This is a genomic window from Flagellimonas sp., from assembly GCF_965233845.1.
Classification (GTDB): Bacteria; Bacteroidota; Bacteroidia; order Flavobacteriales; family Flavobacteriaceae; genus Flagellimonas.
On sequence record NZ_OZ247584.1, the window covers coordinates 2,310,303 to 2,367,330 of the forward strand.

Consider the following 57,028-nt stretch of genomic DNA (forward strand, 5'->3'; position numbering starts at 1 on the left):
ATCGCCATTGGTAAAACGGACAGTGCCGAGCTTTCCCAGCTCATCAACATCTATGAGAAGCGTTTGGGGCATTATATCAAGTTTCAATTTAAGATACTTCCGGACCTAAAGAACACTAAAAACCTTTCCGAGTCACAGCAAAAAGAAAAGGAAGGGGAATTGCTTTTATCCCAAATCCATTCTTCAGACCATCTTGTGCTATTGGATGAAAATGGTAGGCACTATAGCTCCATGGAATTTTCCAAATTCCTTCAAAAGAAAATGAACAGCGGTCTTAAGAATTTGGTACTTGTTATTGGCGGACCTTATGGCTTTAGTGCTCCAGTATACTCAAGAAGCCAAGAAAAACTGAGCTTATCCCAAATGACTTTTTCGCATCAAATGGTACGCTTGTTTCTAGTGGAACAGCTCTATAGAGGTTTTACTATTTTGCGTAATGAGCCTTATCATCACCAATGAGTTCTTTTTCTGTAGGAGCCAGCTTAAATCTTTCCAATAACTCCTCAACCTTTTGAATGATCAATTGATGGGGTTTGGGCTCGTCCGTAGTCTTTTCCAAGGACTTCATCATGCGTTTCGAAACCTTCTTTAGCTCATTGAGTTCTTCACTGATAAAGCCATAAATCTCTTTTTGTCTGGCCGGGTCCTTCTCCACCTCCAAAACATATTGAAGGTCCGAGATGTTCTTCATGTGGGAATTGAACACTTGGGACTGGTGCCAGGCAATCTCCGATAGTTTCTTTTTTTGATCCATTATTCGGCTAATAATGGGGTTGACAATAAAGAAAATCTCAAAAATCAAAATTGCTATGGAGAAAATGGCCAACTCAAGTTCTATCACTTTCATGGTCTTAAGATCCTTTTCGGCCTTGTTTTGGAACATGGTGACAATACCATCCATAATGGTAGCAAATCTGTCCACATGGTAATGGGCATCGTTGAAGGAAATCTCCTTGAAATTCTTAAAATTCTTGAGTTTGTGATAGAGCCATTCTATATGGGTTTCCAAGCGGGAAAACTCTTTTTGGATCAACTCATTGTCCAGGGGCTCTATTTGCAAGACCGTACTGCCCTCTTGCAAGGACCGGTTCATGTGGTACAGTTTGGTCAGGGCCAATTTCATTTCTGCGTAATCACAATTATGGTACCTGCAGGAATACAACTCGTTCAGCAATTTTTGGCTTAGCATGCGCTGTTTTCCAGATAAATTGACGTATAAAGCCGTGGATCGCTGCTTGTTCAAGGAATATTGTGTCATGGACTGAATAACAATCGTAAGAAATACAATGGAGATAACCAATAAGTAGTAGGCCCTAAAGCCTTTTTTGAATATTTCTAACTTTCCTATTCTCATTTAGGTAAAATAACCGTAAGTATTTACCCACAATTTAGATGGAAAAACAAGGACAGAAAGAAAAATGTTGTGAAACAGGTATTAAAGCATGTGAAATCCCCTATTCAGGAAAAGTAAAACCGTCTGATTAATAAAGAACCCTAAACTTGATGGTGTTTTCCACATTCTTTAGAGCCTTTACCACTTCTTTGTTGTACTCCTTATCCAAATCGGTAATCACATACCCCACCTTGTCGTCTGTAGAGAGGTATTGTCCAGTAATGTTCATCTCATATTCGGCCAGGACTTTACTGATCTTCGCCATAATACCAGGAACATTTTTGTGAATATGAAGGAACCTGTGGGCATTGGTCTGTTTGGGCAATCTGATATTTGGGAAATTCACCGCATCAACGGTATTCCCAGAGTTGATATAATCCATGATCTTGTTGGGCACAAAATCCGCAATATCCCGTTGGGCCTCCTCGGTGCTTCCGCCAATATGAGGCGTAAGGATTACGTTGGGCAATCCCTGCAAGGCTGTTTCAAACTTGCCGTTGCTTCTTGGCTCCGACGGATACACATCTACAGCGGCACCGCCCAATTTCCCTGTTTTAAGGGCAGCTGCAAGAGCTTCAATATCCACCACAAAACCTCTGGAAAGGTTAATCAGGATAGCCCCATCTCTCATTTGGTTGAGTTCCCGTTCTCCAATAAAGTTTTTGTTGGCCTTATTGTCGTCCACATGAAGGGTAACCACATCAGAAACCCCAAGCAAATCTTCAAGCGTACTGCATTTAACGGCATTCCCTAGGGCCAATCTATCCGCAACATCATAGTAATATACCCGCATGCCCATGGCTTCTGCCAGTACAGACAATTGCTTACCAATATTCCCGTAACCAACAATCCCCAAGCTTTTACCACGGACCTCCCTTGAGTTGATGGCAGTTTTGTTCCATTCCCCATTATGGATTTCGGTACTGCGGGTAAAAATGTTCCGTTTGAGCATTACAATCTGACCTATGGCCAATTCCACCACAGACCGGGTATTGCTGTAAGGTGCGTTAAAAACCACTACCCCTTTCGTCTTGGCGTGCTCCAAGTCAATTTGGGTGGTTCCAATGCAGAATGCACCCACCACCAATAGCTTATTGGCGGCATCCAAAACCTTTTGGGTAACCTGTGTTTTGGAACGAATTCCCAGCACATGGACTCCTTTGATCCGTTCAATCAGTTCCTCTTCAGTTAAGCTGTGCTTTACCAGTTCCACGGAAAAACCGTCTTCCGAAAGGTTCACAAAAGCATCGGGATGCACATTTTCCAACAACAAAATCTTGATTCTGTTTTTGGGGTAGGATAAATTTCTAGGTAGATCGTTCACGTACAGGAATTCATCTAGGTTAGGAGCAACATGATCGGCATTACTGGCAGCTTTCTCACGATGCACGTTTTCAGTATAGGCAAAGAACTTGTCGGCAATTCCAGCTTCGCGCATGACATAGTCGCTATATCCGTCACCAATGACCTGCACCTCCCCTTCCAAGTCCAAACGCTTTAGACATTCTATCTTGCCATTATGCGAGGCCAGTACATTGTCCTCATCAAATCCAACAATATGTCCTTCTGCATCAAAGGTAAAGGTATTGGCATATACGCGTTCCGAAGGAATGTTGTATTCCTCAACAATGGGGTCAATAAATTCCTTGAACCCACAGGAAATCACATAAATATCATCTGAGTATTTTTCAAAGAATTCTTTATTGGATGCAATGGATTTTGATATTTTCTGGCGAAGCTCACCTACCAAACCATCCAAATCATTTTTGTGGGCATTAAGAAGTCGAATCCTTCGCTCCAACGATTCCGTGAAGGAAATATCCCCATCGATACCCAAATTGGTGATATCTTGAATTTCTTGGATAATTTCATCCTTGTTGGACTTGCCTTGAAGCGTCATTTCCGCCAAAACATCCAAAGCTTCTACCCTGGTCAGGGTGCTGTCAAAATCAAAAACATACTTGCGTCCCACTTCTACCATGAATTTCTTCAAAAAATTAAGGCATAAAATTAATCATTAATTCCATCCGTGAAATTCCAAGCTCCCAAAAACGCTCCACAATTGCGGATATATCAAAAAACACCCGCAAAATGTTTCAAAATGACTAAATAATCCAACATTTAGGCTAGAACCAACGTCGGGTTGCCTTGCAATAATTCCGATATTCCTTACCAAAAAGTTGGGCAAGGGCCTGTTCCTCTTTTGCAATCTGAAAATGATTCATATAGTACACAAAACCAGCAGCTAAAAGGGTGTTGAAGGCGTTTCCAAGTTTAAGTCCATAACCTAAGAGCAGGAGAAGCATTCCCAAGTACATGGGATTTCTGGAATACTTAAAAATTCCCTTGGTAACCAATCGAGTTGTTTTGGTCAAATTAATGGGATTGGTAGTGGTCTTGGCAAAAACAAACTGGGCAATGGAAATGAAAATAATCAGAAGAGCCAATCCAAATAGGACAATGGACAACTCCCTTCTGCCGAAAAAATCAAAATGGCCAACGGGCAGGAACCGATTCAGCAGGTACATCAAAAAACCAAAAATCATCATGACCAAAGGTGGAAGAATTTTCATGGGTTAATGGGTTAATGGTTAATGGGTTAATGGTTAATGGTTAATGGTTAATGGTTAATGGTTAATGGTTAATGGTTAATGGTTAATGGTTAATGGTTAATGGTTAATGGTTAATGGTTAATGCAAAGTTCGAAATTACTACTTTTAACCCATTATGGATTTTATCATGAATTCGTCAGTTTGAGTGATTTTTTAGTTAGAAACTGGAAAATAGTATCGAAAACAAGAATTCTAGGGTAAAACCATTATCCTTGATACTTTTTCCAAAATAATCAAAGAAAAAAACTCGCCTTGAAATTAGTTTTTGCCACCCATAACGCCCATAAGCTAAGGGAAGTCCAGCAGTTGTTGCCGTCTGAAATTGAATTGCTTTCCTTGGATGATATTGGCTGTAGCGAGGAAATTCCCGAAACTGGTAAAACCTTGGAGGCCAATGCCAAATTGAAGGCGGACTTTGTCACCAAAAAATATGGCCTCTCATGTTTTTCAGATGATACAGGGCTTCTTATTGACGCCTTGGACGGAGCGCCAGGGGTATATTCCGCCCGCTATGCCGGACCGCAGAAAAATGCCAAGGATAATATGGCCAAAGTGTTGAGCGAACTTGCAGGCAATGACCAAAGAACCGCGCATTTTAAAACCGTGGTTCATCTAAATTTTAACGGCGAGAGTTTTGTTTTTGATGGGATTGTGAATGGGAGCATCGTACAGGCAGCACAGGGAACACATGGTTTTGGTTACGATCCCATATTTAGACCTTACGGTTATGATACCACTTTTGGAGAACTATCGGACGCTACCAAAAATTCTATAAGCCACCGGGGGAAAGCCATTCGAAAATTGGCCTCCTTTTTCAAAAACAGGGTTTTATAGTTTCCACCTCATTTAATTGATGTACCTTTGCGCCTTTATTAACGCCGCCGGTATGGGCATGGTGTTGCGAGGGGCTTAAAATGGGTATTCGAAAATCGCTCTATGCAACATAACATATTTGCGATTTAAGGTTTACACCACTATGACAAAATTTGAAGCCTTGGGGTTGGACAAACCCCTATTGGATGCTATTTCCGATCTTGGATTTGAGACTCCCTCCGAAGTACAGGAAAAATCAATCCCAGTTCTATTACAGGAAGAAACCGACTTGGTCGCCTTGGCCCAGACAGGAACGGGTAAAACCGCTGCCTTTGGTTTTCCCATGATTCAAAAAATACAGGCGGATAGCAGAACCACCCAAGGTCTTATCCTTTCCCCAACCCGCGAGCTTTGTTTGCAAATTACCAACGAGCTCAAATTGTACTCCAAATACGTTAAAGGCCTAAATACAGTGGCCATTTACGGGGGCGCAAGTATCACTGAACAGGCCAGACAGATTAAAAGGGGTGCGCAAATTGTAGTTGCTACTCCAGGGCGTATGAAAGATATGATCGGTCGTGGAATGGTCAATATCTCCAAAATCGATTATTGCGTTCTTGATGAGGCCGATGAGATGCTCAACATGGGTTTTTATGAGGATATCAAGGATATTCTTTCCAACACCCCCGAAGAAAAATTCACTTGGCTTTTTTCGGCTACCATGCCCAAAGAAGTGGCTTCCATTGCTAAAAAATTCATGCACAAACCGCATGAAATCACGGTAGGAGCCAAAAATGCGGGGGCAACCACTGTTCAGCATGAATATTATACGGTAGGTGGACGTGATCGCTATGCCGCATTAAAACGTTTGGCCGATGCCAATCCTGGAATTTTCTCCGTGGTATTCTGTAGAACAAAACGAGATACCCAACGCGTGGCCGAAAAATTGATCGAGGATGGATACAATGCAGGGGCGCTACACGGAGACCTGAGTCAGAACCAAAGGGATTTGGTGATGAATGCGTTCCGGAAGAAGCAGGTGCAAATGTTGGTAGCCACGGATGTAGCGGCCAGGGGAATTGATGTGGATGATGTGACCCATGTGATCAATTACCAGCTTCCTGATGAAATTGAAACTTACACCCACCGAAGTGGACGTACCGGTAGAGCAGGGAAATCAGGAATCTCCATGGTCATTGTTACCCGTTCGGAACTCAGGAAAATCAAGGCCATTGAAAAGAAAATCAAGCAGGATTTTATTTCAAAAAAGATTCCAACAGGAATAGAAATCTGCGAAATCCAGCTTTATCATCTAGCCAATAGAATCAAGGAAACCGAAATCAATCCTGAAATTGACAATTACCTCCCAGCCATCAATGATGTGTTGGATGGTTTGGATCGAGAGGAATTGGTCAAAAAAATGGTTTCTGTGGAATTCACCCGTTTCTACAACTATTATAGCAAAACCCGAGATTTAAATTCAGATGAGGGCCGAAGGGATAGCGGTGAAAAAGGAGAATCCAAAGGCAACAAGCCTAGCGATGGTTCTGTCCGCTACTTTATCAACGTGGGTGAGCGCGACGGGTATGACTGGATGTCTCTCAAGGACTTCTTGCGGGATACCTTGAATCTGGAGAAAGATGACATTTTCAATGTTGACACTAAAGACAGCTTTTCCTTCTTCAATACAGAGGCCCAACTTTCGGATTTTGTGTTGCAGACTTTCACCGATTTTAAGGTAAAAGGGCGCTTTATCAATGTAGAAATTTCCAAAAATCCTCCAAGCTCTGGCAAGGGCGGAAGAAAACGTGACAGAAAACGAGGCCACCGCAAGGGAGGTGACAACAAGTCCTTTAGGGGCGGTCGTAGAGGCGGTTCCGGGAAAAGAGGCGGTAAAAGAAGACCTGGTTTTTATTAGTTAATTCTATATTAAATCGTGGTGAACTCCTATTTATTTTTCTTTGTTTAGTACTTTTATGGCTACACAAATTGCATGAAAAGAGTCCTACTTACATTTTTCTTTCTGGTTACTTTTATAGGTTTTTCCCAGGATACTGAAGATTCTGCTGTGGAAGGCGAGTTGAATGCTACCGTGGTCAATGCCCAAAGTGGCTTTCCCATGGTAAGCGTGCACGTAATCAATCTGAACAAGGTGGTAGGTACCATTACGGATCAGGAAGGAAGGTTTACCATTCCTGCAGCGGTAAATGATACCCTCTATTTTACTTTTTTGGGGTTTAAATCAGAAAAAGTTAGGGTAACCGGTGATATGTTCAAATTTGAAGGTACTGAGGTTGCGCTTACGGAATTGGCCTATGCTTTGGAAGAGGTCATTGTAAGGCCCTATCAACTTACTGGTTATCTAGAGATTGATGTTAAGAATCTGCCCATAAACAATGCATACCAGTACAGCATTTCTGGATTGCAGAAGAGTTATGAGGGTGGAAACAAGAGTCCAAGTGCGGTTACCAAGGTCTTGGGTGCCATTCTAAATCCAGCAGACTTACTTCGAAATCTATTTGGGAAAAAGCCCAAACAGATGCGTAAACTGCAGCAGATGAAACAGGATGATGACATCCGCGATCTTCTGGCTTCCAAGTTTGACCGCGAAACCCTGACAGAACTCCTACAATTGGAAAAAGTGGACATTGAGGACATCCTCAACAATTGCAATTACTCAAGATCGTTCATCAATACTGCCAACGATCTTCAAATCCTTGATGCCATTTCTAGCTGCTATGAGGAGTATAGAGTGCTTAACAGGAGGTAACTTACATCGGGAAATTCCTTACTATTTCATGTTTACGCGAATTAAATAAATTTTATATTTCCGCATGCATTTTATAGCTTTAGCTAAAATCCCAAAAGATGAAAAAACTACTTGCTATCATGACTGTTTTGTCCTTTCTGTCCGCATGTAAAAAGACCAAAAAGCCAGAGAAAAAAGATACTCAAGTAGCTGTAGAGCTAGCCCAAAAAAGGGATGTTCCCTTTGTTTGGGAGGGAGCCAATGTATATTTCCTTCTAACAGACCGATTCAATATCGGTAATCCCCAAAAAGGAGTACAATTTGATCAGACCAAGGAAACAGCAGTTCTTAGGGGATTTGAAGGAGGTGACATCCAGGGCATTACCCAAAAAATTGAAGAAGGATATTTTACAGACCTGGGCATAAACGCTATTTGGTTCACGCCGATAGTGGAACAAATTCATGGCTCAACCAACGAAGGAACGGGCAATACCTATGGGTACCATGGGTATTGGGCCAAGGACTGGACCGCCATAGATCCCAACTTTGGTACCCGAAAAGACTTGGAAAAACTGGTAAAAACCGCACATGCCAGGGGCATTCGTGTGTTGTTGGATGTAGTTTTGAACCATACCGGTCCTGTAACGGACATAGACCCCGTTTGGCCAGAGGAATGGGTGAGGACAGGGCCTAAATGCGAATTCACCACCTACGAAAATACCACGGCCTGCACCTTGGTGGAAAACCTACCGGATATCTTAACTGAGTCCAATGAAGCGGTAAAACTCCCTGATGCCCTTTTGGCCAAATGGAAGGACGAAGGGCGCTTAAGTCAGGAATTGGATGAACTTCAACTCTTTTTTGAACGTACAGGATACCCGAGGGCTCCCCGATTTTATATTATTAAATGGTTGACAGATTACATCAACGATTTTGGGGTGGATGGCTTTCGTGTGGACACGGTAAAACACGTCAATGAAAATGCTTGGTCCGATTTATATAAAGAGGCCTCCTATGCCTTTGAAACCTGGAAGAAAAAACATCCCGATCAAGTGTTGGATGACAATCCCTTTTATATGGTTGGTGAGGTCTACAACTATGGAATTTCTGGAGGTCGTGAATTTGATTTTGGAGATAAAAAAGTGGACTTTTTTGACTATGGATTTAAAAGTCTCATCAATTTTGATTTAAAGACGGATGCGCACAAAGATTATGAAACCACTTTTAAAAAATACAGTAGACTGCTCAACACCAAACTAAAGGGTAAAAGTGTGCTTAACTACCTTACCTCCCATGATGATGGCAGTCCGTTTGATAAAGAGCGAAAGAAATCCATTTATTCGGCCAACGTACTCTTATTGACCCCTGGAGCCTCCCAGGTTTACTACGGGGACGAAACTTCCCGCAATTTAATTGTGGAAGGAACTGAAGGGGATGCCACCCTCCGCTCCTTTATGAATTGGCAAGAACTGGACAGCATGCCGGAAATTCAAAAAATTCACAAACATTGGCAAAAGTTGGGTCAGTTTAGAAGAAACCACCCTTCCATCGGTGCCGGAAAACACAAAAGATTGGCAAAGAAACCCTACGTGTTCTCCAGAACATACATGGACGGGGATTACAAAGACAAGGTTGTCGTTGGTTTGGATTTGCCCAAGGGAAAAAAGTCCCTTTGGGTCAAAGGTTTTTTTGGAGACGGCACTAAATTATACGATACCTACTCCGAAACCGAAGTGACCGTAGCTAAGGGAAAAGTGCTCTTGGACAATGAATTTGACATTGCCCTACTGGAACTGGCCGAGTAATCAGTTTCTGGAATGCAAGGCAACCCTGTTGCCCTCAGAGTCCATAAATACTCCCATATAACCCACTTCAGGGCTAATTTGGGTTTTGCCTCGTTGTATTTTACCTCCAGCAGCTTCTACCCTATCCAATTCATGTTGCACATCAGCACTGGAAAAGTAAATCAACACCCCATCGGTGCTGCTTGGTTTATAGCTTTCGTGCTGAATAAGGGAACCACTGGCACCTGGCTTTCCTTCATCCCATGGAAACCAACCCATAAGGGTTCCACCAAAATCCTGCACTTGAATCTCAATTTGGAAAACTTGGTCGTAAAAAGCCTTGGCCCGATCCATGTTGGTCACCGGGATCTCAAACCAACCAACTATATTTTGTTCCATAACTTTATTTCTCTAAAAGGCCTTTTAAGCTGGACAAGCCATCCTCAAAATCGCCGCCCACCGCCTTGTCCATATTCATGAACAACATCATAATACTAAAAGGGAATTTGTTTTTTCCTGAAAATCCCCAGGTCACCTTGGTTCCGCCGTTGGATGCATCCTCCGTTACCAAATATGCATCTGAAGTGGATTTCCATGGTTTCAAAAATCGAAGCTCGGACTCAATGCGTTCCCCGTCCACAATTTTTTTGATTTCCTGCTCTCCCTCTCCAACGTCCTTGTTTCCGTTCCAATAGCTGGTAGCACCAACTTGTCCGTCCGTCCCAGTAAATTTTTTTTCCATATTGGGATCCTTCTTACCCCATGGCGACCATTCGTCGTGATTTTTCAAATACCTTAGATTGTCAAAGACAACGGCTCTGGGTTGGTCAATTTCAATAGATCTTGAAACGTTGTAGCTCTTCGGCGCAATTAAGGCCAAAACAATGATGAGAAGGACAATTCCCCCTAGAATGTAGAGTAGTGTGGTCATGTTGTTTTTAATTTGGTTACCCTACAAAATACAAAAAACTTTATTTGCCCTGATACCTCCCGATGATTCCTTCCACATTCTTAATGGATTTTTTGGCCCAATCCATTCGTTTGTCCAAAATTTCAATGTCTGAAAGTTGCCAATCATGGGCAGAATTTCTGAGCTGTTGTGTTAGTTCCTGGATAATGATGGCTGCAGAAACCGAAATGTTCAAACTTTCGGAAAAGCCAACCATGGGAATTTTCAGGAAACCATCTGCTTGTTGCATGACTTCCTCACTCAAACCTTCTTTTTCGGTTCCGAAAAAAAGGGCGGTTTTATGGTTCAATTCAAAATCATGTAAAAAACTTGAACCGTCATGTGGAGTTGTAGCGATGATTTGATATCCCTGATCCTTGAGTTCCGAAATACAATCCGAAGTTGTTTGGTATCGATAAACGTCTACCCACTGTTCCGCACCCATAGCAATGTTCTTGTCCAATCGTTGCCCAAATCGGTCTTCCACCACATGAACTTCTTGGATTCCAAAAGCATCGCAACTTCTAATTACCGCACTGGTATTGTGCAGTTGGAATACATCTTCGATGGCTACGGTCAAATATTTGGTCCGGTGCTTCAACACCTCTAAAAACCGCTGCTTTCTACCCTCGGTGAGATAGGTTTCCAAATAGGTCAACAAATCGTTGTCAAACATGCAGGACAAGATAGCGAAAAATGAATTTCATATTTTTAGGGCGATATGGGCAAAAAACAAAAAATTGTAGTGCTGACCGGTGCTGGGATGAGCGCCGAAAGTGGACTGAAGACCTTTAGGGATTCCAATGGTTTGTGGGAGGGCCATGACGTTATGGAAGTTGCTTCTCCCCAAGGTTTTTATAGTAACCCCGAATTGGTTCTCGAATTTTATAACCAGCGGCGAAGACAACTTTTGGAAGTTTCCCCCAATGCAGGCCATACAGCATTGGTGGCATTGGAAACGGAGTTTGATGTGAGTATTGTAACCCAAAATGTGGACAATCTACACGAACAAGCGGGAAGTTCCCATGTGGTGCATTTGCATGGGGAGCTTTTTAAAGTGCGGAGCACGGCGGATGAAAATTACGTGCTGGAATGGAAAAAGGACCTGGTATTGGGGGATTTGGACGATAATGGAAATCAATTGCGTCCCCATATTGTTTGGTTTGGCGAAATGGTCCCCATGCTGCAAACAGCTGTGGAAATTACCGTTCAAGCAGATATCTTAATTGTCATTGGAACGTCCATGCAAGTATATCCCGCTGCCAGCCTAATCAACTATGTAGCCCAGGACACTCCTATTTATTTTATAGATCCAAAACCCAGTGTGAATCCCAGGGAATTTGACAATTTGACGGTGATGTCCACCACAGCTGCTGAAGGCGTTCCAGCCTTGGTTGCCAAGTTAATCCACTAAAAACCTGCTCATTGACCACAAAGGAATTACATATTGCACTGAACTCGGGAAGGCTCTCCAAGGCCCAGATTTCGGCCTTGGTTGAAAAATTGGAATTGCATCCAGAACTAACCGGAAGACTCTTGCAGGAAGTTTTTGACCAAGATAAAACCGATTCTTTCAACGCCAGTTGGGTGTTTGATCATCTAATGCGAAAAAAACTGGTGTACCTTTTGCCATACTTGGATGAATTCACTGGCGGATTGTCCAAGCTTACCAATGAATCGGGTATTCGCCCCATGGCGCATGTCTGTGAGCTCTTGTGCGAAGCATATTTCAAAAAAAAGGATGAAACCTTTGTCAAAAACATGACTTCGGAACATTTGGAGAAAATAATGATCGTCTGTTTTGACTGGTTCATTGGGGATCACAAAGTTGCCGCCAAGGTATTTGCCATGAGTAGTCTTTTCTATCTGGGAACCAAATTTGATTGGGTTCACCCCGAACTTAAGATGATATTGGAAGATACCATTGCGCAAGGTACCGCCGGTTACAAAAACAGAGCGAAAAAAACCTTGGATAAGCTCACTGTTTTAGGCCACTAAACTCTAAGAGTTTAAGTATCTTTGCTCCTTTCTAAAACCAGACCATGTCATTGAATCCACTCAACGCCATTTCACCCATAGATGGCAGATACCACAATAAAACCAAAGCCTTTGGTGCCTATTTTTCAGAAGAAGCCCTGATCAAGTATCGGGTTCGGGTTGAAATTGAATATTTTATTGCCCTTTGTGAAATTCCCTTGCCCCAATTAGCGGACTTTGACACCTCCAAGTTTTCCGATTTGCAAAAAATCTATCAAGATTTTTCTGCCGAAGATGCATTGTCCATCAAGGAAATTGAAAAAACCACCAACCATGATGTAAAGGCGGTTGAGTATTTCATCAAACAGAAGTTTGACGCCATGGGTTTGGAAAAATACAAGGAGTTCATCCATTTTGGATTGACTTCCCAGGACATCAACAATACTGCCATTCCCCTTTCCATAAAGGAGGCCATGAATGAGGTCTATGTGCCGCTGTATTTTGAAGTGTTTGAAAAGTTAAAGACTTTGGCAGCGGAATGGGCAGAGATTCCCATGTTGGCCAGAACCCATGGGCAGCCAGCTTCCCCAACCCGATTGGGCAAGGAAATCGATGTTTTTGTGGAGCGATTGAAGGAACAGTTCAATTTATTGAATGATATTCCAAGTGCCGCCAAATTTGGGGGTGCCACAGGGAATTATAATGCACACAAAGTAGCCTATCCCAATACAGATTGGAAGGCTTTTGGACAACAGTTTGTACAAGAAAAATTAGGACTTCACCACTCCTTTCCCACCACACAGATTGAGCACTACGACCATATGGCAGCCCTGTTCGATTGCCTAAAGCGAATCAACACTATCTATATTGATTTGAACAGGGATGTTTGGACCTATATCTCCATGGATTATTTCAAACAAAAAATCAAAAAGGGAGAAGTGGGCTCATCGGCCATGCCCCATAAGGTAAACCCCATAGATTTTGAAAATTCCGAGGGAAATTTGGGCATCGCCAATGCTATTTTTGAACATTTATCCGCCAAACTACCAGTTTCCCGACTCCAACGAGATCTAACAGACAGTACGGTGCTACGCAATGTGGGTGTGCCCTTCGCCCATACCCAAGTGGCTTTTCAATCCACCTTAAAAGGTTTAAATAAGCTGGTTTTGAATGCGGACAAGTTTGAACAAGACTTGGAGGATAATTGGGCCGTGGTTGCGGAGGCCATTCAGACCATTTTAAGGCGCGAAGGCTATCCCAACCCTTATGAAGCCCTAAAAGGACTTACCCGAACCAATGAGAAAATCACCCAAAAATCCATTGCGGATTTTATAGATACGTTGGAGGTTTCTGCCGATATCAAGAGTGAGCTAAAACAAATAACCCCAGCAAATTATACCGGGGTATAATACCTTGGTCATTTTGCGGTATTACTCTACAATTAGAATCTTGCTGGTGGTTCCAACATCGGTTTCAATCGTCACCATATAATATCCAGTAGTCAAATCACTAACATCCATAGTAAAGGAAATTATACCCGACTTAAATCCCATTTCTTTTTTCACCAAGGATTGAAACTGAGGATATACTTTAATACCCAATATCTTGGAGGGAGCATATTCCAAAGGCGCATTGGGTTTGGAGAGTGCAAAGTGCACTTGGTCCACAGCCTGATTGGGAAACATGATAATTCCACCTTCTGCTTCGGGTAGGTTCTCTTGGTTCAATAAGCTGTTTTGGACCGGGTTTCCGCCTCCACCGCCTCCGCCGCCACCTTCTGAGGCATGTTTTACATATAACAATTTTGCCGGCCCGGTACCACACTCATTTTTACCCATCAGCTGTACATATCCTGCATTTTTACCATAACCGGTAAAAACCAGGGCGCTATCATAATGGGTTGTGCTTTTTTTGATTTGCCAATTGTCCGAGAAAAGATCAAACTGATCAACCTTATCAAAAGGAAATGGCAACCGCCATTCGTAAGAAGTTGCCCCAACGGCAGGACCACCAAAATACTGGACCAACCCACCAGTGACAACACTAGTTGGCCCATACAAATCAGCAGGCTCCCCTGGGGCACCTACCGTGACAAGCTTTTCCAACACCACGGGGTTTCCTCCACAACTTGGTGAAAATAAGGTTGCGAAAATAGTTACTTGTTGGTGGTAGGTATTGGGAGGAGTAACAAACAAGGTAGAAGGACTGTTGGGATCCATAGGTGTAAGGGCGTCCAAGTTACTGGAACTCCATTCTATCTGGGTATTCCCCACTACATTTACGGAATAAACCTCCTCCTTGCATATAGTATTGCCACCTTCCAACTCCAAATTATTGCACAAAAATGAACAATCAAAAAGAGTGGCCGTGTTATTGAGCTCATTGGCTAACCAATCCCCACTTTGGGTGTTAAATGTTATATGCATTTCGTTGACGTTCTCCAAATTATGGGTTGTTGTATAATTATCAAAGGGAACGGCCAATTCGGGGCTTAAGGGGTTGCCCACGGTATAAGTTTGCAAAAAGTCTTCCTCAACCAAAGTAGTGTTTCCGCTGCCAACGTCCAAGGCACTAGTTGTGGGAATAAAACTGACATCTTCTGTTACCTGTAGGTTATAATGATATTTAAATAGAAAATTGCTTTCAGATTCTTCCCCCTCTTTTAAGGTGTTCAAAAATGGTAATGCCCCTCCTGGGTAGTCATCCAGCCGTATTCCATTCCCGTCCCATTCTTTGCTGCGTGAGGTTAAATTATGTGTTATGGGCAGAACCCAAAGTAACTTTTTCTCATAATCCACCCAACCATTGTATATTTTTTCAGTACCTGCTTCTGGAAATGCCCAAACGTCAAAACCTACATGAAAACTTGTTTGCCCAAATAGCTTTCCCAAGAATATCGTGGGTATATCTCCCAACAAGACTCCTGTAAGCCATCCTAAATCGAAAATATGCAATGCCAAATCGGTAAAGGGACTAAATGAAGCTGATCCGTGCAAACTAAACAGGTTTTGACTAGGTTCTATACCGTAGGTCTGGGCACAATGACTACCATTGCTAATAGCAATGTTCCTTGTTTGTTGGGGGTAGCCCATCACTTTTAGCTCGTTTTGCCAGGCATCAAATGCGTCGGTGTCAATCTCATAATCATTTGTAACATAATTGATCAATAATTGCTTGGCAGCAGGGCTATCCATCATTTGCCTAACTTCTTTGGCAGGAACACTGCCACCGGCCACTAAAACCACAATTCCCCCAATGGGCGTTGACAACGCCTCATTAAGTGCATGGCGCCCCATATAAAAAAAACCTGGAGGCACATGGGCTCCTTGGTGCGGGGCATCATGACTTATATATAAACTGGTGTCGTGGTCTTCGTTGTTGTTTTCCATATCCCGAAGCGCATAGCGGGCAATAACGCCACCCATACTCTGTCCCAAAACAACATTGGGAGCAGCATCCGTTTCTTTGTTCTGGTTGACCCAACGAATCACCTCTTCCAACACATAGGCATTGCGTTGCAGGTAGTCCGTGCCATTATCCCAGTTGACGTAAATGATATCAAAGCCATCTTCATTATCTTCCGTAATTAGATTTTTTAATGCTTCACTATCATAATCTTCATCAATCTCCCCAAGGAACTTTTCTAAGTAGGTATCTCCATAGATCGGATGATTACCTGTAAGACCAGAATCAAAACCTTCAACAACAATAAGGGGTCTATTGATTGCATTACATTCATTTGCAGGTGCAATTTGCACAGAAGCAGATCCTTTACTTCCTTTGTAACTTTTTGTTGCCTGAATGTCTATATTCCAAGGTGGATCCAAACAATCCGGGTTATGTGCTGTTAAGGTTTCCAGCTTCGCCTTCCCGGTAATTTTAACTGGGGTACGACAGTACCTAAAGGTACCATCAGAAAGTTTTAACCTGAAGGTCCACACATAATCCCCGTCCTCATTAAAATTATGCTCCAAGGACTTTCCCAGTTCCATGGGGATATACCCGCTGCCATCCCCAAAATCCACCGCAAAGCCTTCTGCCAAAGCAGCTTGGTTGGTTCGCCATTCGCTTTCGGCTATCAAAAGGGAAATTTTGGAGTTGTTTATTCTGGTAAAGGGTAAGGTCATGGCAAAGACCTCCTTGGTCTCATAGGGATTCTGCCATTCTGTGTTGACATAGACATCTTCATAATATTTGTCATCCACAACCTGGATCAATCCCTGATCCAAAGCATCTTCCCGAAACTTGGAATAGTGGTAGTACAGCCCGTTGACCACTACTGCAGTGGTCCAAGAGCCCTTGCCAAGTTTGTTTACCTCGCTTTTGGCAGTGCTTTTCCAACTGTCCTCCAACGTCTGGGGATCCACCAATGCAGGCACCACTAAATTGGTACGCATAGAGACCACACTGTTATACAGTTCCCGATATACCGAAGGAACAATATAATTGTTGTCCCGTAGCACCCCGTCGTAATTGGTGACCTCCAAAAAATCATAGCCATAGTCCAACAACATATCGTGTGGGATTTTGCTTTTGTCCAATAGCCCAAAAACCTCGTTGGTTTTATTGGCCACTTCAAAGTCGATATGCAATTGGGCACTTGCACAAATCCCAACTACAAAACATAAAATAAAAAGCGTGTTTTTCATTTTTAAATAGGTTAAATGGTTAATAAATTATTTGGGTTGATTTTGTTTGAAATGATAACCAGACTGGAAGTATCTCCCTGTGGAAGAGTCAAACCTAATCGATGAAAACCCTATATCAATAGGAATAATTCAACTCCAGGATATTGTTATCAGGCACAAATATTATGTGATCCTCTTCAATGGTTTCTCCACCGTTCTTTCTTTTACTTATACTTATCAGATTATAATCGTGCTCAGCAACCAAGACATTGTCAATGCGAGTATGGGACGAGGTGGCATAGGCCTTATTACCATCATATCCCAGTTGGTATTCAGAATTTATAAACCGATTTTGGCCTATTTTCCTACCCATTGGATAAAGTGAACTCACAACAAAGAAATCCTCCTCAATACTTGGGTTAAAACCTGTTAAGTTCACCGTGATAAATGCCTTTTTTGGATTATAGAATTCCAAGGAGATTATGGTGTCCCTTGAATGAATGGCACCTATTCCATAAGAGTTGTAATCTGTACCTATAAATACATCAGGATCCAATCCACTGTAATCATAAACAAACTGGAAGTACCCTGGAACATTGCCCAGTTCATCGTCATTTACATAAAACTGCATTTTAAAATTGCCGTTTTTGTCCGTACTGGTTTTTTTAATTTTTCTTATGGACGCTCCAATACCATGGCCCAGGTAATAATTTACCCCAACCTTTACATTTTTCAGTGGAGCTCCTTTTGCTGTCAAGAATTGACCTTGAATTACAGTACAATCGCTAATGCAGGTAAGGTCCGTATCATCTTTATCACAGCTTTGGACAAGAATTGCCAATAGCAATAGGCAAAGCGTGTTTTTCATTTTTAAATAGGTTAAATGGTTAATAAATGATTTGGGGTTATCCTGTTTGATTTGTTTTCAAATCAATTAAAATCTTCTAAGACCAATGCCAATTCCACAGTTTCTATTGTCTTTGAATTTGTGGCAGGAACAAATTTCTCAGCCTTCAAGGTTGAAGAACCCTCTTGAATTCTGAACACAATTAGATTTTGTTCATTCTTGTCTAGCCAAATGTTTCTTTTGGAAGTCAATTGGGATTTTGGGTGTGGAGGAATATCATAAGGCCCATGAATTGTTGAGATACAAATAGGGTATTGAAAACTCTCCGTGGTTTTAATCACCAAATTAACCGGATACAACTTCAGCACCTCAAAATTAACCTGTTCCGATGCTCCAATATTGGTGGTATCAATACGTTTTTTCCAAGACCTAATAAAAGTAATATCCTCCCTTGAGGCCAAACTCAAAGTATACCATGTCCCTTTTCCCGTAGTCTCAAAGGTCAGATCATAATCACCGTTAAAATCTGTATCAACAGAGTCAATAAAACCTTTAAAACTATCTACAATACCTGGAAAAGTTCCAATAGCATTCCATTCTTCTACCCGAATTTTAAGGCTGGATATTGGTATTTGATTAACCTCGTCAAAGACCCGCCCGTGTACCCTGGTTGCTATCCCGGCAGGTAATGGTTCCTTTTCGCAGGACAATAAAATCAATGCAGTTAAGAATATTTCAAGTAATACGGTGAATCTATTTTTCATTTGTAAATAGGTTAAATGGTTAATAAATAATTTGGGGTTATATGCTTCTCCGGTAAGATTTCCGGATAATTTGTAAATGCAAAAATCAGATTACAAATAGGTCAATAAAACGATTATAAGAAAGTGTGTATAATTTTTAATAGGCAATAGAGATGCTGCCCCTCCATTTTCAGGAACATCCAAAATAATATCCTCACTATTGCGCACACCATTTTTTCTTTTATCTACTTGCAGCACGTTTTCCGTGCCTGCTGCAACCGGAACATCATTAAACTCACTAAGAACATTGAAAGCCTTCACCCTTTCACCTCTGGACAGTGGTTGATAATCCAAAATTGGCACATCCCATTTTTCGATCACCCCGTTTCCGCCACGAAATAGTACCTGGACACTAAAAAAATCATCTTCTTGAATGGGTATAAAGTTTTCCAAACGAATTTTTGCCAGTCCTTTTTTTGGAAGGTAATAGTCCAACTCGATAGTGGTGTCTCTCTTTTGTAAAGCACCTAAGTATCTTACGAAAAAGTCATTTCGCAATTCAATACTGTTGCTCAGTAAATACTTGTCATGGTCCACCGAACGGAAATCGGTTATAAGATGAAAGTAACCATCTGCATCTTCTCCCAACTCCTCATCTTCTATATAAAACTTAAGATGGAAGAAGCCATTTTTATCTGTTTTTGTTTTTTTTATCCTTCGGCTATCACGCCAAAACATGCCCGAATCAGTATGCTCAAATTCTACAGGTACATTGCTTACAGGTGCTCCATGAATGGTGGTGATATGGCCCTGAATAACGGTACAATCATCTAGACATGTGTCACCTGTATCATCCTCTGTTTTATAACAGGAATTTAAGGTCAGTAACAGGGATAACAAAAGTTTAAATACATTTTTCATTTTTAAATAGGTTAAATGGTTCATAAATGATTTGGGGTTATCCTGTTTGATTTGTTTTCAAATCAATTAAAATCTTCTAAGGCCAATGCCAATTCCACAGTTTCTATTGTCTTTGAATTTGCCACTATAACAAATCTTTCTGTCCTTAGCGTTTTCTCTCCATAAATAACAAAACCAATTCGATTCTCTTTGTTTTTATCTAACCAAACTATTCTTTCCGAGGATATCTCAAATGCAGGATGTTCTTCAATCCTGTCGTCTGGGAAATCGGAGTAAATCAAAATGGGATGCGCAAAGCTTTCGCTTGTTTTTACTATTAACTTAATTGGAAATAATTTTAAAGCTTCAAAATCTATCTGTTCAGAACCGCCCAGATTAACTTCTTCGATATATGTTGTTTTATCTCGAAACCATACATCCTCCCTGGACTTAATTTCTAATTCATAGTTGTTGCCCTTACCTGTGGTTTCGAAAATTATGTCATAATCACCTGTTGGGCCGGTATCCGTGGAATCAACATAACCTTTAAAACTGTATGCTGGGCCCGAAAAGGTGGAAGTAATTGTCCATTCTAAAATCCGAATTTTGGCGTTTGAAATAGCTGTCTGATTAACATCATCGTAAATTTTACCATACACTCTTGTTTGGATTCCTGAAGGCAATGGTGGAGATTCACACGCAATGATTTGCATTATTATCAACAATACAAAGACTGTGTTTTTCATTTGTAAATAGGTTAAATGGTTAATAAATGATTTGGGGTTGAATGCTGAGTTTTGTGTTAGGCTATCCTATATTACTTCATAGGATAGGGCTTATCTAAATGGAAGATCAAACCTGCCTTCCGTGAAATGCAGTTGGTTGCCCCCATTGTCAAGTATGGTAAATTCAAAAGTCCCAGAAACGATAAGTTCTTTAAAATCAAAGCGTGTAATGGTTAAACTACCTGAACCTGGGTCTGAAGTGGTAGCATCAAGAGTAAGACCACCATCAATTAGGTAGGTGCCGTGAAAGCTTCCATTTTGCTCAGATTTAAGGACATAGGTTCCTTCTTCAATAAATCCAATCTCCCAACCTCGAATTATTACCGTGCGCAGTCCTTGGCTATCCCTACGTGATCCACTGATGCCAAGATATCCATTAAAATATGAGGCACCTCTATCCCTACTTGAGAAAAAAGGTTTCCCATTGATCAGGCAGGCAAAAGTGTTCTCCCCAGTTTGGGTAATGGGTGGCAGGGTATCCACCGGATCTTTTAACTGTTCACTTTTGCTACAGGCCTTTTGAGTTAAAATCAGCAGGATAAAAAAAACTCGGCGGAGACATCCTTTCTTTACAAAGGTTAGTAGGCATAAAACTGTATTTTTCATTTGTAAATAGGTTAAATGGTTAATTAATATTTGGGTTAAACACTATTTTGGTTTTAAACCATTCGTTCCCATCATTCATCAAATGGCTCATCATAGGTAATACTCACTATTCCGTCGGTAATGACCACTTCTTGGGTTCCATCGTTTAGTATACCGTTAAATTCCGCATAAAAACAATGGCTGTTGTTTATGAGAATCTTGTTATGGAACTCTCCTTCAACAAAATCACCATCAAAGGAAACCCTGTTCAAGCTATGATGGTATGAAAACCGTTCTATAACATTTTCTCCTCCCTTTTTATAGGGCAAAAACATGGAAACCCCAATTTCCCCATAAGGTTCCTTTTGATCCCATCTAAAACCCAGATACAGTTCATATCCATTTCGTCTTAGGCTTATTCCTCTTCCCGTATTATGAAAATCGTATGCAACCCCATTGACTTTCATAGAAATGTTGGGATTCCTACATAGGAGGTTCATTTCAGTTTTGTTGCAGCTAATGGCCAAGTTCATCATTGCTAATATCAAAGCCGCCCTAACTACATCTTGTAAAGGCGGACACCTATTTCTTTTAAATGAGGCATGTGACATTTTCAAAGATTGATTATGTACCCCAAAGTAAACTGCCCTTGCTCAATAGCCCCTTCCGCCTTGGCTTCAAAAAACAAACCTATCCTGGACATAATTCCTAAACCCAATTCCATGCTTAATTGGGAATCATCATAAGCATTGCTGTCTTCCGTGTCTTCAAATTTGGCATAGACCACATCAAAGCCTACCAGCCCGTAGAAATCAATCACAGGATTTTTGACAAAGGAATAGAGTCCATCAAAATTGAATACGTACAAGGTTGTTTCCAGAGGTTCCGGAGCGGTTGAAAAAAAGTAGGTAGCACCACTAGTGATGCCCCACTTGGGGGTAATCTTGTACAGTCCCCGTACATTGACGCCCAAAGCCATTTTTCCCGAAAGGTCATCATCTATACTGGATTCGGTTCCCACAGCCACCCCTGCACCAAGACCTAATTCTTGGGAAATGATCGTTGAAATTGTAAAGAGTGTTGTCAAAAGTGCCAACCTGAACTTGATCTTTGTCATATCTATAAATAAATTATTGGTTACGGTACAATAATCTGCTATAGGAAAGGAGTAATTTCCATTCCACACGAGGTTGACAAAAAACTAAGGTTGATAATATCCACTATCCTGAAAGGAACAGTTTCAAAGTGAAGTTGAAGGGCAATTGGCGGAATCTAAATTCAAGAACCCGCTAATACCACCTCATTAAATGTAGCATTTTTAGTGTTAAATGCCAAGAAATCAGCACACAGTATATAATTTCATGTTCTGCTATAAGAAATTACAGTACGTAAAAACATATGATTTCTAAAAAATAACCCCAGCAAATTATACTGGGGTTTAATAACACGTTGTAGTTCAAAGAGACCTACACCATAAGTTAAGCACAGCTTCACTGCGCCTGTCTGCCGACAAAGGCAGGCTCTATGTAACAACTAGCCTTGTTTATGGATTTCCACCTGATGCGGATATGGAATTTCAATACCAGCTTCATCCAAGGCCAATTTGCAATTCTCATAGGTTGAAAAATATACGTCCCAATAGTGCTCCGGTTTGCAATACGGGCGTACAGCAAAGTTTACGGAACTATCTGCCAGTTCCATAACGTTCACCGAAGGGGCGGGATCTTGAAGCACCTGTGGATTGGAGGTAAGTACTTTTAACAGCACTTCTTTGGTCTTTTTGATATCCTCTCCATAGCCTACCCCCACAACGGTGTCCACCCGAATTTTTCCCTCAGCAGTATAATTGACAATATTACCGTTGGCCATAGCTCCATTGGGTACAATGGCCAGTTTATTTTCAGGTGTGATCAGCTTGGTGGTAAATATTTCAATCTCCTTGACCACGCCCAGTTCCCCTTGGGCCTCAATGAGATCCCCTATGCGGTAGGGCTTAAAAACCATTAACAAGACCCCACCGGCAAAATTGGAAAGTGATCCCTGTAGGGCCAGACCAACAGCCAAACCGGCAGCGGCTATTACAGCGGCAAAGGTGGTTACATCAACCCCCAATCGTGAAATGACCACAATGATCAGGAATATCTTGAGCGACCAAGAAATCAAATTCAGCAAGAACCTTTGAAGGGATTCCTCGTATTTGCTTTTGGCCATGACTTTTCTTGTAGCCGAAATTATTTTTTTGATAACCCACGAACCAACAATATAAATGAGGATTGCGGTGATCAACTTGGGACCAAACTCTTTGGCCAGTTCTAGGCCATAGTTCATCCATTCTTGTGCTTTTTCCATAAGATTCAATTGATTTTGTTAGTGTTCCATGTGTGAGACACTAAGATAGGAAGAAGGTCACACTTGGGGAAGGACGGGTATCCTTAAACAAAAATCCCGATAGCAAAGCTATCGGGATTTCATTTTCTGATTGATGATTATGCTATCCTTTTAAGAACTCCCCTATCTCGCCAAGGGCAGCTCCGTCGTAATTTGATTTTTGAATGGCTTGCATCAGTTGTACAATATGGGCGGGGTTCATATCCTTGCCCAAAACACGCACCAAAGCAAACCCCTTGTCCTTGCTGTCACCATAAATAATCACCTCATCAATGGCATCCTCATCCCCAATGTATTTGATGACTCCCTTACCATACTGCGAATTGATTTTCATCAACTCCACAAACTTTTCTCCTTTCAAAATCTCCTTGACCTTTACTTTTTCCGCCTTGTACTCCGCTACATTATCAGCTGTTTTTTTAAAGGCCAGCAGATTGAACTTACGCAGGGATTCTATGGCCTCACTTTGGGTTTCGGTCAGATCCACCCCATCCATTTTCAAAATGCTTGCGGGTACATCTATGGCAATAAAATTGGGATTCTCCGAATTGTCCACATAATACTCCTGCAAACTTTGTTGGGACGAACAGGAGGCCAGTAATACTGTCCCTGCAATCAACATACTTTTAATAATATTTTTCATTTGTTCTTTTTTTTGACAGAATTAAAATGCCTGAACTTGGTCCTAATGCTGATCAAGTTTACGAAGCCCTTTGTGCAATTTCATTTTTTTGCTCAAGGAGCCCACCTTGGCCAAATCTATGTCCCCGGTCATGGTCAATAGGACCGTTTCAAAATTACGTCCATGTTTACGGCCATGCTTGTCGTCAATACCGGTCACAAACATCAGCAATTCAGCTACATGGTGGTCATCTTTTCCATTTCTGATATAGAAATTAACATGGGTATCCCCATCCCTCACTTTCATAAGCTCTTCCAATTTGGAGGATCTTACGTATTGCTTCATCGTTGCCGACATATCTGCCGAGGCACCTTCGTCTTCAGACATAAAGATTTTGATGTTATTGATACTCTTGGCAATTTCAATGAACTCTTGGGTATCCTCGTCCTCATCATGCGCCATTATTTTGGCAGCAATGCTCAGCATTCCCTTGTTAATGGTAACCGTTCCTATACGTTCCGAATCTTCAAATTTATCAAAGATGGACTGGGAAATGCCCAGATACGGCAATGCTAGTGCCACTAATAATATACTTAGTTTTTTCATGACTGTTGTTTTTATGATTGATGTTTTACAGTTGACAGCTTACAGCAATCAGCAAACAGTTTAAAAACTGCCAATTGATGCGGATTGCTGTACACTGTTTACTCTATGCTATTCTTTTTTCCCTGCTTTGTTCAGCTCTTTGGGCAGATTCATCTTGTTTGTCAAAGAATTGATTTTATTTAAATCGATATCACCTGTCAAGGAAAGTAGCACCGTTTCAAACTTTCTGCCATCGGCCTCAATCTCCTTCAATCCGGTAACGAACATCAGCAGTTCACTTACATGGTCATCATCCTTCCCTTGTTTGATATAGAACTTTACATTGGCATCCTTGTCCTTCACCCGCATCAGTTCTTCCATGGTTGAGGACTTTAGATACTTCTGCACCGAAGATTTCATATCGGCTCCAATCTCCTCATTATCCGTGGTAAACACCTTCAAACTTTTAAGACTGCTGGCGATGTCCATAAAATCCTGAGCCTCGGGATCATCAACCTCTACATCTATCTTGGCCAGCAAATTGAACATGCTTTTATTGACCACCACAGAGGTCACCTCGTCCAAATCCTCAAATCGGTCAAACAGGGATTGTGAAAAACTGGCCAACGGCATTACGGCCATCATTAAAATTAAAATATTGCGCTTCATCGTTTTTGTTTTAATCGTTGTTGTAAATTTTTTGTTTTGCGACTTCAAACTCCTGTAAGTAGGCTACTTTTTCCGTGCCTTTTCCAAAATTCTCCGCTAGGAGCTCAAAAGCCTTTTTTGTTTCATTATAGGCGTATTCTGCCTGTTTTCTTTCTTGGTATTCATTACCAAAATAGATACCAAAGGTTAAAACAACCACTGCCGCAACGGATAGCCACTTGTAGTAATTTCTTCTAGGTTTTAGTGGAACCTGCTTGGTGTACCGCTCTTCCTTGGCGATGGAAAAATAGTTGAACATGGACTTATATTGCTCCAAATGCGAAGCAACTTCCTTTTGGGAAAAATAAGCCTGCAAGGTCTGCTCCTCGGCCACCGTGGTGGTAGCTTCAAAGTACTTTTCCAATAATTTTTCTATGTTATCCAATTCCATAGTTATGTTTTTTAATCAATTCTTGTCGTACTGCTTTTCTTGCTCTTGAGAGGGTCACACGGACTGCTGTGGGTTTCATGTCCAAGAGTTCGCATATCTCCTCAAATTCGTATTGCTCCACATCCCGCAGCTGTAATACCATTTTTTGCTGTTCCGGCAATTCTTCCATGATGCGTTCCATCCAACGAACGCTGTCCTCTGCTTCCAATTGTTTTTGCAGGGAAGTCTTTTCGTCTTGATAGTTACTATGCACCAACTTTAAATTGCTGGCTTGTTTGGATTTTAATCGGTCCAAACAAAAATTCTTGGTCATCGTCATCGCAAAGGCCTCTACATTTTTGTACTCTCCCATCGACTCGTTCTTTGACCAGAGTTTTAGCAAAATTTCCTGTGTGGCGTCCTCCGCTTCCTCCTTGGAAACCAATAAGCGCTTTGCCAATCGGTACAGCTTGTCCTTAAAGGGCATGACCACGTTTAAAAATTCAGCTTGTTTCATTAGGTTTTGATAGTTGTTGTAAGCTTTCCTATTCGCTTACATTATCACGACGACACATATCGAAATTTGTTACAAAAAATTTGTAATCTGCTCACAAGTGGCTATTTTGGGGTAAAATTTGCTGTAAGAAATTAGGAAATAATTCTACAAATTCAATATGCCTCAATGATGTTGTGGAATGATAATTGATGAATTTTACCAAAATTAGCTATGAAAAAACTCCTGTATTTGTTTGTTGGGCTCGGCTTGTTGCTTGTCAGTTGTAAAAGTGATGACAACGGAATAGACAATCCAAATGACCCAAACAACCCCACCAGCGAAAATCTAGACGCCCAAGCTTTTATGTGGAATGCCATGAACCTTTGGTATTTTTGGCAAGCAGATGTGGATGATCTTGCGGATGATCGCTTCGCCAATGACCAGGAATTCACGGAATTTCTACAACAATACCCAAATCCTTCGGATTTTTACTTTAACACTTTACTTTTCTCCGAAGATAGATTCAGTTTCTTGAATGAGGATTATAAGGAATTGGTCAACAATCTTTCAGGTGTTTCCAAAAGTAATGGATTGGAATTCGGTCTTGTCCGCTTTTCAGAAGGCAATGGCCTTTTCGGTTATGTGCAGTACATTGTTCCCAATTCCAACGCATCAACCACAGAAATCAAAAGAGGTGACATTTTTACCCGAGTAGACGGTACAGCACTTACCCTGGACAATTATGTGGATTTGTTGTTCGGTGACAATGATACCTACACCTTGGGCATGGCAGATATCAATGGAACCCAAATCACGGACAACGGCACCGAAATAGAATTGACCAAGATTGCCAATCAAGTGGAGGATCCCATTTTAGTGGCGGAAACTCTGGACATTAACGGAACTAAAATTGCCTATTTGATGTACAACCGGTTTTTGAGCAACTTTAATGAGGAACTCAATGCCGCTTTTGGGCAGTTTGTGGCCGATGGAGCCACAGAATTGGTTTTGGACATGCGATACAACCCTGGAGGTTCTGTAAACACCTCCCGCCTTTTGGCCAGTATGATTTACGGCACCAACACCAACGATTTGTACATAAGACAACGCTGGAACAGTAAAATCCAAGGACAATTGAGCAACGAGCAGTTGGAGGACTATTTTGCCAGTAGTACGGGATCTACGGCTATCAATACATTGAACCTCAGTACAGTCTACGTGCTTGCCACGAACAGTTCGGCTTCGGCAAGTGAATTGGTTATGAACGGTTTGGCTCCATATGTGGATGTTGTACATATTGGAGAAACAACAAGAGGTAAAAACGAATTTTCAATTACCTTGGTGGATGACGTGGACAATGCCTATATCTACAGTAGCGATCGTGAGAACCAAATCAATCCTGACAATAACTGGGGAATTCAACCTTTGGTCGGTAGAAATGAAAATGCAGATGGTTTTTTCGATTATACGGATGGATTGGCACCAGATATCATGTTGGAAGAAGATTTGGAAAATTTGGGCGTGCTTGGCGATCCAACTGAGCCCTTACTTGCGAGGGCTATTGAGGAGATAACGGGAATGACCGGAAAAAAATCATACTCCGTGCAAATGCCCGCCAAAGCCTTCACCGGATCTAGGATAGAGACCCCTTTAAGGGACAATATGTTTCTGGACAAGCCATTGCACCTTAACAGATAAAACAAAAGCGGCTTAAAAGCCGCTTTTTTATTTTCCATATTTCCCTTTTTTACACAGGTTGTAAATCAAGATGCATAAATTTAGTTGTCAAGTGCTTCGGTACTTGGATAGCCTCAGGATGAAACACCCCAGCCAATAATTCAATCCCATTGACCAATGTGTTGGCAGAGGATTGGGTGAACATGTCAAAATCAGCGATAAAGACTTTGTTTTCTTGCACCGCTTTTAAATCGTTCCAACCTTTTTTTGAGGTCAAAATGTGCATCTCCTCCAAGGTTCGTTTTACCGTAAATCCGCAGGGCGCCACCACCAAAATTTCTGGGTCATATTTCAAAATCTTATCCCAAGGTGTAACAACGCTATCCCCAGATGGATTGGAAAGCATATCAATACCACCCGCATATCCAATCTGATGGGGAATCCAATGCCCACAGTTAAAAATGGGATCCAACCACTCCATCAACATAATACGTTTGGGCAATGCTTTTGATGCTCTTAGGGCATCTACCACAACATCAATCCGCTTGTTTAAGCTATTCAAATAAGCATACGCAATCTCTTCTTTCCCCAAAGCCTTGGCAATGGTTATCGCAGAGGTAAAGACATCTTCTAAAGACTCCGGGCTAATGGATATCAGCTCCGGTTGCTTGTCCAATTTAGCCACGGCTGCCGCTGTACAGGCCGTATCTATCTGGCATATATCGCACATGTCTTGCGTAAAAATGATGTCAGGTGCAATTTTTTCCAATACAGGCTCGTCCACATAGTACAAATCTTTTCCCTGATGTTTGCTCGCGGAGAAAAGTGTATCAATCTCCTTGCTGGACAAATTCTTGCCTTCCAAAATGCACCGAACCACCGGTTGCTTTTCCTTCAAAGCCTGTTCCGGACATTCAAAGGTTACTCCATACAAATGTTCATCCAAACCCATGTCGTATAGCATTTGGGTAACTGCGGGTAAAAATGAACAAACTTTGAGCATGCCTACAAGATATGGATTATAGATTCAAATGAAATCCTGCACTGATGTTCCTACCTCTTGTGGTAAATCCAATGACTTCCACAAAGTCCTCATTTAAAAGATTGGAGCCATTCAGAAACACCTTTAACCGTTCCGGGATCAATTGATGTTCCACATATAGACCTATCAAGGAAAATGCCTCCAAGGAAACGTTGGAAAACGTATTGAAGTCGGTGTCAAATCGCTCCCCTGTATATGCATAGGTGAAGGACACATTGGTTGTTTCACAGATTTGGTAGCCCGCGGCCAAGTTCACCTTGTGTTTGGGTATTCGGATAGCTACATCGCCTTTACGCTCGGTGAAGGTGTAATTGGCATCCAGCGAAAACTGATTTGAAGGATGCCAAGAAAGTTCTACCTCCACCCCACTGGCATCAATCTCATCAGCAACATTGATGCTGGTGAAATTTTGGTCAAATCCTATAGTATTTTTTTCATTTCGATTAAAGTAAAGCGTACTTAAGCGCAGCTTATCATTCACAAAATACTCCACTCCCCCTTCCAGAGTTCTGTTCTCTTCGGGCTCCAAGTCCGGATTGGCTCCAAAATCCCCAAACAGTTGAATCAGATTGGGGGTGATATACGATGTGGCATATGACCCCAGCAATTTCACATACCCATTCTGGGTCTGAAAAGCATAGCTTGGGTTAAGATTGTACACAAAGTGGTTGCCATACTCCGAATGGGTGTTCAAACGGGCTCCAGTATTCAGGTTAAAACCAAAATCCGAAACATAAACCACATTGGCATACGGATCCAAAATGGAAAAATCGGCTTCGGAGGAAAAAACCGCCTTGTCCTTGATGTAATTGACTCCCAAAATGGTATGCCACTTTTCATCAATGATATATTTGTTATAGGCATCCAGGACCCAGTTGTTAGCCTCTGAAGTACTTTCGCCAAAAGTGCTGACATTAAAGGAATCGTAGGTGGAATAGGCCGAATTCACATGAATTGAGCCACTGCCATAGTTAATTACGGATGCCAGTCCAACTCTTTCCTGTTCTACCCTTGACCTATTGGGCGCTTCCATGCGATCTGCATCAAAATCAGTGGTGAACTTGGTTTGGTTTCCATAAACCGATAACTCAAAATTTTCGGAGAAGACATACCCCAATTTTACATTGGTGGCAAAATGGGAGGTATTATCCTCTTCATTTTCCGGAGTAACCGCCGCGGAAAGGCCACTGGAATAGCGGTTGGAAAAATCCACACCATAACGGAACTTCTTCAGTTGCCCGTTAACAGATGCGCCATTGGTTATACTGCCTAGATTTCCATTCGTATCATCCGCTGTCTGGTTGGTGCCGATACTAGATCTAAAACTTCCAGAAATAGGCCGCTCAGCTCCCTTTTTGGTAGTAATGTTGATGACGGCTGTTGCCGCATTGGTACCATACAGGGTACTCGCCGCCCCTTTAATGATCTCAATGGATTCAATATTGGCGGTAGACAAGAGTCGTAGGTCATATTCCTGGGAAAAGGAAGAAGGGTCAGATACGCGTACCCCATCTATAATTACCAATGCTTGTCGCCCACGACCTCCACGGGCAAACACTCCAAAAACGGAGCCATCCCTACCACGGCTGCCCGTAATCTCAATCCCACTTTTGGTATTGATCAATTCTGCCACCGTTCTTCCTTGGTTCCGTTCCAATTCCTCGGTGGAAATCTTAATCACTGTTTTACCCGAGTTTTCCCGTTTTAGGGCAAAACGCGAATCGCTCACCACAACCTCATTCAGTTGGGTAAGCTGCAGGGAATCTTGCTGAATGTCCTGTGCAGCAAGTCCTTGGCCCGCCAAAATAGCGGTACAAATCCATAAATTTCTTTTTTTCATTTCGTTTAAGTAAATAAACGGGAGAATAGTATGCTGTCCCATACGTAAACCTTTATCCCGAAAGTTTAACACTGTTTGTTTGAATTTGGCAGGTCTCCTGACTTATCTAATGCTGCTTTGCCTTCCCATCCCTAAGAACAGTGGCTTTGAAGAAAACAACATCCCCTTAATGAGGTGCCAAATCAAGTTTGACATAAACTTACAGTTGCGGGAACAGTTCCGGATTTACACCGGATTCCCTTTTAATCCTACGGGTAACCTACTCGCAGGAACCAAAATTCAGGGCGAAAGTAATCATTCTGTTTAATCTTTTTTTGAAAAAGTTAAATAATCTTACTTTTGACGGCATGGTATCCTATCGTTTATACAAAGCGTCTTTTGCGCTACTCCTACTGTTTTTGGTTAACGGATGTGTTGAAAAAAAGAAAGCACCCAACGTTGAACAATCTACACAGCCATCTGGCATAAAGCACGCCACGGGTTTTACCATCCAATCAGAAGGTGATATCACGGTCATTGAGGTTTCCTCTGCATGGCCAGGCTCAAAAACTTCCTTTACCTATGCTTTGGTTCCTAAAGAAAAACTGGCTTCCATGACCCTTCTCGCAGATGCTTATGACGCTATTGTGGCCACCCCTGTGGAGCGAATGGTGGTTACCTCCACTACGCACATTCCGTCGCTGGAGGCCTTGGGGCAGCTTGGAGTGGTGGTAGGTTTTCCCAATACCAATTTGATATCCTCGCCAAATACCCGAAAGCGAATTGACCAGGGTCAAATAAGGGAATTGGGTAACAATGAAAACATCAATACCGAAATCACTTTGGAACTAAACCCCGAAGTGATAGTGGGTTTTGGAATCAATGATACCAACAAAGCTTACGAAACCATTCAAAAGTCAGGAATTCCATTGGTATACAATGGTGACTGGACAGAGGCGACCCCATTGGGCAAAGCAGAATGGATTAAATTTTTTGCCCCGTTCTTTAATAAAGAGACGGAGGCCGAGCGCATTTTTAATTCCATTGAAGCGGATTACGAGAAAGCAAAGCTCCTGGCCTTGCAGGCCAAGGAGAAGCCAACGGTTCTCACGGGGGGATTGTATAAAGATGTTTGGTATGTGGCAGGAGGAAACAGCTGGATGTCCCAATTTCTTCAGGATGCCAATGCGGACTATCTATGGGCAGAAACGTCAGAAAGCGGTAGCATAGGTTTGAGCTTGGAGGTTGTTCTAGCCAAAGGCTCACAAGCCGATTTTTGGTTCAATCCTTCCTTGCATGCGTCTTATCAAGAGTTGTTACAGGCCAATTCCCATTACCAACAGTTTGAAGCTTTTTCCCGTAAAAGTGTATTTTCCAATGCTGTCAAAAAAGGGGACACAGGGGGTTTACTTTTTTATGAACTGGCCCCTCAGCGACCCGATTTGGTACTCAAAGATCTCATTTCCATCCTGCATCCTGGATTACTCCAGGATTACGAACCTCACTTTTTTATGCCCCTGCAATAAATGAGTTCGAACCGGTCATATTCCATAGCATTTACTCTGATAACCCTGGCACTCCTATTGGCCTTCCTGCTTAACATAAGCTCAGGGTCTGTTTTAATTCCATTTGAAGCTGTGCTCCACCTCATTTTTGGAGGAAGTGTCGAAGTGGAATCATGGAATTACATCTTATGGAATTATCGAATACCAAAGGCCTTTACCTCCGTTTTGGTAGGCGGTGGGCTTGCTTTAAGTGGCTTGCTCATGCAGACCTTGTTCCGGAATCCCTTGGCAGGTCCATTTGTATTGGGAATCAGTTCTGGAGCCAGTTTGGGAGCTGCATTACTGTTGATGGGAACTTCGCTCATAGCCGGATTCGCGGCCATGCCCTTTCTAAACGACATTTCAGTAGTCATTGCGGCTAGTCTGGGCAGTTTTTTGGTTCTTCTTGTGGTATTGCTGGTTGCCAATCGAATCAAGGACACCATGGCCCTCTTGATCATCGGTTTGATGTTTGGAAGTATTACCGCAGCCATTGTGAGTGTTTTGGCTTATTTTACCAGCGCAGAGAATTTACAGCGTTTTGTTTTTTGGTCCTTTGGCAGTGTAGGCAATTTATCCTCCCAACAGGTAACATTACTAAGTATAATTGTGGGCTTGGGAACCCTATTGGCCGTTTTTTCCATCAAACGGTTGAATGCTTTTTTATTAGGCGAGAACTATGCCCAAAGTTTGGGGGTTTCGTTAAATAAATCAAGGTTGACCATTATCATCGCCACGGGTATTTTGGCCGGAGGCGTTACTGCCTTTGCTGGCCCTATAGCCTTTGTGGGGCTAGCAGTACCGCATTTGACCCGTCAAATATTTGATACGATGGAGCATCGTGTTCTAATTCCTGCGGTGTTCCTATACGGTGCCATTCTTATGCTGTTATGTGATGTCTTGGCCCAACTTCCCAACTCTGCCAATATTCTGCCCATCAATGCCATTACATCTCTTGTTGGGGCTCCAGTGGTCATATGGTTGTTGGTAAGAAAACGTAAAATGTTGTTTTGATGCAAAAACCCGAGCACCTAAATATCAACGTGAAGGACTTGGCCGTAGGCTATAAGGATCAGACGGTTTGTCAAAACATTGATTTGCAACTGTCAGAAGGTGAGCTTTGTGCCATCGTTGGCGTTAATGGTATTGGCAAATCCACCCTGATCAGAACGCTGGGAAATTTACAGCCCAAACTGGAGGGAGCAATTCAAATTTCCGGAAAAAACTTGGAAAATTTTGACACCGACCAGCTTGCCAAGACTTTGAGTGTGGTTCTTACCGAACCACCTGCATCCAAAAATTTGAGGGTACAGGAGTTAATCGCTTTGGGAAGACAACCGTACACCAATTGGATTGGAACTTTGACCTTGGAAGATAAAAGACACGTCCAAACCAACCTTAAAGCCTTTCTGCTGGAGGAATTGAAATTCCGAAAATGTCATGAACTCAGTGATGGACAATTGCAAAGGGTACTTATTGCAAGGGCCGCTGCCCAAAATACTCCTGTGGTGCTGTTGGATGAGCCCACTACCCATTTGGATCTATACCACAAGGTGCAAATCCTTAAAATGCTGCAACAATTGGCCCATAAAAGCAAAAAGACCATCATATTTACAACGCATGAAATAGATTTGGCCATTCAATTATGCGATAAAATCTCGATTTTGGACGGCAAGAGCAACCCTTTTGGCGTCCCATCGGAATTGATCCAGCAGAAACATTTTGAGCAACTTTTTCCTTCGGATATGGTACAGTTTGATTCGAGTAGCGGTTCATTTAAGGTGAAAAAGTAATGCTATCTCCCATTTTCCCACATGAGGGAATCCTTTATCTTTATCCTTAGATTTACAATTTATGAACGAAGCATTGATTTATATCATCGTAGGGCTGCTGATGGCTGGGCTTGGACTGTTTTTGGGCATCTACATTCAAAAACTAAAAACCAAATCCAATGAAGATGTATGGGGGGAGCGGGAACAGCAGTTGAATTCATCCATTCGAACCTTGAATGATAAATTATTGGCCACCGATGAGGAAAAAAAGCAATTGCAAAATGAAAAAGAGCAGCAGAGCAACCAAATAGTTCGTTACCAAGCCGATTTGGAAAACCTACAACGCATCAATACGGAACAAAAAGAGGAGGTTGAAAAGCTTCAGGAAAAATTTACCAAGGAATTTGAAAACTTAGCCAATAAAATCCTGGATGAAAAGAGTACCAAATTCACGGAGCAGAACCAAAAGAACATCAAACAGATTTTAAGTCCGCTTCAGGAAAAAATACAACTCTTTGAAAAAAAGGTTGAGGCCACCCAAAAGGAGAACATCAGCATACATTCCGCATTAAAAGAACAATTGCTCAACCTCCAAAACCAGAATTTAAAAATTACCCAAGAAGCAGAAAATCTTACGAAGGCCTTAAAAGGTGATAGCAAAATGCAGGGAAACTGGGGCGAATTGGTGCTGGAACGGGTTTTGGAAAAATCAGGATTGGAGAAAGATCGGGAATACAGTGTACAACAAAGTTTTACCCGCGAAGACGGTTCCCGGGTGTTGCCAGATGTTATCATCAACTTACCGGATGGTAAAAAAATGATTGTGGATTCCAAGGTTTCCCTAACAGATTATGAACGCTACACCAATGCCGACGAAGAAACCAAAGAGAAACATTTGAAAGACCATATCAACTCCTTGCGGAAACACGTGGAGCAGCTTTCCTCCAAAAAATACGAGGATCTCTATGAAATGGAAAGTCCGGACTTTGTGTTGCTGTTTGTTCCCATTGAGCCTGCATTTGCTGTGGCCATTAACGAGGATAGTTCGCTATATGTAAAGGCATTTGAACAAAATATTGTTATCGTTACCCCTTCAACCTTGTTGGCTACCCTAAGAACCATAGATACCATGTGGAGCAACGAGAAGCAGCAAAAAAATGCCATTGAAATTGCAAGGCAAGCTGGTGCCCTTTATGACAAATTTGAAGGTTTTGTTACCGATTTGACCAAGGTGGGCAAGAAAATGGATGAGGCCAAAAACGAGTATCGCGGAGCTATGAACAAATTGGTAGAAGGCAGGGGCAATATTGTGACCAGCATAGAAAGATTGAAAAAAATGGGTGCCAAAGCCAAAAAATCCATTCCTGAGCCCATTTTAAAAAGGGCCCAAGAAGACGATTACGAAGAACCTCAATTGGAGCTCTAATCCTTATCCACCTTTTAGAAATTGCCATGAAAAAATTCAAGACCGCAAAGGAATCCAAAGTTTCCATCACCGAGCTCATGTTGCCATCCCACTCCAATTTTGGTGGAAAAGTACATGGAGGCCATATTTTAAATCTAATGGACCAAATTGCATTTGCCTGCGCCTCCAAACATTCGCAAGCCTATTGTGTCACCGCTTCTGTGAATCGGGTTAATTTTTTGAATCCGATAGAGGTTGGGGAATTGGTTACGCTAAAAGCAGCTATCAATTATACAGGACGTACCTCTATGGTGGTAGGTGTTCGGGTAGAGTCTGAAAATGTGCAAACTGGCCAAACCAAGCACTGCAATTCCTCCTATTTTACCATGGTGGCCAAAAATGGGGAAGGCAAGAACATTCCCGTTCCTGGATTGATTGTTGAAGACAACCAAGGATTACGGCGTTTTGCACGAAGTATGGAACGAAAGACTTCGGCCTACGATCGGGATACCAAATACAGCCCCAATAAGTTTGTGGCCAAAGAATACCTTCACTTATTGGATGGGGAAAATGTAAAACTGGAAGTGGATTAGCCTAAGTTCAACCTAGGAAGGGCTGGTTTTAGGAAGAGAATATTCAGAAATTTAGGAGATAGTCACTTCGAGCGCTGTCGAGAAGTCTTAAAAATCGATTCTTTGTCGGTCTCGACTGCGCTCGACCTGACATTTAGCACCAAATTTCTTTGATATCAACCACAGATAAGATTCCAAAATCTGCGCCTCATTAACTAAGCAAAGAAGCTGCTTCCTGGTCCATAAACCAATTTAAATTTCCTGAAACTGGATTTACCAGTGCCGCTGGGTAATCCTTAAATCCTTCGGATTGGTTCACAATAGTTTGCACCTTTTCAGCTTTTGACTGTCCCGTGACCAAAAAAGCTACCTCCTTCGCGGTATTGATCACTTTTCCGTTGATGGAAACCCTTTTTTGACCTGATTCGGGATGGGTTGCCACCACGCAATGGTCGGCCGCTTCCCAAAGATCTATCTCATGGGGAAAAATGGAGGCTGTATGTCCATCATCTCCCATCCCCAGGATGACCAAATCGAATTGGGGAACACCTTGCACTCTATCCAAATTAATTTCAAGGAGGTTGGCATAACGCATAGCCTCTGGATTTGGGTCATTTTCCCCTAAAACGCGATGTATATTTTCTTGAGGCACATCAATCTTTGAAAATAGATGTTCCACGGTCATTTTGTAATTGCTTTGATCATCAGTTGGTGGAACACAACGTTCATCCCCCCAATAAAAATGAATCCTGCTCCAATCTATTTTGTCTCCAAAGTTTTCAGCTAGAATATCAAAAACGATTTTAGGCGTACTACCTCCTGAAAGGGCCACATGAAACTCAGCTTTATCCTTGACCAAATTCTCAAAATAAGCAGAGAACTGTTCAGCTACTTTCTGTTTGTCGTTATATATTTTTAGTTCCATAAATCTATTTCAATATCCAAATTTCAAGCTCCAAAATCCAAACTTTTTTCTAGATAGTTTGACACGAATTACTCGAATTTTATCTATTTGTTGGTCTTTCCCTTACTCAAAACCATTCATCCAACATCTAGCATCTAGCATCTAGCAAATCACACAATACCCTGGATCCTCCGCCAAGCTTTCACCCGGATTCCGCCAAGAGCCCAAATCGTCTATAAGTTCATCTGCATTTTCAGGCCCCCAAACCCCCGCTGCATAACCGTACATGCGGACATCCTTTCCATTTTTCCAGTAATTCAAAATAGGATCTACAAACTCCCACGCCGCTTCCACTTCATCCGCTCTGGCATACAAAGTCGCATCTCCTTGCATAGCATCCAAAAGAAGACGCTCATAGGCCTCCATGACATAGGTCTGGGCCAAACTCGAGTAGTAAAAGTCCAAATTGGCTCGCTCCACCTTAAACCCTTGCCCAGGTACCTTTACCCCAAACTTCATCAAAATACCTTCATCCGGTTGAATACGAATAATCAGCTTGTTGTCCTTGCTGTTAACTCCAGAATCCTTAAAAATCTGGTGGTGTGGGGTCTTGAAGTGAATCACTACTTCGGTAACCTTGGTCGGCATCCGTTTGGCCGTTCGCACATAGAAAGGAACACCCTCCCAACGCCAGTTGTCCACAAAAAATTTGATGGCAGCATAGGTTTCCGTAGTGGAATTGGGATCTACACCATCTTCTTCGCGATACCCTTTAACCTTTTCCCCTTTTACCTCAGATGCCACATACTGTGCCCTGATCGTATTATCCCAAAGTGTTTTTTCATCCTTCATAATCCGAAGAGACTTCAGGGCTTTTACCTTTTCATTTCTGATTTCTTCAGGTTGATCACCAATGGGAGGTTCCATGACCACCAAAGACACGATTTGCAATAGGTGATTTTGGAACATGTCCCGAAGTGCCCCAGATTTATCGTAGTATCCACCCCTTTTCTCGACCCCGACACTTTCAGCATTGGTAATTTCAACATGGTGAATATAATTTCTGTTCCAAAGTGGTTCAAAGATGCTGTTGGAAAATCGGGTTACCAATAGGTTTTGCACCGTTTCCTTCCCGAGGTAATGATCAATCCTATAAATCTGCGGCTCTGTAAAAAATCGGTGAAGTCCAGTATTCAATTTTCTGGCTGTCTCCAAACTATAACCGAACGGCTTCTCCACGATCAATCTTTTCCAGCCATTGTTTTGGGTGCTCATCCCGGCATCTGCCAAACGCTGTGCTATAGTTTCGTACAAGGTAGGCGGCGTGGACAGATAATAGATAATGTTGCCTGATGTATTATATTCCTTTTTTAAGGTCTTTACCCTTGTCCTTAGGCCTTGGTAATCCGTATCATAGGCACCTCCCAAATCTTCATAAAACAACTTGTCCGCAAAGCCTCTGATGTAGTTTTCCTTAAGATCTTCAATTTTTTCCTTTAAATAAGGGCTCTTAAAAACCACCTTATCCCGAAATGCCTCATCTGTTAAATCGCTTCGGCTGGCTCCCAAAACCACAAAATTTTTAGGGAGTTGTCTCGCTACATACAAATTAAAAAGTGCAGGTATCAACTTTCTGGCCGTCAAGTCGCCCGAGGCACCAAAAATGACAAGAATTTGGTTGTCCGTCTTTCTCATAGTTACATCTGAAAGTTAATCGTTTAAACCTCAAAAAAAATAACATGGAAATCACGAATCCGTAAAAATGTTTTACGTTCCCATTTTATTTTTGAGCATGACGAATATAACGTTTATTTTAGGTTCGCGATTGAACGGATAGCTTACTTACCGCTCTCCTAACAAAACACTAACAAAAAGAAAGAAAAATGGCAGATACTTATGATTTTGGCCTTGTAGGCCTCGGGGTGATGGGAAGGAATTTTATCCTTAATGTAGCGGACAACGGATTTACTGCCTTTGGTAACGACTTGGATGAGGAAAAGGTCAATGCACTGATATCGGAAGGGGGAGATACCTCAAAAGTCAACGCCACATCAGATGTTGCCACTTTTGTCAATGTTTTAAGCACCCCTAGAAAAATTATGTTATTGGTACCTGCTGGGAAAGTTGTGGATATTGTAATTGATGGACTCTTGCCCCATTTGGATAAGGGGGATATCATTATAGATGGTGGGAACTCCTTTTTTACCGACACAGACCGTCGCGAAGCCTACTTACAGGAAAAAGGCATCAATTTCTTTGGAGCGGGGGTTTCAGGTGGGGCCAAGGGAGCCAGAAAAGGCCCAAGCATTATGCCTGGAGGTTCAAGAGAGGCCTATCAATACGTAAAACCCATTTTTGAAGCGGTTTCGGCTAAGTATAAGCGCGAACCTTGTGTGGCTTATTTAGGGCCCAAATCCGCAGGAAACTATGTAAAGATGGTGCACAACGGCATTGAATATGGTCTCATGCAGCTGACTTCGGAGATCTACGATCTTTTGAAAAAAGCGGGAGGATTGAGCAACGGGGAACTGCATAAAACCTTCGCAACTTGGAACGCAGGAAGGTTACAATCCTTTTTGGTAGAGATTACCTCAGAGATTTTCAAACAGAAAGATGAGCTGGGAGACGGTGACTTGGTGGATAAAATTCTGGATAAAGCCAAGCAAAAAGGTACCGGGAAATGGACCTCACAGAATGCCATGGATTTGGGGATCCCCGTACCTACTATTGATATAGCCGTAAGCATGCGGGAAATATCCGCCTTAAAAGACGAACGTGTAAAGGCAGATGATCTTTATGACAAACCGGAATTGACATCGGTGGTAAAAGATTCTTTGATAAGTAAGGCTGAACAGGCTCTTTACTTCTCCTTTATCATGACCTATGCCCAAGGAATGCACCAACTGGCAGATGCATCCAAGGAATACGGCTATGAATTGCAACTAGGGGAAATTGCGAAAATCTGGCGGGCCGGATGCATCATCCGTGCTGAATTATTGGCTGATATTACCAGTGCATTTCAGGCGGACAATACTCTTCAAAACCTGCTCCTCTCTCCCTCATTTGTAGATAAAGTAAAGGAAACGGTTGGAGCTGCAAGGGAACTTGTGGCCTATGGGGCGTCCAATGGGATTCCACTACCTGGGCTGTCCAATGCCTTGACTTATTTTGATGCCTATACCAGTGGTAGATTACCCTTGAACCTGATTCAGGCGCAACGGGATTATTTTGGTTCCCACACCTATGAGCGTCTGGACCAAGAGGGCATTTTCCATACAGAATGGGAGGATTAGGTTTTGGAACTGACGGACTATCTACAATCAAAAATGCCTATTGAAAAGGCGCGGGAACTTGCTGCTATTGCACGGCCCTTTTCCCTACAGCAAGGAGGCTATTTTATTCGTGAAGGAGAGATCCCTAAAAAATTAGCGTTTGTACGGTCCGGGCTTTTTCGTTTTGTATATATCAATGAGCGGGGGCAAGAATTTACCAAGGGTATCATGCAAGAACAATCTTTTATAAGTTCCTATTCCGCTATGGTCTCTCAATCCCCGTCCCATTTCTACATAGAGGCTTTAGAAGACTCAAAAATTTTTGAAATTACCTATGAAAATTGGCTAAAACTGTACCACGATGATGTTTTTTGGGTAAAATTTGCCCTAAAGCTCGTGGAAAAAGGATTTATCAAAAAAGAAAAGAGGGAGAGATCCCTGTTGTTATTTGATGCGGAGACCCGCTATCATAATTTTCTGGAAGAACATCCTGGGTTGGAAAAACGAATTCCGCAACATATCATTGCCTCCTATTTAGGTATTCAACCTGAATCACTTAGCAGGATCCGGAAAAAAATCCATTCTTAACATAGATCAATGCAACAGGGTTTTACGTGATTTACTTTTGGCAACCAATCCAAAAAGTAAACCATCATGAAACTATCAGGGAACACGGTATTCATTACCGGAGGGAGTTCTGGCATCGGACTCCAATTGGCAGGGGAACTTCTGAAAAGAAAAAACACAGTCATCATTTGTGGGCGTTCCAAGAAAAAATTAATTCAGGCAAAGCAGCAATGGCCCAATCTATTTACTTATCAATGTAATTTGGCAGATCCTTTGGAATGCCAACAATTAACCCAAAAGCTCAAGTACCATCATCCCAAATTGAATGTTTTAATTAATAATGCGGCCCTTGTACATAAAACTTCTTTCCTAGAAACCGATGAAATTTTGGAAATGGCAACATTGGAAACAAACACCAATTTCTTAGCACCCGTCCGACTAACAAAAATGCTGTTCGAACAACTTCATGCCTCTGAATCGGCAGCCATCATCAATATAACAACTGGACTGGTATATACACCCAGAGCGGATTATCCTTTTTATAACGCTACCAAGGCAGCATTACATTCATTCACCAAGGTTCTGCGCATGCAACTGCAACCCACTGGCGTTAAAGTAGTTGAAGTACTCTTTCCAGCCGTAAAAACACCATGGCATGCCGGGAATCCTCCAAGAATTGCCATTTCTCCAGAAAAAGCGGTACAAGAAATGATAAGAGAACTGCAAAAAGGGAAGGTTGAAATCAGAATTGGAAAGGTAAAATTGTTATATGTCCTCTCCAGATGCTTTCCAAAATTCGCCCTTAAAAAAATAAATGGACTATCCCAAAATTGAGGTAATGGATTTATCTTTGAAATGGTCCAGAAGTGTAAACCAACTCTTGTATATCTGCAACCCATGTCCAAACAATTTTTTGAACATATCAATCAATATGCAACGGTTTCCCTTGTAGAGTTTGAGGAAATTATGCGGTTTTTTGAGCTTCGTTCGGTCCGTAAAAAGGAAATGGTCATGAAAGCCAATACCCCGTGCACCCATACCCATTTTGTACTGCAGGGCTGCCTAAACATGTTTTTTCCAACGGAGAAAGGAGTGGAACGTACCATCCAATTTGGAATAGAAAATTGGTGGTTAACAGATTTCCTTTCGTTTGGCAACAAGTCCAGTTCCAATTATGCCATCCAAGCGGTGGAAAAGACCACGTTTCTGTCCATAAGCCGTGACCAGTACGACACGCTGCTGGAGCAATTTCCACAAATGGAAAAGTACTTTAGGACAATCTATCAAATTGGCTATGGGGCTTCCTTGAATAAAATGAGATACCTACAGGACTATTCCAAGGAAGACATTTACTTTCATTTTACGGAACAGTTTCCAGATTTTGCACAACGGGTTCCCCAGTATTTAATTGCTTCTTTTTTAGGGCTTACTCCAGAATACGTGAGCGAAATCCGAGCCAAAAGACGTTCTTAAACCCGTTTAAGTTATTTGGATTTTCCCTGTAATACCTTCGTTCCAAATTCAAAAAACAACGAACATGGAAACCAGAATTCAAATTGGGGAAACGGAACCCAAAGCGTATCAAGCCGTCTTTGGTCTGGAAGGATATTTGGCACAATCCGAACTAAAAAAATCACATTATAAACTGATCAAGATCAGGGCATCCCAAATCAACGGATGTGCTTTTTGTATTGACATGCATACCAAGGAAGCATTAAAGCTTGGCGAAACCCAAGAGCGCTTGTTTCTTTTGGATGCATGGCAGGATATTGATGTTTTCTCCGAAGAGGAAAAAGTAATCTTGCAAATGACGGAGGAGGTAACCAAAATCCATGAAAAAGGACTAACCCCTGAAACCTATCAAAAGGCTGTGAAGTTCTTTGACCCGCATTACTTTTCACAGCTCATTATGGCTATTGCCACCATTAATGTTTGGAACCGGATTGCCATAAGCACACATATGCCAGTTCCAAAATAATTGCTTAGCGCCGCGGGTGGAATTTTACAAATTTAAAGCGGCTTGGAAGCTAACCCATGCCGCTTTTAATGTAAATTGTATCCTCATTATCGTAGTAATAATCATCATCAAAATTATGAACAGGCTTACCCGAATTACTTCCATTTTAATTAAGTTACAGTCCAAAAGCACCCTAACCGCCCAAGAGATTGCGGACGAATTTGACATTAGTCTAAGAACCGTGTACAGGGATGTAAAAACTTTACAGGAAGCTGGAGTGCCCATTGGTTCAGAAGCAGGTATCGGATATTTCATGGTGGATGGATACCGACTGCCCCCGGTATCTTTCGCTGAGGACGAAGCCAATGCACTGGTGACCGCTGAAAAGTTTGTATTGCAGAACATGGAGACTTCCTTGGTAAAGAACTATCGTTCGGCCCTAACCAAAATCAAGGCGGTACTCCGTACCTCAGAAAAGGATAAGGTAGCCTTACTGGAAAGCAGAATAAGTCCTGCCCGTCAATTCAATACAGAAGAAAACTCATCCTATTTGGCCGAGGTGCAGAAAGCCATCACCGCTTTTGAGGTCATAGATATTACCTACCGAAACCCACAAGGTGTTACGACCCAACGTAAGGTAGACCCCCTGGGTTTATACTTTACAGAAAATAGATGGGTCATGGTGGCCTATTGCAGGTTCAGGGAAGATTACAGGGACTTTCGTTTGGACAGGATTTTGGAATTAAAACCTACAGATATAAAATCTGGGAAAGCCATTACGTTCAACCTACAGGACCACTATAAGCAAAGGGGTGAAAAATATTCTTGAACCCTACTGACATGCCCTTGACACTCTCCAGGCTTAGTTTTATCATTAAATGAAAAACAACACAAAAAATGAACAATCATCAAATTTTAGAGTGGGCCCCATTCACGATCAAAGAGGGCATCACGGAGCAACAACTGTTGGAAGCCTCCAAAGCTTTGCAAACAGATTTCTTGGAAAAGCAAAACGGATATATCCGAAGAGAACTCTTGGTTCAATCTGATCGGAACTTCATCGACACCATTCTATGGGAAAGTATGGATGCGGCACGGGATGTTATGGGCAAAATCAAAGGCAGTGAGGCTTGCACCAATTATTTCAGCCTGATGGAAGAAGCTGATACTTCCCAACCGGATCAAGGTGTTTTGCACTATCAAATGTATGCCAGTTATTAGTTTTGACCGTTGTGCAATTTGAACGTATGAATTGATATAATAGGTCAGTTCGGGTTTTCCAATAAGAAAGTATCGAGAACGAGGGATTAACCACTAAAACCCTTGTTTTCGATACTATTTTTTCAGCCCACAGCTGAAAAAATCACTCAAACTGACGAGTTTTAATCAAAATAAAAATGAAAGAACCCATAATAAAAGGCGAATTCCTCCTTCAAAAAACCCCGGGCAAAGGTGGATGGACTTATGCGAGCATTCCTGGAAGAATCAAGGGTAAATCCAATGCGTTTGGGTGGGTCAAGGTAAAGGGAAGCATAGACGGATTTCCCATTCAACAGTACCATATTATGCCACTCAATGATGGCCATATGTTTTTGCCGGTAAAGGCAGCCATCCGAAAGAAAATTGAGAAATGGCCAGGGGACTACGTTCAAGTGGTTTTGTTTCTGGACGTGGATCCAATGCAAATTCCCAAAGATATCATGGAATGTTTTCGTCAAGAACCAGCATCCCTCCTATCTATGTTTCAATCCCTTACCCAAGGGCAGCAAAAAGCCTACATGGATTGGATCTATGCTGCAAAAAAGGAAGATACCCAAGCGGACAGAATCGCATTGATGATGCACAAACTGTCTAAAAATCTAAGCCTTAACCAACAAGAAAAGCAGGAATAGTCCAAAAAATTCCTTTTCAAATTTGCGTAACCGAATGATTACATATATATTTGTAACCAAACGGTTACTTATAAATGAGAAGAGATGTATTCCAAGCCATTGCTGATCCCGTTCGGCGCGACATCATCAAGCTGTTGTCGGAACAGGCTATGACCGTAAATGAGGTGGCGGAGCAATTTGAAGTGAGCAGACCGGCCATATCCAAACATCTAAAGATTTTGGAAGAATGTGGCATCATCACCTTTAGTCAAAAAGGACGTGAACGGCATTGCCTTATTCAACCTAAAAACCTAATCCCGGCATTTCTATGGATTGACCAGTACCGAGATCTGTGGGAAGAAAAACTGGACTCTTTTGAAAACTATTTGAATCAATTACAAAACAAAAACAACACGCATGAATAATCCAAAAAACAGAACCTTGACCCTTGAACGAACCTTTAACGCGCCTCTTGATCTTGTTTGGGAAGCCTGGACACAACCAGAACACATTGCCCAATGGTGGGGGCCCAAGGGAATGGAAACCAAAGTATTGGAGCATGATTTTACCGTGGGAGGCCAATGGAAATACACCATGACCATGCCAGATGGCAGTGAATTTATTGCTGATGGCGTCTACGTGGATATTGTTCCAAAGGAAAGAATCGTTTCCTCAGCCAACTTCAAACCTATGACCGAAGGTGTGGAGATCCAAGCCATTTTTAAGGCTGATGGGGATAAAACCCATTTTATGTTTAATTGCGTGCATGAGACAGAGGAGTATTGCAAACAGCAGGAAGAAATGGGCTTCTATAATGGTTGGGGCTCCGTGTTTGACCGCTTGTCCGAATTTGTCTCTTCCAAATAACTAATACCATAAGAGCCGTGAATCACGGCTCTTTTCTTTATATGATCCAGTGGTATACAAGTCGTTAACCCTCCCCTACTTTTCAAAAAATTTGGAGAATTAAAAAAATATTTTACCTTTGCAGTGTTCTAGTTATCTAATACACTACAAATGTTAGCGGCAAACAAGCTTTATTTCAATTATCCAACCAGTCCTTCGGTCCTTAAGTCCGTTAATCTGGAACTTAAGCCAGGCAACATTTATGGCTTGTTTGGTAAGAATGGGGAAGGAAAAAGTACCTTGATCAAGATTATGGGTGGGTTGTTGTTTCCAAAATCCGGTAGTTGCACTTTTAACGGGCAGTCAACCCAGCAAAGGGAACCACAAACCTTTCAGGGTATTTTTTTAATCCCGGAGGAATTTGAATTGCCCCGCATCTCCATAAAGGCATTTGAACACATCAACTCTGTTTTCTATCCCAATTTTTCCAAAGAACAGTTTTACCATCTTTTGGAGGAATTCCATTTAAAACCGCAACAAATCATTTCCAACCTTTCTTTTGGGCAAAAAAAGAAAGTGCTGATAGCATTTGGTATTGCAGTAAACACGCAATTATTGCTCATGGACGAACCCACCAATGGTTTGGACATTCCGTCCAAGAGTCAGTTTAGAAAGGTAATGGCGGCCAGTGTTGATTCCGGGAAATGTATAGTGATCTCAACCCATCAAGTTAGAGACCTCCATAGCCTTATCAATCATGTAATCATCTTGGACAATGCCCAGGTCATTTTTGACCAATCCCTAGATCAGGTGACCAAAATGCTATGGTTTGGCAGAGCATCCAGCACAGAGCAAACCGGACTCATTTACTCTGAAGGTGCATTTGGCGGACGATCCGTACATGCTAGAATGGACAAGGAAGAAACTGAAGTGGACCTGGAACTTCTATTTAATGGGGTTTTGAATGAGCCCGTTAGAATAAATCAAATCATGCAAAACAAGGATCATGGAGCAGGGGTTTAGTTTTCAGCGTGTATTACAGTTCATCAAGCGGGACTTGGTCTTGCTACGAGGTACCTTTCTGACCGGATTTTTGGTAGCCATTATCCTGGTTTTCATATTCTGCCTGTTGAACATGGTCTGGGACCAAAAATTAGATTTGGAAGAGTTTTATGGAATTTTCGGGATCATCTATATCCCAATGGGAATACTGTTCACCTTTGCATTATTTCGCGAGTTCGGCAACCCAAAAACCAACGTATTGTATCTGACCCTTCCCGTTTCCACTCTAGAACGACTTGTGGCCAAATGGCTGACGGTTACCCTGATTTACACCGTGGTGTTATCCGTTTTGGCCTTGCTGGTCGGTACGGTAGCCATGGCGGCGGGAATCGTTCTTTTTGGAGCCAACTTTAGCCTGCTTACCCTATTCTCAGAATCCTATTTAACAATTGTTGGCACCTATATGTTTGTTCAACCTGTGGCCATGGTGGGCGCCCTTAGTTTTTCCAGAAACAAGATTGGGAAAACCTTGTTGGCTGTTGGAATCGTGGTTCTTGGCTTCTTTCTTTTCAATTTTCTATTGTACGCCATGTTCAACCATAGACTTGGTGTTTTTGACGAAGATGGGCTAGGTTCAATGGCATTCAACAAGGCCGGTATGGATTTTTCCATTATAGGACGATGGTTCTACGGTTTCATATTTGGCCCGCTGATGCTTGTGGCAGCATATTTTAAAATGAGGGAAAAGGAGGTGTAGGATGGATTTTGACAACAGTAAACCCATTTATTTACAGATAGTGGATTTCTTCTATGAAAACATATTGAGCAAACAGTGGCAAGAAGGAAGCAGAATCCCTTCTGTAAGGGAGGTGGCCATGATGGTGGAGGTTAATCCCAATACCGCCATAAGGGCTTTTAACCACCTACAGGATTTGGAGGTGATCTATAACAAAAGAGGTATTGGATACTTCGTATCTGACAATGGATTTACCACGGTTTCGGATATTAAACGCAAGGAGTTTTTGGAACAAAACCTTCCTAGCTTATTCAAGCAAATGAGTCTATTGGACATTGGAATTGAAGAATTGAACAACGCTTACAACCAACACAAAAATGAAGAAAAGTAGTCTTATTTTATGGGGAGCGCTGATTGCTATCCTGCTATTTTCGTTCATTTTTCAGCTATCCGTGCATAGCTATGTGAAGGAGGGGAAAGCCCTTATGAAACCTGTACAAATGCTAACGCAAAATAGGCAGCTTGGCCATTTTATAGCTATCAAAGCGAACGGAAGATTGAAAATTCTTATGGAACAACAAGATACAACGGTCATTCAGGTGAATGCCCCGGATTATATTATCGATTCCATTCGCACCCTAATAGTTAACGACACCTTGGACATCACTGTGGCCTCATCCTTAAAAAAGAAAGACAGTATTGTCCTTCGTATTTCGAATCCAGAATATCTCGGGCTGCATTTTAGCTCTGAGGCATCAGTTGAGTCCGTCGGGACCCTGTCAGGAGCTAATCTGGATTTGAAGTTCAGCGATAAAAGCTCTGGAAAACTTGAACTTTCCTATGAACAATTGAATTACAACAACACCTCAACGGGCAGTGTGCAACTAAATGGAAAAATTAACCAACTGAATTTTATGGAAGAAAAGAACAAGTAAATACCATCAAAAAACGAACAATCAGCTTTTATTATTCATCAATCATCAATCTGCCCTGAGCGCCTGCCTACAGACAGGCAGGAAGTCGAAGGGTCAATCAATCAAAAAACGAACAGTTATGAAATCACATACAACAACACATGACCAAGAGGGTGTTCCATATCCGCCAAAATGGCGTATTTGGCTTATGCGCGCCCTCTATTTTCTCACATTTATTGGCCTGGCCTTTGAAGCTTGGGACTATTTGCTCTTTCCCCCAGAGCCCCTGGACTATATTACGGGAGTGACCTTTAGTTTTTGGGCAGCTTATGCTACTCTCATGGGAATTGGCATAAGATACCCCTTAAAAATGCTTCCATTGATCTTGCTGCAACTGGCCTACAAATCCATTTGGGCATTGACAGTTTACCTTCCCATGAAACATGCTGGGACAATCACTCCCAATGCAGAATCCTTCTTTTGGGTATGCGTGACCGCGGTAATCATTGACACGTTGGTTATTCCATGGGGATATTTGTTTAAGGCTTTCATCAAGCCCTTTTTTAAACTCAGGGTTTAGCCGGTATAAGTACTGCAAATACCGTAGACCATTCATCATTCTGCCTGTTGGTTTATGCACTATAGGCTCGCGGGCAGGTAAAAAACGAAAAATCATGAAATCACAAAAAATAGGAACCGAACGTCATTTCCTGTTCCTGGGCATAGGGCTCACCGCTTTGATTCTTTGCAGCTATGCGCTACATAGGTATCATACGCAAAAGAAAGTGGAGTTGGCCTATCAGCAAACGGCATATGCACTTGGACTCTTATCTGACAACCTAAACAAAGGGTTTAGCCAAATGGGGTATTTGAACCAATTTGAGCAAATCAGACGAAAAATCTACAAGCACTAGAGTTTATTCATCAACCTGCTGTTGGAAGACAGCAAAAAAAAGAACCATCATGAAAACAAATCAAAAAACAGGTAGAATTGTAGGGGCCTTGTTGCTCCTGATTATGGCGGTGGGTATACCTTCATTGAATCTGAGAGGGCTTTCAACCTCTATGGGCCAAGACCTAAATTTTCTGGAGTACATCCATCAAAATGCATTGGGCATGCGCTTGGGAATGGTGCTGGACATCACTGCCAGTGGCTTATGGCTTTTTATTTCCATTTATCTTTTTCCCAAAATCAAAGCATATAGCTTGGGGCTTGCCCTTGCATTTTTTGGACTTTGGGTGATTAATTTGGGCATCATAATCTACAGCAACATCAGTCATTTATCGCTGATTTCGTTGAGTGGAGAATTTGTGAAGCCTGGGGCTGCCAATCTGGACATACTACGGACCCTTGGCTTGCTAAAAATTGAGGACTACTTCTGGTCGCATTTTATGGCACTAATTACCTATGCCATGGCTGCCTTTGTATTCTACTATTTTCTATTTCGAACCAAATTGGTTCCCAAATTATTGGCGTTATGGGGCATGATAGCTATTAGCCTGGTATTTATGGCCTCTTGGGTCAACATCTTTGATTTGGATATCAGCTTCCATTTCTATTCCCAGAATGGCATTTTTATGATTGTCTTTATGGGATGGTTAATTGCCAAGGGGTTTTCTGATTCTGCCATTCAGAACAGCTAGTTTCATCAATGTATTAATCAACAAAACGAACAATCATGACATTTAAAACAGATACGCTTACCGCCGGTAGGCCAACCAAAATATGGCCTAAAAGATTTTTGGATAAATCCATTGAAATTTGGTTTACGGTCGCTGTGTTAGGCCAATGGATATTTGCCTTTTACGTAGCCTTGTTCTACGGGGGAGCCGCTATGGACGGAGATTTTATGAGGTGGAATAGGGTTTTGCCCCACGGTTATGTGGAAGGTGAGACCATGGGCAATATGGCCGTGGCCATCCACTTGCTTTTTGCCGTCATTGTAATGGCCGGCGGCCCCATGCAGTTCATTCCAAAACTTAGGAATTACTTTCCGCGCTTTCATCGTTGGAACGGACGATTTTACATTGGGGCTGCCTTTTTAATCAGTTTAAGTGGAATTTACATGGTTATCACCAAGGGTACCATTAGTGGTTTGGTTGGGGATGTAAGCGTAAGCCTAAATGGGGTGCTTATCTTAACCTTTGCCCTGATGGCCCTAAGAACAGCCATAAAACGAAATTTTATAGTACACCGAAAATGGGCTCTAAGACTGTTCCTAACCATGGCTGGGGTATGGTTCTTTAGAATAGGCTTAATGTTTTGGCTATTCGTTCACGGAAGACCTGTAGGATTTGACCCTGAAACCTTCCGTGGGCCGTTCCTTGTCTTCCTAGGTTTTGCCCAATATTTGCTCCCTTTGGCGGTGTTGGAACTTTATTTTTTGGCACAAAAGAACAAGTCCCAAGGAGCCAAGATTGCCATGTCCATTGGCATGATAATCTTGACTCTTATAACAGCTTTGGGAACTTTTGCGGCCACTATGGGTATGTGGATACCGCGAATTAGCTGAATCTCTATTTGCTGAGGTACATCTTTCTTCGGGAGTACAGGTTGTAGAAATCATCATCTTTTAGACTATCTATAAAGAGGATGCTCTCTCCTGTACTTTTCATCTCTGGGCCCAGATTCTTATTCACGTTAGGGAACTTGTTGAACGAAAACACCGGTTGTTTTATCGCATAGCCGTCCAAATGGGGCTTGAAATCAAAGTCTTTTACCTTATTTTCCCCCAACATTACCTTGGTGGCATAGTTCACATACGGTTCTCCGTAAGCTTTTGCAATAAATGGAACGGTACGGGATGCTCTCGGATTTGCTTCAATGATGTAAACGATATCGTCCTTAATGGCAAATTGGATATTGATCAGTCCTACCGTTTTAAGGGCCAAGGCTATCTTCTTGGTGTGATCCTTTATTTGTTGCATGACAAATTCCCCAAGATTAAAAGGAGGCAAGGTGGCATTGGAATCCCCAGAATGGATACCACAGGGCTCTATATGCTCCATAATCCCGATGATATAAACTTCTTCTCCATCACAAATGGCATCTGCTTCAGCTTCAATGGCTCCATCCAAATAATGATCCAATAAAAGTTTATTGTTGGGAATGCTGCGGAGCAAATCCACCACATGCGCTTCCAACTCTTCCTTATTGATCACAATCTTCATTCCCTGTCCACCCAAAACATAAGACGGACGTACCAAAAGTGGGAAGTTCAATTCATCTGCTAGTTCCAAGGCTTCATCGGCGGTTTCCGCAACACCAAATCGAGGGTAAGGAATGTCATTTTCCTTCAATAAAGTAGAAAAACTACCCCTATCTTCTGCCAAATCCAAGGATTTAAAACTGGTCCCGATGATGTTGATACCATAGCGATCCAACTTTTCGGCCAGCTTCAATGCTGTTTGTCCGCCAAGTTGCACGATGACTCCCTCTGGTTTTTCATGAAGAATGATATCATAGATATGCTCCCAGAAAACGGGTTCAAAATAGAGCTTGTCCGCAGTATCAAAGTCCGTGGATACCGTCTCTGGGTTACAGTTGATCATGATGGTTTCATAATCACATTCAGCTGCCGCCAAAACCCCGTGCACACAGCAGTAGTCAAATTCTATCCCCTGCCCTATCCTATTGGGCCCAGAACCTAAGACCACAATCTTTCTTCTATCGGTGACCTCGCTATCGTTGGCCACAAAACGCGTACCATCAGCTGTTTCAATTTCTTCCTCAAAGGTGGAGTAATAATATGGGGTCATGGCCTTGAACTCTGCCGCACAGGTATCCACCAATTTATAGACCCTATTGATCTTCAGGGCCATCCTCTTTTTATGGACTTCACTCTCGTAGCAATCCAACATATGGGCTATCTGACGATCTGCAAAACCTTTTTGTTTGGCCTCCAACAACAGGGATTTGGGAAGGCTCTCCACCGTATATTTTGATATCTCCATTTCCAGATAATGAAGTTCTTCATACTGCTTAAGGAACCACATATCTATCTTGGTGATATCATGGATAGTCTTTAATGGAATCCCTAATTGGATAGCATCATAGAGTACGAAGACCCGATCCCAACTGGGTACTTTCAGTTTTTGGATAATTTTGTCGTAGTCCTTATAACCTTTACCATCTGCGCCAAGACCATTTCGTTTGATTTCAAGTGATTGTGTGGCCTTGTGTAAGGCTTCTTGGAACGATCTACCAATACCCATGACCTCCCCAACGGACTTCATCTGAAGCCCCAAAGTCCGATCAGAACCTTCAAATTTGTCAAAGTTCCATCTTGGGATTTTTACGATAACGTAGTCCAAAGTGGGCTCAAACAATGCCGAGGTGGATTTGGTAATTTGATTGTCCAGTTCGTCCAAACTGTAACCAATGGCCAGTTTGGTGGCAATTTTCGCAATAGGATATCCAGTGGCCTTTGATGCCAAGGCCGAAGAACGGGATACCCTAGGGTTGATCTCAATGGCTATAATATCCTCTTTTTCATCCGGGCTCACCGCAAATTGAACATTACATCCCCCTGCAAAATCCCCAATGCTTCGCATCATATGGATGGCCATATCGCGCATACGTTGGAATGTCCTATCAGATAAAGTCATTGCGGGAGCCACAGTGATGGAGTCCCCCGTGTGAATGCCCATGGGATCCATATTTTCAATGGTACAAATGATGACGACATTGTCATTTTTATCCCGAAGCAACTCCAATTCGTATTCCTTCCAGCCCATCAAGGCCTTGTCAATCATCACTTCGTGGATGGGCGATACCTCAAGTGCATGGCTCAATTGTTTATCAAAATTTTCTGGGTCGTACACAATGGACGCCCCTGCTCCACCCAAAGTAAATGATGCCCTGATCACTAAGGGAAAACCAAATTCTTGCGCTATTTCCTTTCCTTTAAGGAAAGAGGTTGCGGCGGCCTGGGGTGGCATGCCAATCCCAATTTTAAGCATCAATTCCCTAAACTTCTCACGATCTTCAGTGATATTGATGGCGTCGATATCCACACCTATGATTTCCACTCCAAAATCTTCCCAAATACCCTTCTCATCTGCTTCAATACACAGATTCAAAGCCGTTTGTCCTCCCATGGTGGGTAGTACCGCATCAATATTGGGGTGCTTTTTTAAAATCTCAATAATTGATTTGGTATTCAAGGGTTTCAGGTATACATGATCCGCCATGGCAGGATCCGTCATGATCGTAGCCGGATTGCTATTGATCAAGATGGTTTCTATACCATCCTCGCGAAGCGATCGTAAAGATTGGGAACCGGAATAATCAAACTCACATGCCTGGCCAATGATGATAGGGCCAGAACCAATAATCAAAATGGATTTTAAATCTTTTCTTTTAGGCATTGTATAGGGTGTTACTCGTTTTCTTTATTGATAGTCCAAAAAAAAGGTGCTACTTGGAAAGTAACACCTTTAATTTAAAACTAAAATATAGTCATTATTTTTTATGTCTTGGCTCAGATGAAACAGATAATTTCTTTCTTCCCTTAGCTCTCCTTCTTGCAAGAACTTTTCTACCATTGGCAGTCGCCATGCGTTCTCTAAAACCATGTTTGTTTCTTCTCTTCCTCTTTGACGGCTGATACGTTCTTTTCATTTCGGAACTCTTTTAATGGATTTTGTTGCTGGGAGATAAAACTACCCTAAAAATTCTGGGCGCAAATATACGAAGAGTTTTTATTTTGGCAAATGCAAAAAGAAAATATTTAAATTAGTTTTTAGTACTTTTGCCTCCTCTTGAAACCGACTTAAAATCCGAACAAAATATGTTCCATAAAAATATAAAATTAGTCATTGCTGCCTTAATAGTAGGCTACTCAGGATACCAGTTTGCCGAGGGCTACATTGGCAACGGCATTTCCCTTATTCTACTTTCATTGGTGTTTATTTTTCTGTATTTCAGAAATGAATTCATCCTTATGGCTTTTCTTCGGATGCGAAAACAAGACATGGAAGGCACACAAAAATGGTTGGGCAAAATCAAGAATCCAGAGGCAGCTTTGATCAAAAAGCAACAAGGCTACTACAACTACCTGCACGGTATTATTTATTCCCAAAAGAACTTGACACAGGCAGAAAAGTATTTCAAAAAAGCCCTAAAACTGGGTTTGACCATGGATTATGATGTTGCCATGGCCAAGTTAAGTCTTGCCGGGATTTCCATGCAAAAGCGCAGAAAGCGGGAAGCTACACAGTTGTTGCAAGAAGCCAAGAAATTGGACAAGAACAATATGCTTACGGAGCAGATCAAGATGATGCAGCAACAGATGAAGAAAATCTAGTTGTAAATTCCAAATCACAAACTTCAAATTCCAAATACCCCTCTTCCATCTTTGGAATGTGGTGCTTGAAATTTGAGCTTTAGGAATTTATTCCCCTGCACTAATATTTCGGTAATATCCCTTATTCGGAATCTCGATCACATACTTTTTGCGCGAAGCATTGTTCAAATGCGGTTCGCGCAACCATGGGTTATGCCTTTTCAATATTTTGTAGTTGATTTCATAGAGCTTGGCAAAATCTGCCCAGCTGGTCACCGCAGTATCTACCTGCACCGAAAATGTCGGTACCGTTTTATAAAAATCTTCCTGCTCTACTTCAAAACCGTACTTGTCTGGATTGGAAAGAATCTCCTTGAGGGCCAAAATTCGGAACACGTACCGTCCAGTCTCCTGCCCCAACAGAAGATCATAGTAATTGTCCACTTTTTGAATATTCATATACTTCTGCACTCCACCAGGGCCAGCATTGTATGAGGCTGCAGTCAAAGTCCAGGTACCAAAACGTTTTTTCCATTTGTTGATGTACTCACAAGCCGCTTGGGTAGATTTCTCAATATGATAGCGCTCATCTACATTGGAGTTTACCTCCAACCCATATTCCCGTCCAGTATTTCTCATAAAATGCCACATGCCCGCCGCTCCTTTGGGTGAGGCCACATCTATCAGCGCACTTTCCGCAACCGCCAAATATTTGAAATCGTCCGGAATTCCATTTTTGGCCAAAATGGGTTCTATGATGGGAAAATACTTATTCGCCCTTTTCATCAACAATAAGGCATTGGATTGCCAATAGGTGTTTACCAAAAACTCACGGTCCACCCGTTCCATGACTTCGGGATCATCCAAAGGAACTGCCTCCCCAGCAAAATTCAAATCTTCCGGAATTTCAATGGCACTGATCCGATATCCGTCAGCTACATTTTTGTCGTTTTCAACGTCTTGTTCCTCGGATTTAGCTTGAACAAAATCCTCAGGTTTGGACTGTACCGCAAAAATCAAACTTCCTACCACAACCACTAGTCCAATTACGGCCAGTACATTTTTAACATGCTTCATAAATTACCTCATTTGTTTGGTTAAAGATACTATATAGAACTTCCTTCTTCTAAAATAATTGCGGGAAGATGCTCATTAAACCATCTTGCCCGATGTATTATCATGGTATGTGTTCCGTTTTTAATTGTGATGCAATCCTTGATTTTTTCAATGGGAAACACGGCATCTTTATCTCCATGGATGTGGACAAGATTGGCAACGGGTGCCGATGGATTCCAATTGACAATATTGTCTATTGCCCAGTCTATATACCGCTTATCCCGGACAGACAAGTAGGTTTCATAAAGATCGAGCCGTTTGGTAGCTCGTTCCCCAAACGCATATCTAGCCAATAGTTCCACATTGTTGACCAGTCCAGTCGGCAATAGTTTATGCGCCTTGGTATACTTAGCAAACAGCATTTTTTTTGGCAATTCGTGCTGGTGTTTTACCGCAGAGACCACTATGGTCTTTCTTACCTTGATATGCTGGGCCATTTCCTGAACCAAAAGTCCTCCGAAGGAAACTCCCAACAAAACAGGATTTTCATGTGGAACTTGGGCCACCATTTTTTTAGCATAATTCGCTAGGGACATTCCCTTTTCTGGAACAAACCATTCCAGCCTATGCAGGGTGAAGGTTTCTGGAGGTAATTTTATCCCATCAAAAATAGAAGGATTGGCTGCCATACCAGGCATCAAATACAAATGGATTTTGGAACGGGGCATTTTTCCCTAATATCAATTGGGCTAGGAAATTAACAAATTTTTGACTAATTTTGTGTCCCTTTTGCAATAGGCCCCGCTCATTTTTGAACAAACAACCAAAAGGGACGATTTTAAATTACCGCTTTGGTAATGTGCTGTGTCAATTTTAAAACAATACTATATGACAGAAATGGAAATTAATGACAATAGTTTCTTACGCCAATTTGAAACTAGGGTTGATGGCCATTTGGCTAAAATTGAGTACTCTTCACAAGAACGTAAAGTATTTTTGACCAAATTGGTCATTCCAGAGGAAATTACTCAAGAAGGTTTTAAAGAAACATTCATTAAGGCCGTTTTGCATGAAATTCAAGAGAAGAACCTCAGAGTGGTACCCACAAGTCCGCACATTGCAGGTTTCTTAAGAAAGAACAGACAGTACAAAGAGATGCTTCCCGTAGGAATCCGCATCTAACCCAAGAAACACAAAACGAGTTGAAGACCTCTCATTATGAGAGGTTTTTTTATGCCATAATCTTTTCAGGAACAAACTCAAACCTGACCAAACCATCTTCATCAATTTGGGTCAGTTCCACTTGATGCAGCGTATTTACCAATTCGGGATTCCAAGGTGTCTTTACCTTCACATAATTTTCCGTGAATCCATGTATGTAGCCCGATTTGTTCTCGCCCTCAAACAAGACTGTACGAGTGCTCCCCACCTGACTTTCATAAAACGCCCGGCGTTTTTTGGCCGAAAGCCCCCGAAGCATTTTGCTTCGCTTGGCCCTAACATTTTTGGGGACAGCGTTCCCCATTTCAGCTGCCAGGGTATTATCCCGTTCGGAATAGGTGAAAACGTGCAAATAGGAAATATCCAAGTCATTCAAGAAGTGGTAGGTTTCCAAGAAGTGTTCCTCTGTTTCTCCTGGAAAGCCAACAATCACATCCACTCCTATACAAGCATGGGGCATAACTTGTTTTATTCGTTGCACCCTATCCACATATAAATTGGATAAGTAACGACGACGCATCTTTTTCAGAATCTCATCACTCCCACTTTGCAAGGGTATATGAAAGTGAGGGACAAAGGAATTGCTCTTTGATACAAAATCGATGGTTTCGTTCTTCAAGAGATTGGGTT

The 57,028-nt window shown here is 42.0% G+C and carries 63 protein-coding genes and 1 riboswitch (2 of these 64 only partly in view); of the genes, 34 read left to right on the forward strand and 29 right to left on the reverse strand.

The window, feature by feature from the left end; translation table 11 throughout:
* A protein-coding gene (rlmH, locus tag ACO6S0_RS10140) for a 23S rRNA (pseudouridine(1915)-N(3))-methyltransferase RlmH (protein ID WP_422348268.1) crosses the window boundary here: on the forward strand, positions 1-459 show its 3' portion. The gene continues 15 nt to the left of window position 1, outside the view; 459 of the gene's 474 nt are visible here — the last part of the coding sequence; its start codon lies off the left edge, out of view; it ends in the stop codon at positions 457-459.
* Here rlmH and ACO6S0_RS10145 read toward each other — a convergent pair.
* The 3 genes from ACO6S0_RS10145 to ACO6S0_RS10155 all read right to left on the reverse strand — a co-directional run bounded on the left by ACO6S0_RS10145 (position 425) and on the right by ACO6S0_RS10155 (position 3,966).
* Positions 425-1,354 (reverse strand): type IV pili methyl-accepting chemotaxis transducer N-terminal domain-containing protein, encoded by a 930-nt coding sequence (locus ACO6S0_RS10145; RefSeq protein WP_422348269.1) that lies wholly within the window; start codon positions 1,352-1,354, stop codon positions 425-427. The genes rlmH and ACO6S0_RS10145 overlap by 35 nt on opposite strands.
* A gap of 127 nt (positions 1,355-1,481) precedes the next feature.
* A complete protein-coding gene (gene serA, locus ACO6S0_RS10150; protein ID WP_422348270.1) occupies positions 1,482-3,374 on the reverse strand; it encodes a phosphoglycerate dehydrogenase in 1,893 nt (630 codons plus the stop codon).
* A 145-nt stretch (positions 3,375-3,519) separates the two neighbouring features.
* Complete coding sequence (locus ACO6S0_RS10155; RefSeq protein ID WP_422348271.1) at positions 3,520-3,966, reverse strand: methyltransferase family protein; 447 nt, start codon at positions 3,964-3,966, stop codon at positions 3,520-3,522.
* 291 nt (positions 3,967-4,257) lie between these two features.
* On the opposite strand from ACO6S0_RS10155, the gene ACO6S0_RS10160 reads away from it, so the two are divergent.
* The 4 genes from ACO6S0_RS10160 to ACO6S0_RS10175 all read left to right on the forward strand — a co-directional run bounded on the left by ACO6S0_RS10160 (position 4,258) and on the right by ACO6S0_RS10175 (position 9,372).
* Entirely contained in the window at positions 4,258-4,839 is a 582-nt protein-coding gene (locus ACO6S0_RS10160) for a non-canonical purine NTP diphosphatase (RefSeq protein WP_422348272.1), read from the forward strand.
* A 142-nt stretch (positions 4,840-4,981) separates the two neighbouring features.
* Positions 4,982-6,736, forward strand: a complete 1,755-nt coding sequence (locus tag ACO6S0_RS10165) for a DEAD/DEAH box helicase (RefSeq protein ID WP_422348273.1) — start codon at positions 4,982-4,984, stop codon at positions 6,734-6,736.
* A 75-nt stretch (positions 6,737-6,811) separates the two neighbouring features.
* Positions 6,812-7,588 (forward strand): carboxypeptidase-like regulatory domain-containing protein, encoded by a 777-nt coding sequence (locus ACO6S0_RS10170; protein ID WP_422348274.1) that lies wholly within the window; start codon positions 6,812-6,814, stop codon positions 7,586-7,588.
* A 98-nt stretch (positions 7,589-7,686) separates the two neighbouring features.
* Complete coding sequence (locus ACO6S0_RS10175) at positions 7,687-9,372, forward strand: alpha-amylase family glycosyl hydrolase (protein WP_422348275.1); 1,686 nt, start codon at positions 7,687-7,689, stop codon at positions 9,370-9,372.
* Here ACO6S0_RS10175 and ACO6S0_RS10180 read toward each other — a convergent pair whose 3' ends face one another.
* Genes ACO6S0_RS10180 through ACO6S0_RS10190 form a run of 3 tightly spaced genes read right to left on the reverse strand, consistent with a single transcriptional unit; the run spans position 9,373 to position 10,976 of the window.
* On the reverse strand, positions 9,373-9,750 hold the full coding sequence (locus ACO6S0_RS10180; RefSeq protein WP_422348276.1) for a VOC family protein: 378 nt from the start codon (positions 9,748-9,750) through the stop codon (positions 9,373-9,375).
* Positions 9,751-9,754: 4 nt separating this feature from the next.
* A complete protein-coding gene (locus tag ACO6S0_RS10185; RefSeq protein ID WP_422348277.1) occupies positions 9,755-10,282 on the reverse strand; it encodes an SRPBCC family protein in 528 nt (175 codons plus the stop codon).
* A 40-nt stretch (positions 10,283-10,322) separates the two neighbouring features.
* Entirely contained in the window at positions 10,323-10,976 is a 654-nt protein-coding gene (locus ACO6S0_RS10190; protein ID WP_422348278.1) for a TrmH family RNA methyltransferase, read from the reverse strand.
* Positions 10,977-11,021: 45 nt separating this feature from the next.
* Here ACO6S0_RS10190 and ACO6S0_RS10195 point away from each other — a divergent pair, with 45 nt between their 5' ends.
* Genes ACO6S0_RS10195 through purB form a run of 3 tightly spaced genes read left to right on the forward strand, consistent with a single transcriptional unit; the run spans position 11,022 to position 13,686 of the window.
* Entirely contained in the window at positions 11,022-11,714 is a 693-nt protein-coding gene (locus ACO6S0_RS10195; RefSeq protein WP_422348279.1) for an SIR2 family NAD-dependent protein deacylase, read from the forward strand.
* 11 nt (positions 11,715-11,725) lie between these two features.
* Positions 11,726-12,298 carry an adenylosuccinate lyase gene (locus tag ACO6S0_RS10200; protein ID WP_422348280.1) on the forward strand — a complete coding sequence of 191 codons (573 nt, stop codon included), beginning with the start codon at positions 11,726-11,728 and terminating at the stop codon, positions 12,296-12,298.
* Positions 12,299-12,342: 44 nt separating this feature from the next.
* Positions 12,343-13,686, forward strand: a complete 1,344-nt coding sequence (gene purB / locus ACO6S0_RS10205) for an adenylosuccinate lyase (RefSeq protein WP_422348281.1) — start codon at positions 12,343-12,345, stop codon at positions 13,684-13,686.
* A 21-nt stretch (positions 13,687-13,707) separates the two neighbouring features.
* Here purB and ACO6S0_RS10210 read toward each other — a convergent pair whose 3' ends face one another.
* From ACO6S0_RS10210 to ACO6S0_RS10275, 14 genes are all read right to left on the reverse strand, one after another.
* Positions 13,708-16,926, reverse strand: coding sequence for a hypothetical protein (locus ACO6S0_RS10210; RefSeq protein WP_422348282.1), 3,219 nt, complete (start codon positions 16,924-16,926; stop codon positions 13,708-13,710).
* 115 nt (positions 16,927-17,041) lie between these two features.
* Positions 17,042-17,773, reverse strand: a complete 732-nt coding sequence (locus ACO6S0_RS10215; protein WP_422348283.1) for a hypothetical protein — start codon at positions 17,771-17,773, stop codon at positions 17,042-17,044.
* Between the two features lie 62 nt (positions 17,774-17,835).
* Positions 17,836-18,516, reverse strand: coding sequence for a hypothetical protein (locus tag ACO6S0_RS10220; protein ID WP_422348284.1), 681 nt, complete (start codon positions 18,514-18,516; stop codon positions 17,836-17,838).
* A gap of 90 nt (positions 18,517-18,606) precedes the next feature.
* Complete coding sequence (locus ACO6S0_RS10225) at positions 18,607-19,416, reverse strand: hypothetical protein (protein ID WP_422348285.1); 810 nt, start codon at positions 19,414-19,416, stop codon at positions 18,607-18,609.
* Positions 19,417-19,478: 62 nt separating this feature from the next.
* Entirely contained in the window at positions 19,479-20,141 is a 663-nt protein-coding gene (locus ACO6S0_RS10230; RefSeq protein ID WP_422348286.1) for a hypothetical protein, read from the reverse strand.
* Between the two features lie 90 nt (positions 20,142-20,231).
* Positions 20,232-20,786, reverse strand: a complete 555-nt coding sequence (locus tag ACO6S0_RS10235) for a DUF6252 family protein (protein ID WP_422348287.1) — start codon at positions 20,784-20,786, stop codon at positions 20,232-20,234.
* A gap of 71 nt (positions 20,787-20,857) precedes the next feature.
* The gene (locus tag ACO6S0_RS10240; protein WP_422348288.1) at positions 20,858-21,265 is read right to left on the reverse strand and encodes a hypothetical protein; all 408 of its coding nucleotides are present in this window, start codon (positions 21,263-21,265) and stop codon (positions 20,858-20,860) included.
* 113 nt (positions 21,266-21,378) lie between these two features.
* A complete protein-coding gene (locus tag ACO6S0_RS10245) occupies positions 21,379-21,882 on the reverse strand; it encodes an outer membrane beta-barrel protein (RefSeq protein ID WP_422348289.1) in 504 nt (167 codons plus the stop codon).
* Between the two features lie 416 nt (positions 21,883-22,298).
* On the reverse strand, positions 22,299-23,114 hold the full coding sequence (locus ACO6S0_RS10250; RefSeq protein ID WP_422348290.1) for a mechanosensitive ion channel family protein: 816 nt from the start codon (positions 23,112-23,114) through the stop codon (positions 22,299-22,301).
* A 142-nt stretch (positions 23,115-23,256) separates the two neighbouring features.
* Positions 23,257-23,796, reverse strand: coding sequence for a DUF4252 domain-containing protein (locus ACO6S0_RS10255; protein ID WP_422348291.1), 540 nt, complete (start codon positions 23,794-23,796; stop codon positions 23,257-23,259).
* Between the two features lie 42 nt (positions 23,797-23,838).
* Positions 23,839-24,381 carry a DUF4252 domain-containing protein gene (locus ACO6S0_RS10260; protein WP_422348292.1) on the reverse strand — a complete coding sequence of 181 codons (543 nt, stop codon included), beginning with the start codon at positions 24,379-24,381 and terminating at the stop codon, positions 23,839-23,841.
* Positions 24,382-24,489: 108 nt separating this feature from the next.
* Entirely contained in the window at positions 24,490-25,029 is a 540-nt protein-coding gene (locus tag ACO6S0_RS10265; protein WP_422348293.1) for a DUF4252 domain-containing protein, read from the reverse strand.
* Between the two features lie 10 nt (positions 25,030-25,039).
* Positions 25,040-25,459 (reverse strand): hypothetical protein, encoded by a 420-nt coding sequence (locus ACO6S0_RS10270; protein WP_420400047.1) that lies wholly within the window; start codon positions 25,457-25,459, stop codon positions 25,040-25,042.
* A complete protein-coding gene (locus ACO6S0_RS10275; protein WP_420400048.1) occupies positions 25,446-25,955 on the reverse strand; it encodes an RNA polymerase sigma factor in 510 nt (169 codons plus the stop codon). Before ACO6S0_RS10275 ends, ACO6S0_RS10270 begins: the two co-directional genes overlap by 14 nt.
* A gap of 210 nt (positions 25,956-26,165) precedes the next feature.
* On the opposite strand from ACO6S0_RS10275, the gene ACO6S0_RS10280 reads away from it, so the two are divergent.
* A complete protein-coding gene (locus ACO6S0_RS10280) occupies positions 26,166-27,632 on the forward strand; it encodes a S41 family peptidase (protein WP_422348294.1) in 1,467 nt (488 codons plus the stop codon).
* Between the two features lie 49 nt (positions 27,633-27,681).
* Here the strand turns inward: ACO6S0_RS10280 and ACO6S0_RS10285 are convergent, their stop codons facing one another.
* A complete protein-coding gene (locus tag ACO6S0_RS10285) occupies positions 27,682-28,614 on the reverse strand; it encodes an ABC transporter substrate-binding protein (protein ID WP_422348295.1) in 933 nt (310 codons plus the stop codon).
* A 16-nt stretch (positions 28,615-28,630) separates the two neighbouring features.
* On the reverse strand, positions 28,631-30,493 hold the full coding sequence (locus ACO6S0_RS10290; protein ID WP_422348296.1) for a TonB-dependent receptor plug domain-containing protein: 1,863 nt from the start codon (positions 30,491-30,493) through the stop codon (positions 28,631-28,633).
* Positions 30,494-30,563: 70 nt separating this feature from the next.
* Positions 30,564-30,785, reverse strand: a riboswitch (cobalamin riboswitch).
* Between the two features lie 22 nt (positions 30,786-30,807).
* On the opposite strand from ACO6S0_RS10290, the gene ACO6S0_RS10295 reads away from it, so the two are divergent.
* The 5 genes from ACO6S0_RS10295 to ACO6S0_RS10315 all read left to right on the forward strand — a co-directional run bounded on the left by ACO6S0_RS10295 (position 30,808) and on the right by ACO6S0_RS10315 (position 35,786).
* On the forward strand, positions 30,808-31,998 hold the full coding sequence (locus ACO6S0_RS10295) for an ABC transporter substrate-binding protein (RefSeq protein ID WP_422348297.1): 1,191 nt from the start codon (positions 30,808-30,810) through the stop codon (positions 31,996-31,998).
* Positions 31,999-33,030: an iron chelate uptake ABC transporter family permease subunit gene (locus ACO6S0_RS10300; protein ID WP_422348298.1), complete on the forward strand. Its 1,032-nt coding sequence runs from the start codon at positions 31,999-32,001 to the stop codon at positions 33,028-33,030.
* On the forward strand, positions 33,030-33,809 hold the full coding sequence (locus ACO6S0_RS10305) for an ABC transporter ATP-binding protein (RefSeq protein ID WP_422348299.1): 780 nt from the start codon (positions 33,030-33,032) through the stop codon (positions 33,807-33,809). Before ACO6S0_RS10300 ends, ACO6S0_RS10305 begins: the two co-directional genes overlap by 1 nt.
* Before the next feature lie 61 nt (positions 33,810-33,870).
* Complete coding sequence (rmuC, locus tag ACO6S0_RS10310; protein ID WP_422348300.1) at positions 33,871-35,214, forward strand: DNA recombination protein RmuC; 1,344 nt, start codon at positions 33,871-33,873, stop codon at positions 35,212-35,214.
* Between the two features lie 26 nt (positions 35,215-35,240).
* The gene (locus ACO6S0_RS10315; RefSeq protein WP_422348301.1) at positions 35,241-35,786 is read left to right on the forward strand and encodes an acyl-CoA thioesterase; all 546 of its coding nucleotides are present in this window, start codon (positions 35,241-35,243) and stop codon (positions 35,784-35,786) included.
* A gap of 190 nt (positions 35,787-35,976) precedes the next feature.
* Here the strand turns inward: ACO6S0_RS10315 and pgl are convergent, their stop codons facing one another.
* Positions 35,977-36,690 (reverse strand): 6-phosphogluconolactonase, encoded by a 714-nt coding sequence (pgl, locus tag ACO6S0_RS10320; RefSeq protein ID WP_422348302.1) that lies wholly within the window; start codon positions 36,688-36,690, stop codon positions 35,977-35,979.
* Between the two features lie 141 nt (positions 36,691-36,831).
* On the reverse strand, positions 36,832-38,364 hold the full coding sequence (zwf, locus tag ACO6S0_RS10325) for a glucose-6-phosphate dehydrogenase (RefSeq protein ID WP_422348303.1): 1,533 nt from the start codon (positions 38,362-38,364) through the stop codon (positions 36,832-36,834).
* A gap of 188 nt (positions 38,365-38,552) precedes the next feature.
* Here zwf and gndA point away from each other — a divergent pair, with 188 nt between their 5' ends.
* From gndA to ACO6S0_RS10415, 18 genes are all read left to right on the forward strand, one after another.
* On the forward strand, positions 38,553-39,962 hold the full coding sequence (gene gndA, locus ACO6S0_RS10330) for an NADP-dependent phosphogluconate dehydrogenase (protein ID WP_422348304.1): 1,410 nt from the start codon (positions 38,553-38,555) through the stop codon (positions 39,960-39,962).
* Between the two features lie 33 nt (positions 39,963-39,995).
* Entirely contained in the window at positions 39,996-40,529 is a 534-nt protein-coding gene (locus tag ACO6S0_RS10335; protein ID WP_422348305.1) for a Crp/Fnr family transcriptional regulator, read from the forward strand.
* 66 nt (positions 40,530-40,595) lie between these two features.
* A complete protein-coding gene (locus ACO6S0_RS10340) occupies positions 40,596-41,342 on the forward strand; it encodes an SDR family oxidoreductase (protein WP_422348306.1) in 747 nt (248 codons plus the stop codon).
* Between the two features lie 63 nt (positions 41,343-41,405).
* Complete coding sequence (locus ACO6S0_RS10345) at positions 41,406-41,981, forward strand: Crp/Fnr family transcriptional regulator (RefSeq protein WP_422348307.1); 576 nt, start codon at positions 41,406-41,408, stop codon at positions 41,979-41,981.
* 64 nt (positions 41,982-42,045) lie between these two features.
* Positions 42,046-42,486 carry a carboxymuconolactone decarboxylase family protein gene (locus tag ACO6S0_RS10350; protein ID WP_422348308.1) on the forward strand — a complete coding sequence of 147 codons (441 nt, stop codon included), beginning with the start codon at positions 42,046-42,048 and terminating at the stop codon, positions 42,484-42,486.
* A 115-nt stretch (positions 42,487-42,601) separates the two neighbouring features.
* Positions 42,602-43,294, forward strand: coding sequence for a helix-turn-helix transcriptional regulator (locus ACO6S0_RS10355; protein ID WP_422348309.1), 693 nt, complete (start codon positions 42,602-42,604; stop codon positions 43,292-43,294).
* Positions 43,295-43,362: 68 nt separating this feature from the next.
* Positions 43,363-43,686 (forward strand): hypothetical protein, encoded by a 324-nt coding sequence (locus ACO6S0_RS10360; RefSeq protein ID WP_422348310.1) that lies wholly within the window; start codon positions 43,363-43,365, stop codon positions 43,684-43,686.
* A gap of 176 nt (positions 43,687-43,862) precedes the next feature.
* Positions 43,863-44,357, forward strand: a complete 495-nt coding sequence (locus ACO6S0_RS10365; protein WP_422348311.1) for a YdeI/OmpD-associated family protein — start codon at positions 43,863-43,865, stop codon at positions 44,355-44,357.
* Between the two features lie 74 nt (positions 44,358-44,431).
* Entirely contained in the window at positions 44,432-44,761 is a 330-nt protein-coding gene (locus ACO6S0_RS10370; RefSeq protein WP_422348312.1) for an ArsR/SmtB family transcription factor, read from the forward strand.
* On the forward strand, positions 44,754-45,203 hold the full coding sequence (locus ACO6S0_RS10375) for an SRPBCC family protein (protein WP_422348313.1): 450 nt from the start codon (positions 44,754-44,756) through the stop codon (positions 45,201-45,203). Before ACO6S0_RS10370 ends, ACO6S0_RS10375 begins: the two co-directional genes overlap by 8 nt.
* Positions 45,204-45,353: 150 nt before the next feature.
* Positions 45,354-46,205, forward strand: coding sequence for an ATP-binding cassette domain-containing protein (locus tag ACO6S0_RS10380; RefSeq protein WP_422348314.1), 852 nt, complete (start codon positions 45,354-45,356; stop codon positions 46,203-46,205).
* Positions 46,189-46,941, forward strand: a complete 753-nt coding sequence (locus tag ACO6S0_RS10385) for a hypothetical protein (RefSeq protein WP_422348315.1) — start codon at positions 46,189-46,191, stop codon at positions 46,939-46,941. Before ACO6S0_RS10380 ends, ACO6S0_RS10385 begins: the two co-directional genes overlap by 17 nt.
* A 1-nt stretch (position 46,942) precedes the next feature.
* Entirely contained in the window at positions 46,943-47,311 is a 369-nt protein-coding gene (locus tag ACO6S0_RS10390) for a GntR family transcriptional regulator (RefSeq protein WP_422348316.1), read from the forward strand.
* Complete coding sequence (locus tag ACO6S0_RS10395) at positions 47,298-47,855, forward strand: GIN domain-containing protein (protein ID WP_422348317.1); 558 nt, start codon at positions 47,298-47,300, stop codon at positions 47,853-47,855. The genes ACO6S0_RS10390 and ACO6S0_RS10395 overlap by 14 nt, the downstream gene beginning before the upstream one ends.
* Positions 47,856-47,973: 118 nt before the next feature.
* Entirely contained in the window at positions 47,974-48,414 is a 441-nt protein-coding gene (locus tag ACO6S0_RS10400) for a hypothetical protein (RefSeq protein ID WP_422348318.1), read from the forward strand.
* Positions 48,415-48,508: 94 nt separating this feature from the next.
* Complete coding sequence (locus ACO6S0_RS10405; RefSeq protein WP_422348319.1) at positions 48,509-48,748, forward strand: hypothetical protein; 240 nt, start codon at positions 48,509-48,511, stop codon at positions 48,746-48,748.
* A 49-nt stretch (positions 48,749-48,797) separates the two neighbouring features.
* Complete coding sequence (locus tag ACO6S0_RS10410; RefSeq protein ID WP_422348320.1) at positions 48,798-49,478, forward strand: DUF4386 domain-containing protein; 681 nt, start codon at positions 48,798-48,800, stop codon at positions 49,476-49,478.
* A gap of 35 nt (positions 49,479-49,513) precedes the next feature.
* Positions 49,514-50,347, forward strand: a complete 834-nt coding sequence (locus tag ACO6S0_RS10415) for a DUF2306 domain-containing protein (RefSeq protein WP_422348321.1) — start codon at positions 49,514-49,516, stop codon at positions 50,345-50,347.
* Between the two features lie 4 nt (positions 50,348-50,351).
* On the opposite strand, the gene carB is transcribed toward ACO6S0_RS10415, so the two are convergent.
* Positions 50,352-53,204, reverse strand: a complete 2,853-nt coding sequence (gene carB / locus ACO6S0_RS10420) for a carbamoyl-phosphate synthase large subunit (RefSeq protein ID WP_422348322.1) — start codon at positions 53,202-53,204, stop codon at positions 50,352-50,354.
* 94 nt (positions 53,205-53,298) lie between these two features.
* Positions 53,299-53,457: a 50S ribosomal protein L34 gene (gene rpmH, locus ACO6S0_RS10425; protein ID WP_084598129.1), complete on the reverse strand. Its 159-nt coding sequence runs from the start codon at positions 53,455-53,457 to the stop codon at positions 53,299-53,301.
* Between the two features lie 169 nt (positions 53,458-53,626).
* On the opposite strand from rpmH, the gene ACO6S0_RS10430 reads away from it, so the two are divergent.
* Entirely contained in the window at positions 53,627-54,142 is a 516-nt protein-coding gene (locus ACO6S0_RS10430; RefSeq protein WP_422348323.1) for a DUF2892 domain-containing protein, read from the forward strand.
* An 87-nt stretch (positions 54,143-54,229) separates the two neighbouring features.
* On the opposite strand, the gene ACO6S0_RS10435 is transcribed toward ACO6S0_RS10430, so the two are convergent.
* Positions 54,230-55,198, reverse strand: a complete 969-nt coding sequence (locus ACO6S0_RS10435) for a lytic transglycosylase domain-containing protein (RefSeq protein WP_422348324.1) — start codon at positions 55,196-55,198, stop codon at positions 54,230-54,232.
* Between the two features lie 29 nt (positions 55,199-55,227).
* On the reverse strand, positions 55,228-55,905 hold the full coding sequence (locus ACO6S0_RS10440; RefSeq protein ID WP_422348325.1) for an alpha/beta fold hydrolase: 678 nt from the start codon (positions 55,903-55,905) through the stop codon (positions 55,228-55,230).
* A 160-nt stretch (positions 55,906-56,065) separates the two neighbouring features.
* Here ACO6S0_RS10440 and ACO6S0_RS10445 point away from each other — a divergent pair, with 160 nt between their 5' ends.
* Positions 56,066-56,359, forward strand: a complete 294-nt coding sequence (locus ACO6S0_RS10445; RefSeq protein WP_073176257.1) for a GNAT family N-acetyltransferase — start codon at positions 56,066-56,068, stop codon at positions 56,357-56,359.
* A gap of 49 nt (positions 56,360-56,408) precedes the next feature.
* Here ACO6S0_RS10445 and mtaB read toward each other — a convergent pair whose 3' ends face one another.
* Positions 56,409-57,028 carry the end of a tRNA (N(6)-L-threonylcarbamoyladenosine(37)-C(2))-methylthiotransferase MtaB gene (gene mtaB, locus ACO6S0_RS10450; RefSeq protein WP_422348326.1) on the reverse strand. The gene runs 709 nt beyond the window's last position, so only the last 620 of its 1,329 coding nucleotides appear in the window; the start codon falls outside the window, past its right edge; the stop codon is at positions 56,409-56,411.

Coding starts and splice junctions, on each gene's coding strand:
- ACO6S0_RS10145 (WP_422348269.1), bottom strand. CDS start 1,354: ATGAGAATAGGAAAGTTAGAAATATTCAAAAAAGGCTTTAGGGCCTAC.
- serA (WP_422348270.1), bottom strand. CDS start 3,374: ATGGTAGAAGTGGGACGCAAGTATGTTTTTGATTTTGACAGCACCCTG.
- ACO6S0_RS10155 (WP_422348271.1), bottom strand. CDS start 3,966: ATGAAAATTCTTCCACCTTTGGTCATGATGATTTTTGGTTTTTTGATG.
- ACO6S0_RS10165 (WP_422348273.1), top strand. CDS start 4,982: ATGACAAAATTTGAAGCCTTGGGGTTGGACAAACCCCTATTGGATGCT.
- ACO6S0_RS10170 (WP_422348274.1), top strand. CDS start 6,812: ATGAAAAGAGTCCTACTTACATTTTTCTTTCTGGTTACTTTTATAGGT.
- ACO6S0_RS10175 (WP_422348275.1), top strand. CDS start 7,687: ATGAAAAAACTACTTGCTATCATGACTGTTTTGTCCTTTCTGTCCGCA.
- ACO6S0_RS10180 (WP_422348276.1), bottom strand. CDS start 9,750: ATGGAACAAAATATAGTTGGTTGGTTTGAGATCCCGGTGACCAACATG.
- ACO6S0_RS10185 (WP_422348277.1), bottom strand. CDS start 10,282: ATGACCACACTACTCTACATTCTAGGGGGAATTGTCCTTCTCATCATT.
- ACO6S0_RS10190 (WP_422348278.1), bottom strand. CDS start 10,976: ATGTTTGACAACGATTTGTTGACCTATTTGGAAACCTATCTCACCGAG.
- ACO6S0_RS10195 (WP_422348279.1), top strand. CDS start 11,022: ATGGGCAAAAAACAAAAAATTGTAGTGCTGACCGGTGCTGGGATGAGC.
- purB (WP_422348281.1), top strand. CDS start 12,343: ATGTCATTGAATCCACTCAACGCCATTTCACCCATAGATGGCAGATAC.
- ACO6S0_RS10210 (WP_422348282.1), bottom strand. CDS start 16,926: ATGAAAAACACGCTTTTTATTTTATGTTTTGTAGTTGGGATTTGTGCA.
- ACO6S0_RS10215 (WP_422348283.1), bottom strand. CDS start 17,773: ATGAAAAACACGCTTTGCCTATTGCTATTGGCAATTCTTGTCCAAAGC.
- ACO6S0_RS10220 (WP_422348284.1), bottom strand. CDS start 18,516: ATGAAAAATAGATTCACCGTATTACTTGAAATATTCTTAACTGCATTG.
- ACO6S0_RS10225 (WP_422348285.1), bottom strand. CDS start 19,416: ATGAAAAATGTATTTAAACTTTTGTTATCCCTGTTACTGACCTTAAAT.
- ACO6S0_RS10230 (WP_422348286.1), bottom strand. CDS start 20,141: ATGAAAAACACAGTCTTTGTATTGTTGATAATAATGCAAATCATTGCG.
- ACO6S0_RS10235 (WP_422348287.1), bottom strand. CDS start 20,786: ATGAAAAATACAGTTTTATGCCTACTAACCTTTGTAAAGAAAGGATGT.
- ACO6S0_RS10240 (WP_422348288.1), bottom strand. CDS start 21,265: ATGAACCTCCTATGTAGGAATCCCAACATTTCTATGAAAGTCAATGGG.
- ACO6S0_RS10245 (WP_422348289.1), bottom strand. CDS start 21,882: ATGACAAAGATCAAGTTCAGGTTGGCACTTTTGACAACACTCTTTACA.
- ACO6S0_RS10250 (WP_422348290.1), bottom strand. CDS start 23,114: ATGGAAAAAGCACAAGAATGGATGAACTATGGCCTAGAACTGGCCAAA.
- ACO6S0_RS10255 (WP_422348291.1), bottom strand. CDS start 23,796: ATGAAAAATATTATTAAAAGTATGTTGATTGCAGGGACAGTATTACTG.
- ACO6S0_RS10260 (WP_422348292.1), bottom strand. CDS start 24,381: ATGAAAAAACTAAGTATATTATTAGTGGCACTAGCATTGCCGTATCTG.
- ACO6S0_RS10265 (WP_422348293.1), bottom strand. CDS start 25,029: ATGAAGCGCAATATTTTAATTTTAATGATGGCCGTAATGCCGTTGGCC.
- ACO6S0_RS10270 (WP_420400047.1), bottom strand. CDS start 25,459: ATGGAATTGGATAACATAGAAAAATTATTGGAAAAGTACTTTGAAGCT.
- ACO6S0_RS10275 (WP_420400048.1), bottom strand. CDS start 25,955: ATGAAACAAGCTGAATTTTTAAACGTGGTCATGCCCTTTAAGGACAAG.
- ACO6S0_RS10280 (WP_422348294.1), top strand. CDS start 26,166: ATGAAAAAACTCCTGTATTTGTTTGTTGGGCTCGGCTTGTTGCTTGTC.
- ACO6S0_RS10285 (WP_422348295.1), bottom strand. CDS start 28,614: ATGCTCAAAGTTTGTTCATTTTTACCCGCAGTTACCCAAATGCTATAC.
- ACO6S0_RS10290 (WP_422348296.1), bottom strand. CDS start 30,493: ATGAAAAAAAGAAATTTATGGATTTGTACCGCTATTTTGGCGGGCCAA.
- ACO6S0_RS10300 (WP_422348298.1), top strand. CDS start 31,999: ATGAGTTCGAACCGGTCATATTCCATAGCATTTACTCTGATAACCCTG.
- ACO6S0_RS10305 (WP_422348299.1), top strand. CDS start 33,030: ATGCAAAAACCCGAGCACCTAAATATCAACGTGAAGGACTTGGCCGTA.
- rmuC (WP_422348300.1), top strand. CDS start 33,871: ATGAACGAAGCATTGATTTATATCATCGTAGGGCTGCTGATGGCTGGG.
- ACO6S0_RS10315 (WP_422348301.1), top strand. CDS start 35,241: ATGAAAAAATTCAAGACCGCAAAGGAATCCAAAGTTTCCATCACCGAG.
- pgl (WP_422348302.1), bottom strand. CDS start 36,690: ATGGAACTAAAAATATATAACGACAAACAGAAAGTAGCTGAACAGTTC.
- zwf (WP_422348303.1), bottom strand. CDS start 38,364: ATGAGAAAGACGGACAACCAAATTCTTGTCATTTTTGGTGCCTCGGGC.
- gndA (WP_422348304.1), top strand. CDS start 38,553: ATGGCAGATACTTATGATTTTGGCCTTGTAGGCCTCGGGGTGATGGGA.
- ACO6S0_RS10335 (WP_422348305.1), top strand. CDS start 39,996: ATGCCTATTGAAAAGGCGCGGGAACTTGCTGCTATTGCACGGCCCTTT.
- ACO6S0_RS10340 (WP_422348306.1), top strand. CDS start 40,596: ATGAAACTATCAGGGAACACGGTATTCATTACCGGAGGGAGTTCTGGC.
- ACO6S0_RS10345 (WP_422348307.1), top strand. CDS start 41,406: ATGTCCAAACAATTTTTTGAACATATCAATCAATATGCAACGGTTTCC.
- ACO6S0_RS10350 (WP_422348308.1), top strand. CDS start 42,046: ATGGAAACCAGAATTCAAATTGGGGAAACGGAACCCAAAGCGTATCAA.
- ACO6S0_RS10355 (WP_422348309.1), top strand. CDS start 42,602: ATGAACAGGCTTACCCGAATTACTTCCATTTTAATTAAGTTACAGTCC.
- ACO6S0_RS10360 (WP_422348310.1), top strand. CDS start 43,363: ATGAACAATCATCAAATTTTAGAGTGGGCCCCATTCACGATCAAAGAG.
- ACO6S0_RS10365 (WP_422348311.1), top strand. CDS start 43,863: ATGAAAGAACCCATAATAAAAGGCGAATTCCTCCTTCAAAAAACCCCG.
- ACO6S0_RS10370 (WP_422348312.1), top strand. CDS start 44,432: ATGAGAAGAGATGTATTCCAAGCCATTGCTGATCCCGTTCGGCGCGAC.
- ACO6S0_RS10375 (WP_422348313.1), top strand. CDS start 44,754: ATGAATAATCCAAAAAACAGAACCTTGACCCTTGAACGAACCTTTAAC.
- ACO6S0_RS10380 (WP_422348314.1), top strand. CDS start 45,354: ATGTTAGCGGCAAACAAGCTTTATTTCAATTATCCAACCAGTCCTTCG.
- ACO6S0_RS10385 (WP_422348315.1), top strand. CDS start 46,189: ATGGAGCAGGGGTTTAGTTTTCAGCGTGTATTACAGTTCATCAAGCGG.
- ACO6S0_RS10390 (WP_422348316.1), top strand. CDS start 46,943: ATGGATTTTGACAACAGTAAACCCATTTATTTACAGATAGTGGATTTC.
- ACO6S0_RS10395 (WP_422348317.1), top strand. CDS start 47,298: ATGAAGAAAAGTAGTCTTATTTTATGGGGAGCGCTGATTGCTATCCTG.
- ACO6S0_RS10400 (WP_422348318.1), top strand. CDS start 47,974: ATGAAATCACATACAACAACACATGACCAAGAGGGTGTTCCATATCCG.
- ACO6S0_RS10405 (WP_422348319.1), top strand. CDS start 48,509: ATGAAATCACAAAAAATAGGAACCGAACGTCATTTCCTGTTCCTGGGC.
- ACO6S0_RS10410 (WP_422348320.1), top strand. CDS start 48,798: ATGAAAACAAATCAAAAAACAGGTAGAATTGTAGGGGCCTTGTTGCTC.
- ACO6S0_RS10415 (WP_422348321.1), top strand. CDS start 49,514: ATGACATTTAAAACAGATACGCTTACCGCCGGTAGGCCAACCAAAATA.
- carB (WP_422348322.1), bottom strand. CDS start 53,204: ATGCCTAAAAGAAAAGATTTAAAATCCATTTTGATTATTGGTTCTGGC.
- rpmH (WP_084598129.1), bottom strand. CDS start 53,457: ATGAAAAGAACGTATCAGCCGTCAAAGAGGAAGAGAAGAAACAAACAT.
- ACO6S0_RS10430 (WP_422348323.1), top strand. CDS start 53,627: ATGTTCCATAAAAATATAAAATTAGTCATTGCTGCCTTAATAGTAGGC.
- ACO6S0_RS10435 (WP_422348324.1), bottom strand. CDS start 55,198: ATGAAGCATGTTAAAAATGTACTGGCCGTAATTGGACTAGTGGTTGTG.
- ACO6S0_RS10440 (WP_422348325.1), bottom strand. CDS start 55,905: ATGCCCCGTTCCAAAATCCATTTGTATTTGATGCCTGGTATGGCAGCC.
- ACO6S0_RS10445 (WP_073176257.1), top strand. CDS start 56,066: ATGACAGAAATGGAAATTAATGACAATAGTTTCTTACGCCAATTTGAA.